Genomic DNA, 57,671 nt, shown 5'->3' with positions numbered 1-57,671 from the left:
GCGAAATCATTCCCTGATTATGTAATTAAAATAGGAAATCATAATCTTGTCGTTGAAATCAAAAGAGACGGTGATGAACAAGATTACGATTCAGTAAAAACCCAAGATATTATCCAATATGGTTTTGAAAAATATGATAATGCTAAACTAAGTAATGATGATGTTAAATTATTAAGCAATACACCACAATACACTTTAATTGTTAATAGAAAAACTATTAGTAATAGTAAAGTAATTAATAGTAAATACGAAGGAATATCATCATATTCACTAATTAATGAAAAATTACAAACAGATCAATATCATAGTTTAGAACACATTGTTCAAGATATCATAAATGAACAAGAACAAGGAAATAAATAATAATGCAATACAGAGACCAAATGGTTTCTGTTTTTATTTTGTATATTAATTCATTTCGCGATATCAAGCTAGGAAAAGCATATAATAATTGCAGTATTAAACGGAGATATTATGAAAAAAGTTAAAACATTATTAATTACTCTTTCACTAGCTAGTGCAACTATGCTACCAGCTATTGCGATATCATGTAAAGATGATAAAAAACCAATAGATAAAGAACCACAACCAGATCCAATCACAAAACCTATTGAAAAGCCAAATCCTGATCCTATTACAAAACCAATTGATGAACCAAAACCTATTAATATAAATAAAGATTTTTTAAATCTAAATAATGATGAATTATTAGCTAAATATGTTTCTAATATTAATCCAACTTTAAAAGATAATATTAGATTAAGAAAAACAGCATTTTTAGCTGATCAAAACGATTTAAAAGATTTAGAGCTTAAACCAAGTGAAACTGAAAATGTTGAAATCATTTCTATTAAACCAATAGCAGAAGAAAACAGAAATGCTCATTGAGACGATTTATTACAATTTGGAAAAATGAAATTTGACTATAAATTCAAAGTATTTTCTAAAGGTGATTCAAGTGTCTTTAAGGAATTTAGTAATTCCTATGTAGTAGATGGATATATTGGAATTAATGAATATCAAGACATTTTAAAATCTAAATTAGATTTAACTAAGGCATCAAATTTTGAAATTGATAAAAGTAAATTATTAATTGATATTGATAAAGAAGCGCGCAAAGGATATAATAACTCATATAAATTCTTTGTAGGAAGTTATTACAATCATTCAGTAGAAAAAGCAATTACTCCTAAAGTTCAAGATGATGTAGTTAAAGTATCATTTGAATATGATAAAAATATTGCTTTACCAGATAAACAAACATTATTTATTGAACCATTTTTATACTTCGATACACCAAGTATGAATTACTTCTTTATATATGGAAGCGGTAAATCACAACCAGATGAAACAAGTACAATAACATTTAACAATTTACCTATTAAAGCACTATCTGCTCGTGCTATAGTAGATAATTATCAAATTGATCGAATGTTTTCTTTTGATAAAAACATTCTTAAAAAAGAATTAGGCAAAAATCTAATTGAAATACCAACAAATGATGTTAATGTCGAAACACTAAATAAAGGATTAAGAATTAATCATAATTTAGTAAATTCTAAAACAAATAAACCAGAAGATAAATTTGATTTAACATCTGATTTTATTAAGAAATCAAATGTAAGAATTTCAAAAATTACACCTAATGAATACGAAGGTGTTATAACTGTTCAATTCACTCTTGATAGCATTCCAGTGCAAAATGAAAATGGAGTTATTTATCTAGGTGATGGTATTAGACAATCACAAAATATAAATAATTTTGCTACAGCAACATTTAATGTAAATATACCAGGGTTTAAGATAACAAAAGAAATTAAAGAATCTGATTATGAAGAAAGAAAAGTTCTTCAACTTTCTACTGCAATGAATTGAGATAAATTCATTATAATGTGAGATTCCAAAGGCGAAGGATTATTTAGAAAACCTGGAGTATTGCAAAAATACACAAAAGCAAAAACACCATTTATTGGAATTTCAGGTGGTGGAGTTGAAGATACTAATTTATTCTTTACACCAATATCACCACTTACTTTAGATTCTATTCTTACTACAACAGATAAAAATGATCAAAAATATCTCAAAGCTACACTGAATAAAGAAACAAAAACATTAATAATTTATTACAAATTAGCTGATCAGGGTGATAAATTATTTAAACAAACTGTTGTATTTGAATAAATATATTTATTCAAGAATTTAATAAAAAGGTTTTATAATTTAGCTATGAATGAAATTAACTTAAAAAGAAAAGAAGCAAGATTATTACAATTAATTGCTGATATAGTTGCAAATGATATAACAAATGTAAATGTAGTTGATCCTACAGTTATGGATGTGATGCTATCAAATGACTTATCACATGTTAAAGTTTATGTGACATTTTTAAGCAATGAACAAAAAGGACTAGAAGCATTAAATAATGCATCAGGTTATGTTAGAAAAATATTATCAAAATCACTTGATTGAAGAAAGGTACCAAATGTTCATTTTTACCTTGATGAAGTTTCAAAAACAGGACAAAAAATCGATGAATTATTAGCTAAGATTAAAAACGAACAATAATTATCAAAATATAGCAACAAAATCGTGCTATATTTTGTTTTTTATATAATTGTGTTTTCTCTTACTATCTCATAGATATCAAAATTCAAGTAGTAAATTAATTTTGAAATAAAACTCTTGTATAATATACAAGAGTATATAGCAATACTCCTTGGCTAATTTAGCCCAGAAATGACCATAAGGAGAAACAATGAACAAATACGAAATTATGACAATCGTAAACCCTAAAGCTGATGTTAAAGTTTTAAACGATCTTTTAACAGAAGTTTTCGGTAAAGGTGTTTCAAAAGTTGAAAAACTTGAAAGAAACGAACTTGCTTACGAAATAAACAAATCAAAACATGCTCAATACGTTTTAGCTTTAGTTGAAGCTGAAGGTAGTGCAATTGCTGAATTTACACGTCGTTCAAATATCGTTAAAGATATCTGAAGAGTACTAGTTATTAACCTTGACACAGAAAAAGGATTTAATAAAAAAGCTGATGATAAAGCAAAATCACGTGGAAGAAAAAGAGTTACAAAAGAAGCTGATGCTAAATTTTCAAAACCACGTCAACCTAGAGTTCGTAAAGAAAACTCAGAAAAATAGTTTTACATTCTAAGGAGTTATATGTATAACAAAATTACACTTGTAGGTCGTATTACAAGTACACCTGAATTATCACGTACTTCAAATAATGTACCTTATGTTAGACTAACAATTGCTGTAAATAGACCAAATTACAGTGGAAATGGTAATGAAATTGCTGATTTTATTCCGCTTGTTGCATGAAGACAATCAGCTGAATTCATTACAAATAATCTTGCTAAAGGTTCTTTAATCCTTGTTGAAGGTTCGTTACATTCATCAACATACAACAGTAATCAAACTAATCAATTAGTTCGTTCACTAGATGTAACAGTTGACCGTGTAGTAGCACTTGAATCTAAAGCTGTTCGTGAAATGCGCACAAATAATGCAAATGCAAATAACAATAGCTTTACACCAAGTTTCAATACACCTGCAAATAATGTAAATCAACAACGTACATATCAAAGAAATGAAAACTTTGATTATTCATACGAAAATACAACTCCAAATGTTGAACAACAAAATACAATAGTCGAAACTCAAACACCAAAAGTAGAACAAGATTTATCTGCAATGTTTGAATTTGGTAGCGACTTAGATGAATAAAGGAGACAAAATGGCTTACATTAACAAACGTAACAAAAAAGGTTTTGGAAGAAGAAAATCATGTGAATTTTGTGATAATCACATGGAATATGTAGATTACAAAAATGTTGAATTATTAAACAAATTTGTAACAGCTACAGGACAAATCAAAGCTAAATCATCAACAGGTACATGTGCTAAACACCAAAGAAAAGTAGCAAATGCAATTAAAAGAGCTAGATTTATTGCTTTAATGCCTTACCACGTAGTTCGTCCTCGTGTATCAAAAAGCAACTAATTAATATATACTTTTAGATAATAAATCACAACTTGACCAGTTGTGATTTTTTCATATCTCCCTAACAATAACTAATAATAAACTTCATTATATTACTAATTAGTTATATAAATATTGACTAATTTAATAAAAAAATATATTTATCCCTATTTTTTAGGGATATTTTTTATTTTTGCAATCTTGTTAAAAAATAATTTGGAGTTAAAATAATAATATAAATCACTATATAGTAATATAAATATTTAGAGGAGTTATTATGAAAGTTATGAGTAATTATGTATCTTTTCTTACGAAGATAATACAAAAGAAAAAATCAACCATTATCATGCCGTTGTTTTGGATAGCTATAGCTATTATTTTATCAATTGTATTTACAACATTTACAATACAACCTAATGTTAATGATTTTATTGTATATGGTGTTGTATTTGTTGAATTAATAATTACTATATTTTATGCAAGTTTAAAAGCTTTACATATTTATAAGGATTTAGAAGAAGAAGGTGTTGAATTATTAATTTATTCAAAGCCAATATCAAGAAGAGATATATTTATCGGTAAATTAATTGTATTTTTACTTATCGGAACATTATGATCACTTATCATAATGTTATGTAACTTAATTATTGGTATGAGCATTCATTTTAATTATTTATTAGCACTTACCTTGCTATCATTTGTGGTATTTATATTTGCTTTTATATTATTCGGAATGTTTGCTTCAATTATTGGATATAAGTTAAATGGAAAAATTGCTTTAGCTACACCGCTTGTAATATTTACTCCTTTAGTTATTGGGGGAACAGTAATTTCATCTCAATCAACCTCAACAAGTGATAATATGGCTTATTATTTAAATGCTAAAAGAGATTTACAACCAGCCGGAAATAAAGCAAATGTTGAGATGTTTTATCTCAATGATAATAAAGATAATTTCTATATTATTCCAAACGGTTATGATGCAAATAAATTTAGTTTAAATCAAATTAATTATATAAATGAAGCATATAAATATTCTTCTTCATCTTCTACTGAATGACAAGCTTATTCATGATTAATAACTCCATATCAAATGGTTGATATATTTAACTTTGATAACAAGAATATATTTAACTCTCTTTCAAATGATACAGCAAGTAATTTAGATAACTATTTATATTACAACCACCTAGATAGTTCTTCATACTCATATAAACTAAAAGATAACAATGTTATGAAGAAATATCAAGTTAATATTGGCAATTTAAAAAATCCACAAGATACTAATGCTTATTTAGTTCCAGGTGCTTTAAAAAATAATGTTAATGCTACTTTAGGCGATCAAATTATTAATACTTCAATTATTTATGTCCGCGAAGGTGCTAATGATTTTAATGTTTCATTCCCAGAAGATTCTTACACTAATACAACTGGGAGTTCTCTTGTAGGTAAATTAAATTGAGAAAATATTAAACAATTATTAAATTCAAAAGTATTTAATGCATATGGTAAAAAATTCATTCAAGACATTATAACATCTGATAAATTTAAACAACCTGACCAAAATGATATGCCTTATTTCAATGATTTAATATTAACTGAAATACAATATGAAATTAGTAATCCTGATTCAATGTTAAATAATTTATTAGATGACAATGTTATAGTGCTTAATGATGAATCAATAAAAAATAAATTAATTAAATCAAAAGAAGAAAAGCAAATTTATCTTCTTACAGCATTAATTTATTACATTTACTTTGCATACAATGGACAATTAATTTCGGATGCTTTATTATATAACCCAACAACTAATGATTACACACCATATTCATACTCATTTAAGATAAATAATTATTCATATAATATAGGTGGATATGCAAGTTACGCCACTAAACAACAAGTTGAAAATAATAAAGTAATTATTAGATACGATTTGAAAAATTCAAATAACTTCTTATTTCAACCAGTTGAACAAATGTACGAACTAGCAAGAAATAATCAGATTATAAATAAATATGGATTTATCGGAATTTGAATTACTTTAGGAATAATTTTAATATTGATTAATAACATCTTATATATTAGAAAGGATTATAGATAATGAATATATTACAAGTAAATAATTTATCAAAGCATTATGTTGATAAAAAAGAAACTCGTGGTATTTTTAACCTTAATTTTGAGGTTAAAAAAGGTTCATTTCATGCTTTTATAGGAGAAAATGGAGCAGGAAAAACCACTACTATTAAATCTATTATAGGTTCATATCATAATTATGATGGCGAAATAGTTATTAATGAAATCAATGCTAAAAATCCTGAATCAAAAGCTAAATTAGGTTATGTACCTGAAAATGCTATTTTTCCTAAAGAACTAACCACTTGAAATTATTTATATTCCTTAGCTTTACTTAGTGGCATCAATAAAAGTCAAGCCAAAGAAAAAATTAATAATTTACTTGATAAATTTGAAATCCAAAACCTTGCTAATTCAAAACCATATACCTTTTCATCAGGTCAAAAGAAAAAAGTGCTTTTGATTCAAGCATTATTAAATAATCCTGATTTAATTATTTTAGATGAGCCTGCAGCTAATTTAGATCCAACTGCTAGATATCAACTATTTACTTTATTAAAAGAATTACATAATGAAGGCAAAAGCATTTTTATCTCTTCGCATGTATTAAGTGAAATTGATAAATATGTAGATTCTTATACTTTAATACATAAAGGTAAAATAGTTGATTCCGGAATTAAAAATAAACCACTTGAAGAAATATTTTATGAAAAAGTGATTAATCAATAAGATATTACTTTTATCAACTATATCTCTTCCAATTCTTGCAGTTAGTTCTTGTTATCAAAAAGCTGACGAAGAAATTAAATTAAAACCTAAAAAACAAGTTACAAATAATGAAATGAAAATTAATCAAATAGCTTCAAAATTAATTACAAATAATCAAGAAAGAGATTTATATATATCTCAACAAAAAAATATACCTGATGATATTATCACTGAGCTTAAAGCTTCAATGATATATGCTAATATATCAAATGTCAAAGTATTAGAAAAATCAAGTAGTGTACTTAATAATCAAGTGAAAAATGCAATTATTGCTATTACAAATACATTAACTAAGGATTGATATTGATACTTAAATAACTTAAATAAAAATAAATATGTACTTAATCCATTTAATGAAAACTATAGTGATATAACAAACTTAGAAGAAACTAAAAATAATCCAAAAAATACTAAATCTATTTTTCAATATGTTTTAAATAAAAATAAAACATATGCAATAGATATGAAAAATGCAAATATACAGGATATTATCTCATATGAGATACCGAATGAAAAATTTGATATTTATCAAAATAAAAAAATAAACTTTATTCTATTCGACAATAATACTTTTATTCTATATTTTACTTATTCAAAAGATAATAAAAATAATATTTTGATTATTCCTGATGTCTTCTTAATTATTAATAATCAAGAAGCTAAAGAAATAACAAGTAAATTTAAAGATAGCTTTATTACAGCTTTAAATCAAAGAATTCAAAATAAAACTAATTATGATATATTAACAGGTTCTAATCAACAAGAAGCTTTGGATAATGCATATAAAGCATTTAGTGATAAAAAACTTTTTACCATGTATGAACCAAATAATTATTCGGGAATATTTTATGATGCTACAATGCTACTAAATAATAATGAAATGCAATTACTAAGATATACATGAGGAGAAATAAATGAAGATTAAAATATTGAAATCCTTAGCTTTGTTTAGCACAATACCACTTGTTGCAAGCGTAATATCTTGTGCTAATTATAAGCAAGAATCTGATTTAAATCAATATATTGATCATAGTAAAGACATTTCATATCAAAGTATTTCATCGGAAGAATTATTACATCAAGATATTATGAATAAATTACTTAATACAATTTATAAAAACACCACAAATGCTCAAAATCAAAAAGAAATTTACTTACATAATCAAAAAGAAAATGAAAAAACAATACTTAAAGAATTTCAAAAAATAACACAAGAATATAACAAGATATATAAAAACATTGATACTACTGAATTAGAAGATCAATTATCTAGATTAAAACAAATACTAGTTTTCTATAGATCGAATAAAGCAAAATATGAAGAAACCTTACTACAAATAGCAAATCTAGAAAAACAGATTCAAGAAGCGAAAAATAGCATTACAGATATGAAAGCAATAACTTATTTAGAAGAATATCAAAATTTCTTATCTAAAAATTGATACTTTGTTTTAAATAATTTAGATAAATTTGATTGAAAATTTGTAGATTGAGTTTTAGATCCATATATCCCAGCTAGAGGTGGACACTTAGTATCACAAGACTATGAAAATAATGTAAATAAAGAGCAAAAATTTGCAATACTTAATTTTAAAAATACCTTTCTTGATGATATTAAATTAGGAGATGAAAGTCCTGAAATTGGAGATAATGAAGCTTATTATATAAAAAAAGACAAGTTGGTTTTTAGAATATTAATCAGAAATATATCTAATGAAATTTCTAATGTTGAATTAAGTTATATGGGAATATATTACGGTAATTCAAAAAATAATAATATTTCATTAAACTTAATTTCGCAAACAATACACAGCGGATTTATACATGGTTATGAATCGGGATTAAAGCAATTTGAAATAGATATGCCAATTAAGCAAAGATATGGTTATCCAGCATTTGTATTTCCGTTTGGAAAGGAAAGTTATGAAGCTTAGCAAAATACTTTCACTTAGCTCACTAATTGCTTTATCTCCATTAATTTCAATTTCATGTGGAACAAATACACATACTGAAATTAAGATGCAAGAAAAAGCAAATAATGTTGATTTGCAGTGAAATAACTTTATTAATCAAAATGCAATTGCTGATTTACTTAGCGAAATATATGGTAATAATATCGAAGCGAAAAATCAATATATTGCTAGTCAAAAAGAACTAGTTGATACTGATTACAATAAACAATTATCAGTTGCTTTAAAGTACGCTAATTTAATAACTCGTCAATCTTCTGCTTATGATGATTTCTCTAATCCATATTCATTTTTTGCTGCAAAATCATATCCTTATCCAGTTAAGGAATCTGATCAAGTAATAAATTCTGCTTTTAAAAATAATTGATTATGAAGTCTATTTAATATCAATAAATTTACTTATATGCAAAATGATACATTTACCCGTGCAAATAATGAATCAGAAGATTCATTTGCTTTACGTGATAATGAAAATAAATTGCTTTATTCAATATTTTCAAATATTAAATCAAATCAATTTATTCAATATGTTAAACAAGTTGAAAATAATTCAAATGACATTAGATTTTATTTATTAAATAAAGATGGTTATATAATACAAATAGATATATATCGTGATATTGATGAAGAAACAAAAGAAGTTAAAGCTAACCAAGTTAATATTTTCCCTTATATTAAAACATTTCCAAGACTACTACAAGCAAGATATAAAAATGAAATGTTTAATTTAAATAAATATGTAAGTTTATTTGCTTCATTTAATATAGATAATTCAAATAAAACTCAGACAGATGAAGTTTTATATAAAGATTTTTACGGAGGAGTTCTACTGCAATATTCACCAGTAGATATTAAATAATATGAAAAAGATTTTTAAATTATTAACCTTATCATCAGCAGTTATAATCCCAACAATTAGTGCTGTATCATGTTATGATACAGGAGATTCGCGATTAAAAGTTACTACACCTTCCTATGTAGAAAAACTAAGAGAAGTTATGTCTAAATATAATTTAAATTTCTCTCAAAAACAAGAAGAAAACCTTAAGAAGTTTGACTACAATTCCTATGCAGTAATGCATAAGAATCTAAAACAAAATACTGATAAGATTATTGGATACAATGCACAAATGAAAGAAGTTGCACAATATTCAGATGAATATTATGCATTAAAAACCAAAAGAGATCAATTACTAACGTTAAATCAAGATATTTTATCTGATAATATTTTAGGATTCTTACAATATATTTACTATTTTGAAGCTAGATTTTATGATTATGGACTTTTAACTTTCAATAGAACAAAAAATGATTTGCCAAAGCATTCGGATAGATACCTTCATTGAGCTGCTAATGTACAAAACGAATATTCTTCAGCAAATGAAGCAATTCACCAGCACTTTAGATACCAACGTAATGATGTGAAAATCTCTTCACTTCTTAAGCCACAAAATATTGAAGCTTCAGAATTAATTTATTCTCCATTAAAACAAGGATATAAAGTTTTATATTTAAGATTTAAAACAATGTTCCTTAAAATATATGTATCAAGTGAAAATGAAATAATTCTATCACCTGAAATTATCTTCTTCTCAGGAGCAAGTTTAAATAATCCACCTTCAGCACAAGAAGTCTTAGAAATGATGGAGAAAAATCCGCTTACATTAACACCTGAAGATATTGCTAAATTTGAAGAAAAATTCGCTTCTTTACCTAATATTAAATATCCCCAATACAATCTTATTTTCTAATTAGATATTTAAAAAATCAGTTATTTTTAGCTAAATATTAGCATTAAAAAATGTACTGATTTTTATTTTACTTTAGTAAAATATAAATCATGAAAAATAAGGCAATGTTAATTCAAATAATAGAGATAAAAAATATCTTTAGTGTTTTTAATGATATTGAATATTCAACTATGCAATATTTAGTTGAAGAGTACTCTGAAAACTTATATGATACTGTCTCCCTGTAATTTAAAAATTTATTTTTATTTTTAAATGAAAGGAGAAATTAAAATGGCAAAGAAAAAAATCAATAAGAATGAACAGCCAGTTATTGAATTAATTGATGTTGTTAAAGAATTCCAAGATAAAACAGTTCTTCACAGCATTAATTTACAAATTAAACGTGGTGAATTTGTTACATTACTTGGACCATCTGGTTCAGGAAAAACTACCATTTTAAGATTACTAGGTGGTTTTGAATGAGCTACACGTGGTGAAATTAAATTCGATGGTTTTGATATTAAAGATCTAGAACCGTACAAAAGAAATGTATCTACAATTTTTCAAGATTACGCATTATTTCCTCATTTAAATGTTGAAGGTAATATTGCTTACGGACTTAAACTAAAACGTGTTCCACGTGAAGTTATTAATGATAAATATAATGCTTTATATCAAAAGAAATTAGCTTTATGAAAAGCTAAAGCATCAGCTAAGATGAAAAAGCTTGATGAAATTCAAGAAAAATATGAAAATGAACTTGAAACTTTAAAACCTGGTACATATCAATATAGAAAGCGTCAAGATTGACTTGATGATTCTGACTTTAAATATTCATATTGAGAAAACTATGTTAACCTAAAATCGGAAACATTTGAAAATCGTTACTTTAAACGTAAAATGACTAAAAAAGAAATGAATGATAAAATAGCAAAAATGATTGATTTAGTTGGACTAACCGGAAATGCTACTAAACCAATTAGTGCTCTTTCAGGTGGGATGAAACAACGTGTTGCACTCGCTAGATCACTTGTTATTGAACCGGAAATTCTTTTATTAGACGAACCACTTTCAGCTCTTGATGCTAAGATTAGACAAAAAATGCAAGTTTTATTAAGAAGTGTGCAGCAAGAATTAGGTCTAACTTTTATCTTTGTTACTCATGACCAAGATGAAGCTTTGGAATTATCAGATCGAATTGCAGTTATGCGTGATGGACGTATTGAACAATATGATACTCCGAAAAATATTTACGATTACCCTGTAAATATTTGAGTTGCTAAATTCATTGGTGATTCTAATATTTTCAATGCTAAGTTTAATCCAAAAACAGGTAAGGTTAAATTACTTGGTAAAGAATTTAAAACTGTGCATGAATTAGATGAATTCGAACCAGGAGAAATGCTAGATGCTTTAATTCGTCCTGAAGATATTGATATCAATGCCAATCCAACAACTAAGAAAGATAAAATTGCTGGAAAAATTGTTGATATTTCATATCGTGGATCATATTACTACTTAAAAGTTGAAATAGAAGAAGATGTTTATATTTATGTAGAAACAGCTAAAAAATTTGATTTGAATGAAAAAGTATATTTAAGTTGAACTAAAGATACAATTCACTTAATGAAAAAAGATCCTAAGTGAGATTACCAAAATAATGATTTCCAAAATTAAAGATAAATTATCTTCAAATAAAAAAATTTATTTAGCTTTACCTTACATAATTGTTGCTATTTTCTTAATTATTCTTCCTTTAATTATGATTATTTATTCAGCATTTAGTGTTGGAGATAATAATTTTAATTCATGAGAATTAGTTAATAGTGCTAACACTTGAAGAATAATGGGGCGTAGCTTATGAATCGGATTAGTATCGGCTTTATTTTGCTTAATAATTGGATTCCCGTATGCATACTTTATTTCAACTGCTAAATCTAAAATATTTAGAATTTATGCTTTAAGTTTAATATTATCTCCAATGGCAATTTTTACAATTGCTAGAGTTTATTCAATCAAAGCTTTATTCCTCGCATTATTTGCATCAGACCCAAAAAGTTTAAATAACGAAATGTTTATTGTTTTTGGTTTAACCTACCTAAACTTACCACTAATGATTATGCCTTTATACACTGTGTTTAAAGATATGCCTAAAAACATAGTGGAAGCAAGTAATGATTTAGGTTACAATAATGTACAAACTATTTTTAAAGTAATTATTCCTTATGGAACTAAAGCAATTTTATCTGGTGTAGCTATGATATTTTTAGCTTCAGCTACAACATTTATTATTTCGTCTAAATTGCTACCTGATGGATCGCAACACCAATTAATCGGGGATATAATTAATTCAAAAATTAACCCCGGAAATAAATTTGATCTATCAGCTGGTTCAGCTTTAGTTATAGTTGTTTCATTATTATTCATATCAGTATATGCATTTGTGCTTATTATTCCAAGAATAATTTTCAAACTTAAAAAAGGAGCCCACTATGAGTAGATTTGGTTCATTTTTAAGACAAAGTTATATTTACATAATTCTATCAATCGTTTATATTCCACTATTTTTTGGAGCAATTTTTACTTTTAACCAAGCAACTCCAAAAGGTTTATTTAATACCACTTGAACTCAAGGTACAGTAGATAACTGATTACATTTATTTGATAACAATAGATTATCTGCATTAGTAAATTCAGTATTGCTAGCTTTAATTGTATCTGTTATAGTGTGTTCATTATCTTTAGTAACTGTATATGCACTTTATAGACAAAAAAGTAAAACAGTTAAAACATTTGTATCTTCTAGTTCAAATATTCCTCTAATAAACCCAGATAACATTACAGCCATTGGATTAGTATTAGTATTCTCGGCTTTTATTGGTGTTATACAAACTGAAAATGAAGGTTTTGGTCGTGTTATAGTAGCTCATAGTATTATGGCTTTACCGTATGGAATTTCTTTAATGCTTCCAAGAAGTGAAAAATTCAATAATAATTTGTTTGAAGCTTCAATGGATTTAGGATATTCAAAAATCCGTTCATGATTCAAAACCTATTTTGTATATATGATTCCTTCAATCATAATGGCTGCAGTTGTTTCATCTGTACTAAGTTTTGATGATTTTATTATTGCTCGTACCGTATCTAATACTCCAACTTTAGGAACCAAATTATATGAAGGTTCATTTGAACCTTGAGGTCTTGTATTAGGAACAATAATTTTATTTATCACAATTGTTTCTAATATTATTTATACACTTGTAAAGAAAAATAAAAAATAATGAAAAAATTACTTCGTAACTTTTTAATAGGTTCTGGAGTAGTAGCAATATGTGGTATTCTCGGTGCTAGCATAGGATATAAGATTGATAAACCGTTTAAGCCTGCTTTTTACAACTTTAAATCATATATGTCCGAAGATAATCAAGACATACTCAGAGAAAAATTTACATATACTCAATTTAGTGAAATTAATGAATTTAATAATGCTTTAATTAATAATAAAGCGGCAGCTGGAGTTGGTACTGATTTCTTAGCTGCACAGCTAGTTAAAAAAGGGTTATTAGCAAAAATTGATTACTCGATTTTATTTGGTGATGAAACATTAAAAGATAATAAAGAAAGAATGAAAAATGCAGTACGTCTTTTCTTAAGAGATGAAATATGAAATCATTTAGCTCAATATGATGATTTCATTAATCAAAATGATTCAAGTAATAATACTAATACCGATAGAAAAGAATTATGAGAATACTTTTTCCCTTATTATTCTCAAGATACAGTAATTGCTTATAATGTTCGTAAAAAACCAATTAAAACTGACGCAAGACAAGATCGAGTCGATGAATTATCAGGCATTTCAACTGAGTGAATGAAAAAGGAATTTTTAACTAGTTCAGAATCTTATAATTCATTTATTAATGTATTAAATTCTGTTAAATATAATAATTATAATGGATGAATAATAACTGATGCCATGAGAGACAATATGCTTTATGGTTCATCATATTGATTGCTACCTAATAACCAAAGAACTTCAGATCATTTTACTGGAGAAGTAGAACAAGATACATATAAAACATTAATCAACTCATTTAAACAATTAATCAAAGATGGAACAGGATATGATGTTAGAGATAATCGTCATATTTCGTTTGAAGGTGATGGACTTGAATTATTAAATCAGTTAGTTAATCCTAAACGGCCTGATATCAATGCAGCTATCATGTATAATGGAGATGCTATTGATGCTTATTATGGTTCAGACAATTATCCGCCAACAGCTCAAGAGGAAAAATTAGGAATTACACATGATGGAGATATAAAAGTCATTAAACCTAAGCAAAATCTTTTATTAGTTGATGGAATTATGTTGTCAAGTAGAAATAATGATGAGGATAATTATAAATATTTAGAAGTTTTAAAAGATAGTGTTTATAATAAATTGTCCGACTATTATAAAGAAACTGTGGGTAATAAAAAGATTTTTCCATTCAAACTTGATGAGCTAGATCCTAATAACCAAAATTTCATAAATGCTAAAACAAAGATAACTGAAAATGCTGTTGCTAAAACTTGAAAACAAATTCAATATGATAATAAAGCATTTAAACAATTATTCGATGAAGAAAATAATGCTGTAGTTAATAATTCTAAAAATAGTGATTTAGAAAATTTAATTACTAGTTGAAGCGATATTATTAATCTAGGATTGGATAATAATATGCAATATCTAGAGCAATATCAAAAAATGCAATTTATTACAGATGATAAAATTGTAAATTATGATGCCAAAATTAATATGGCACCAGAATTATTAAAAAATCATTTCATAGCAAAATATAATTTACTTTTAAATTTAATTATTCAAAATATTAATAATTTAGATAATGTTGAAACGAAAACATATGAAGAAAAAGTAATTGTTTCATTAATTAAATCTAATCTCGAAGAAGTAAATGAATTTTTAAATAACAATGAAAATAACATAGATACTTTAGGATTATATCTTGGAAGAAAAATAGGATTAATTGATATATCAAATGAGCAGAATATTGAAGGTTGAGGTAATTTAACTAACTTTAATTACATCAACTATGTTCCAACACAAGAGATTGATTATCAATTAGTTTTAAGAAATTATTTTGCTGATGTTGCTGACGGGCAAGATAAAAATGTTATTGATATTTATAAAATTGACGATATAACAAATCCTACAATACAACTTAATTATTTCGAAAACGAATTAATCTTTAGAAATGAATTATGAAATGAAAAATTAAATACTTATTCAAGTCTATTAAATAATATTAATGAATCAATTCAATCAAGTAATGCTGAAGTAATAGCTAATTTATGAAAACAAATTGAAGAAAATAAAGATAGTATAATTCAAAATTTATATAACGAAACAATAATTAGTGCAACTAATTCAAATACAACAAATAGATTAATCATTTTTACACAATTATTTGCTAAATTAATTCAAAATAAACAAGGTGATTTAGCATTCTCAGAAAACTATTTACAAACAGTGCAAAATATCATTAAACAAAATAATATCAATGCATCTAAAAAAATTATTAATCAAATATTCCAAAGTACTAATTCGATTATTAAAGAAGCTTGAATTAATAATGGTATTATTGAGCATAAAGAATTAGAACCAGTATCAGAAAAAATATTATCTGAATCATCTCAATATTACTTTATGCAAACTAAGAGTTAATTAATATTCAAAACGGTATAAATCCCTATACACTAGGGTCAAACTTTACAAAAAAAGATAACAGACTAAACATGCATAGTGCAATTAGACTGTTATCATTTTTATTTTTCTTCTTTTTTCGGATATTTAACCATTGCATAAAGTGTTTTAACTTCTTTAATAGTTAAAGGACGATACATTCCAACAGGAATGTTTTTACATGTGATTCCACCATATTCAACTCTTTTAAGGTTAATAACTTCTCTATCAACTGTTTTAAATAATTCTTTAACATGGTGATATGTACCTTGAGTTAACACAACAAAATAACTTTTTACATCAGCTTGAATTACATCTTGTTTTGATCATTTACCATTGATCATAACTGGCTTATTTAATTTTGCTAATTGTTTCTTATCAAGCGGTTCATTTAATCTGGCACGATAAACCCTTACTACTTGATATGAAGGATGAAGTAATTTGCTTGCTAATTCACCATCGTTTGTTAATATTAAAACTCCTGTTGTATCATAATCAAGTCTTCCGACCGGAAAAATACGATAAGGTGTATCAATTAAATCAGTAACTATTGTACGATTGAAATTATCTTTTAATGTACATACTGTTTTAGGCGGTTTATTTAATACAAAGTAAACTTTTTCTTCTCTACCACTTAATGGAACACCATCAACTAATATATCATCTTTAAAGGTTGCTTTTTGTCCTATAACTGCAACTTGACCGTTAACAGTTATTCTTCCCGCCTGAATCATTTCTTCTGCTTCACGACGAGAAGCTACTCCAGATTGTGAAAGTAGTTTTTGTAATCTTTCTGCTTTTTCCATATTATTTATTTCCTCTATATTTATTATATAACTTCTCTTGGTCAGGACTGAATTTAACACCTTTATCAATATTATATTGATAAGTAACTTCTACAACTTGAGCGAAACCTTGTTCAAAGTTTTTAAAGCACAATTCACGCATTTTTTGGATACCTGGAAATCTTCTTCCTTCGCAAATTTTATCTGCAATAAAAAGGATTTTATCTAATCATTGCATATTATCCTTCATTGAAGTATGACAAAGAATAGCATTTAATATTTCTTCATCTTTTAGCTTATAACCATATTTAGCTCATACATAACCAGCCGTTTGATGATATTTATATTTCGGTAAATTCTCTGCTAATTCAGGTTCATATTTATTAATTAAATATAATGTTTGTTCATCATCATATTCTTTGCAAATATCATGCATTAATCCAGCTAAATAAGCTTTCTTAGCATCATATTTATGTGCTTTTGCTAATTCAGCCGCAAAATTTGCAGTTGAAACACAGTGTTTAGCTCTTTTAGCACTTAAATTATTATGTATTAATTGTTCAATGTATAAAGAATGTTCTTGGATATAATTAGCAACTTTTTCATCAACTAATCCAAAATATCCTTTTTTAAAATCAGTTGATGATGCTTCAAAAATAGGATTATCTAACAAAATTCCTTTGTATTTCTTAATATTAATTTTATTTATTTTTCTATCACGACGAACAATAACAATTCTGACTAAGTGTGAAATTAAATCAATATCTTTTCAGCTAGGTAATGAAGATACATGATCGCTTCCAATTATTAGGAATAATTCATCATTTGGATATTTTTGTTTTAGATATTTGACTGTATCAATAGTATATGAAACACCACCACGTCTTAATTCAAAATCGCATAGTTCCATTTTATCTTCTAAAACTAATTGAACCATATTTCTACGGTCTTCATTACTTGCTTTTTTACCTTTTTGTTTAAAAGGCGATGTGGCTGAAGGTACTATTAATAACTTATCTAATCCGAGTTTGTTAATAACATAACGTGCTATTTTTATATGCCCTTTATGAATCGGGTCAAAAGAACCACCGTAAATTCCTATTTTCATTTTTCCTACTTTCTAAATAGCATTTTCTTAAACTTATATTTACCTTGCTGTAATTTTTGTTTTCTATCTGTTGAATCATCCAAAATTTCTAATGTTGGATTAGCAAATAAAGTATTTACTTCAGCAATAATTTCTTTGATTAAATTATCTTGCAAGTTAATTTTATTACTATTTATTAATTCAATTGGTAAATAAATATCACTCAGATTAATCAGATTTGAAACTCTTATTCCAATTCCGATAAAATCACTTTCACCAAAATATTTCGTAAAAATATTAAATGCAATTTTGTATATATCACCTTTTGAATTAATATAATTAGCTATTTTAATTTGTTTATTAATTCATTTTTTACTTTTTTGTCTAATTGTTAAAGTAATTACATTTCCCGCTAAATTTTCTTTAATTAATCTTTCGGAAACTTTTTCACATAAAGCAACTAAATGTTCAATTTTAATTTCATAAGGTAATGAATAATCTTCAAAGGTTATTTCATTTCCAATACCTAGCGCTTGTTCGTCTTTAAATGAAATATGTTCATAAACATAAGGATCTAAATTATGTAATATATCTTGTCCGATACGACCAAAAATTGCACTAATTTCAAGATCACTTACTTTTTTACTAGCTAATTCGCCAATAGTATTAATATTAACTTTTCTTAATTTGTCAGCAGTCTTTTTACCTATACCATGGTATTTTTCAATATCTAAATTGAAAAAATGTTCCGCAAAGTTATTTTCATCAGTAAAACCAATTCCAAAAGGTTTTGAAATATTTGTTGTCATTTTAGCAGCAAATTTATTATGTGAAATACCAATTGTAACTGGTATTCTGAATTTATGCATCAAGTCTCTTTGCAACTTGTGAGCTAATTGTATACAACTTATATTTCGTTGTGTAACTAAATCCGTTACATCAAGAAAACATTCATCAATGGAAGCTATTTGAATATTTCCGGTGTAATATTTAGCAATATATTCAAATATTTCGCTTGATAATCGTTCATATAAATCCATATCACTGGGAACAAATGTTGTTTTAGGTTCAATGGCTTGAATTTCAAAATTCTTCATTCCGGCTTTGACACCTTTATTTTTTAACTCATAAGAAACTGAAACAGCAATTGCATGTGATGAAGAACGAGATATTGCAACAGGTTTATTATTTAATTCTGGCTGAATTGTACGAGCTGCTGAAACAAAATAACAATCAAAATCAATATGAAAAATAATTGGTTTAATCATTTAAAAAATAATTAGGAGTTAATAATGCACAAGCAACTCTATTTAAATGTGTTTTAACATTATAAAAGGCTTTTAAATCACCTAATTGTTCTATTTCGCTATCACTTAATTTTTCTTGATTAACAAATCTAGTAAAAAGTTCAACTAGTGATTTAATTTCACTTTTTGTTTTGCTTTTAATTAAACTTAAGAAAATATCAGTTGAAGCCATAAAAACAGCACATCCATGACCATCAAACTTTGCATCTAGCAATATATCATTATCTCAATTAGTTTGAAGTTGTAGCATATCAGAACAAGTATTACTATAACAAGTAATAAAGTTTTCTTCTAATTTAACTTTATTATCTGGATTCATATAATGATTCATAATGATTTCACGTGATTGATTTTGATTAAAATGCATAGAAATCACCTCCATTTTTTAATTCTTCAACTAATTTATCGATATCTTCTTTATTGTTATAAATACCTAGGGAAATTCTTAAAAAAGAGTAATGCTCTTGAATATTTCTTAAGTATGGTGCACAAAAAATACCAGCTATTGTATAAATATTCTTGGTTCCTAAATAAGTAGCTACATCTTGTGCATTTATTCCTTTTACATTTATTAAAGCAATATAATCACCTGGTTTAGTATAAACATCTACATTTTCAAGTTTACTTAATTGATCATGTAAATATATAGATAAATCTAATAATATCTCTTTACTTTGTTTATATCCAACTTGATTAAAGAAATCAAGTGATTTATCAAACATAAAGAAACCAGCAATATCAGGAGTTCCTGGTTCATAAGCACTGATTGAACATTTCATATCTCATGAAGCATCAATATCAATTGCATTTACTGAGCCACCGCCGAATTTAACTGGTTTTAATTTAGTGAGTAATTCACCTTTTACAGCTAATACACCCATCCCTGTTGGACCATAAAATTTATTTGTTGAAAACGCAACAGCATCAACAATTTCAAGTGAAACTTTTTGATGTGAAATGGATTGTGCAGCATCACTAAAAATGTAAGCATTATTTTCATGAGCTTTTTGAGCTATTTGTTTAATATCAAAATTTTGATTAAAGTTATTTGTCTCATGACTTAGTGATACTATTTTTGTTTTTGAATTTATATCTGCATAAATATTTTGTGATATTTTAATTTTTGCACCAACTTTTTTAGCCATTTCAATTCAAGGAATTAAATTAGAAGAATGGTTATAAGCACTAAGCAATATTTCATCACCCTCATTTAATAACTGAGCAATCATATTTACAAATAAATTAATACTTTCAGTAGTTCCGCTTGTAAATATAATTTCATCTTGATTTGCATCTAATAAATTTGCAACTTTCATTCTTACAGATTGAATAGTATTATTAACTTCATTTCCAAGCGGTGTATCCGCTGTACGTGATGAAATTGATTTATTAACATAGTAATCATAAATTGCATCAGAAGCTTCTTTTGGTTTCAAGACTAAAGCAGCTGAATCAAAATAAGTAATTTTTTCTAAAATCGGAAAATGTTTTCTTATTTCGCTATGATTCATTACAGCACCTTTCTCAATATAGCTCTTAACACCGTATTGTAACCATCTATTTTTTGAAATTCATCTAAGAATAAATAGTAATATTCTCTTTTGATTTTATTTACTATGATTTTAAATTGTTGTTTACGTTTCTTTTTATCGTTATCTAAATGAATACGAGAAAAAGTTTCACCTAAGTAGTTTTTAACTTCTAACTCATCACGGTTATAGTATTTAATAAAAAGATCGTAAAACAAATAGTAATAAAAATTAAATATCATTTGTTTTTGTGCTTCTGTAACATTTGAACAAAATTCAATTTCATCATTAAAGCTTTGGATAAAATCATTTAAGTCTGCACTACGTTTTGCAAACTTATCACTTTCTAATTTTTCAAGCTTTTTAGTTTTGATTAAATTTAATTCGTAGAATTTTTGATAAGTAAAATTTATCTTATTTAATATTTTGCGATATTGTGATTTATAAGCAATTGCTAAAAAGAAATTTGATATTTTTCTTTTATTATTTTGCATATTATTTTTTATCTTCTTTTTCTAGAGCAGCTTCTAGTGTAACTGTTAACTTATAATATGATTCAAGTAATGAGTTAACAAATTTATAAAACTGACCTGTAATAGTTTTTTCTTCATCCTTTTCGTCTTTAGGGAAGTAAAGCTTTGTTATTTCAATAGCTTCATTAATAACTATTTTGGGTTCAATTGAATACATTTCAAAAGCAGCATTTAAAATTATTGCTCTAATTAGTGGAGAAATTCTATCTCATTGCCAGTTCTTGTTAAATAATGATGATAGTGTTTTCTTTAAAAATGAATAATTTTTAGCAATTGCACTAACTTTAGCTAATTCTTCACGATTTAGCTCATATTCTTCAAAAGCTTCTTCGACATTAATTGGTTGTTCTAATAATTCGTATTTATACAGAACATGTACTATTGTTATTCTTGATTGTCTTCTTGTTTTGTGATATTTCATAATAGCTCCTTTAGTTTCTAAATTATATAATAATTTAGAAAATAGCCTTTTGTACTAGTTTGATACTTAAATCTACTTATATATCTATGATATAGTTATAAATATCTAAAAAATATCCCATTGGGATATTTATTTATTTTTGTTCTTTATCTTTCTCATCATTAAGTTCTTTAGTAATTTCGTCTAATTTTACTAGTTCTTCAGTCTCTTGAATTTTGTCTTCATTTGCTAAATTAGACTCATATTTTTCATCTTCTGTTTTATACTCATGCACATCACCAACTAGTTCATCATATTGCTTTGCTAGTTCTTCTGGAACATCATGAGTAAGTTTATATCTTTCTTGTAATCCGAATAATTGAAGTATTAAACTTCTAAATAGATATTTTTGAAATCAAGTTTTGCAATTCTTTTCATAATAAGGTTTAAATTGCGATTTGTCTGAAATAATTTCTTTTTTAAATTTATTCGCTTTTGGCATGTAATAAGCATAGAAATAAATAACACTACCAAAAGGAGAAATTATAAGTAATGCTAGAAGAACATCAATCGCTATTGAATGTTCAGTAGTATCTGTAGTTGATACAAGTATAAGCAAAGGTATTACAAATGATAGTACTAGTGTTGAAAAAATTATAACAACGATTCCTAATTTTTTATAAAAAGGCATAAACTCATTTATTTTTTGTTCGAAAGTTTCTGTTTCATTATGTTCTTGATTTTGCATATTAATTCCTTTAATTTTTATATGGAAATTATATCAAAAAAATGCACCCAGATACACTGATGCATTTAGATAGAATTATTTTGCATTAAATAATGATTTTGAATCATCACCAACATTTGCATTTAATTTCTTCAATTCAGCTAGTATTAATTCTTCAGTTGTTGGTGCAGGAGCTGGTGCTACTGGTTCTTCAACAACAGGGTTTTTAAGAGCTTTACGGTATGCTACATAGTTTTTGAATCAGAAGTAGAAGTATAAGATACCAAATACTACACCTGATACGATTACGAATTGAATAATTGCTGAGATAAATTTACCAATGTAAATTCCACCTACAACTTTACCATTTTCCATAACTGGTGCTAGAACTCAATCGTTTGTTGATGTTCCAAATGCTCTTGTAATAGCAGCCATGATAATATCATTTGCAAATGATGATACCAAAGCTGTAAAAACACCACCAAGTAAGAAACCTATAGCCAACATTAATAAGTTTCCACGTTTAAGTTGTGCTTTTGATTCGCTTCAAGATTTTTTGTGTAAATCTTTACATACGTTTGCTTTTGACTTGTATAAATCTCCTTTTTATTATTTCTAATTTAATTTTATCATTTTCATAATTACTTAAATTAGAAAATTTTCTTGATTATTTTAGCATAAAAAGAACTAAATTAAATACATTTTATTGCAAATTATTTATTAATTTATTGCTACTAAAAATAAAATGTGCATATGAAATGCACAAATTTATTATTGTTTAATAACTTCTACAGATACAATAGAATCACCTTCTTTAAGGTTGATAATTTTAACCCCTTTTGTATTACGTGAAGCTTCAGAAATTTGATCAATTGAAGTTCTAATTGTAACTCCAAGTGAGGTTATAACTAATAATTCATCTTCTAAGTTTACAAAACGAGCAAATACTAGTTTTCCGGCTTTTTCTGCATTTATACCAGTAACCCCTTTAACGCCACGATTTGTTAATCTAAATTGTTCCTTATTAGTTAATTTTCCAAATCCTTTTTCTCCAAGAGTTAATACATAATCACCTTCATTATCAGCTGAGGCTGAAATAACTTCTTGACCTTGTTCAAGTTTAATTCCTTTAACTCCAAGTGATGAACGTCCCAATGGTCTAACATCATCTGATTTGAACATAACTATGTTCTTTACATTATTAGCTATTAATACAGCATCTTGTTCACCAATTATAAATGCTCTAACTAATTGGTCATCTTCACGAAGTTTAAAAGCTATTAAACCATTTCTTCTGATATTGCTAAATAAAGCTAATTCAGATTTTTTGAACATACCTTGCTTTGTTACTGTAACTAAATATTGATTATTATCATATGAATCTATATCAAGAATTGAAACTATTTTTTCACCATTTTCAGTATCTAATCCTTGAATTATATTAATAAATGGTAATCCTTTTGATTGTTTAGATCCTTCTGGAATTTGATGTCCTCTTAAGGTATAAACTTTTCCATAGTTTGAGAATAAAAGTAAATCAGTATGCGTATTAGCGTGAATAATCATTGCTATATCATCATCATCATAAGTTTTCATAGAAATAGATCCCATACCACCACGACGTTGTGTGTTGTATTCATCTAAGTCCATACGTTTTACATATCCATTTGATGACATTGTTATAACAATTTCTCTTTCAGGAATTAAATCTTCATCAGAGATTACTCCTACTGCTGAAGCATCAATAACTGTTCTACGAGGATCATTATATTTATCTTTAACTTCTTGAAGTTCAGTTACAATTTCAGCAATAAGTTTTTCTTCTGAAGATAAAATTTCTTTATAATGAGCTATTTCGTGTTGCAAGTCTAATATTTCGGCATCCATTTTTTCGATACTTAATCCAGTTAATCTGCTTAATCTCATTTCCAAGATTGCTTTTGTTTGTTTTTCGGATAAATTGAATCTTGAGGCAAGTGAAGTTTGAGCATCTGCATCAGTTTTAGATTTTTTAATAATTGCAACAACTTCATCTATATTTGAAACAGCTATTTTTAATCCATCTAAAATGTGAGCTCTTTCTTCAGCTTTATTTAAGTCAAATTTTAATCTTCTTGTAACAACATCTTTTTGATGTTCAATAAATACTTCTAGAGCTTGTTTTAAATTAAGTGTTTTGGGTTCATTATTTACAATTGCAACTAAGTTGAAATTGAATGTTGTTTGTATGTTTGATTTTTGATATAACTTGTTAAGTAAAATGTGCGGATTAACACCTTTTTTAACATCAATAACTAATCTAATTCCTTCTCTGTTAGATTCATCACGTAAATCTACTATTCCTTCGATAACTTTAGTTTTGTGTAATTCGGCTATTTTTTCAATTATTGTTGTTTTTTTAATTGCATAAGGAATTTCTCTAATGATTATTTTGCTTTTTCCGTTGGTTTGTTCAATAACTTCACATTTAGAACGAACCGGTATTGATCCACGGCCTGTTTCATAAGCTTCTAAAATACCTTTAGTACCAAGGATAATAGCTCCTGTTGGGAAATCAGGCCCTTTTATATATTGCATTAATTCTTTAACTGTAATTTCAGGATTTTTAGCTAGTGCAATTGTAGCATCAATAGTTTCTCCTAAATTATGTGGTGGTATTTCCGTTGCCATACCAACTGCAATTCCTGAAGAACCAGAAACAAGCAAGTTAGGGAAACGGCAAGGTAAAACTGTTGGTTCTTGTTCACTTCCGTCATAGTTATCTACGAAATCAACTGTATCTTTTTTGATACCATCAAGCATTTCAACAGCAATTTTAGCCATTCTTGCTTCAGTATAACGCATAGCAGCTGCTGCATCACCATCAATTGAACCAAAGTTACCATGACCGTCAACTAGTGGATAACGCATAGAGAAATCTTGAGCCATACGTACCATTGCTTCGTAAACAGAAGAATCACCATGCGGGTGGTATTTTCCTAGAACATCCCCCACAATACGTGCAGATTTACGGTGTTGTGAACCTGGTGTAATACCCAGTTCTGACATATCGTATAGAATTCTACGGTGTACCGGTTTTAATCCATCACGTGCATCAGGCAAAGCACGAGACACAATAACACTCATAGAATATTCTAGGAATGATTGTTTCATTTCATTATCAATAACAACTGGATGTAAACCGTCAGTAGGTTCGGTAATTATTTGAGATTCCACTGTGTATTCTTCACTTTCTTGTGGAATTTCTTCTTCATCTTCTTCGCTTACAACTTCTTTTTTCTTCTTGAAAATCATAGTGTTGTTTTCTTCGTATTCGAATTCAACATCTTCTTCGATTTTAACTTTTTTCTCTTCATCTTGATCTTTTAAAATAGCTTCTTTTTCGCTCATAAGATACCTCATAATTTAATTAATATATTAATTAAATTATATAGTTTTCTCTATATTTAATGTTTATTCTATGTCTATTTTTATATCTATTACATAGTTGAAAAAAGAAAAATCCAACATATTATTGGATTTAAATTTCTAATTAAATTATTCATTTTCTTCTTTGTAATTAAGATATTCTAAAGCATTTGTTACATTGCTTACTTCTCCAATAATTGTAACAATATCATCTTTTTGAATTATAGTATCACCTGTCGCTCTTTTAAATACATTTCCTGTTTTAATCAAGACTATAGTAATACCCATTTGAGATAGTTGTAAATCTTTTATTCTTTGGTTTTCTAAGTACTTATTATTTACTTTAGTTGAACCAATAACAAAGTTACCACCTATTTCTTGCAAGTTTTGTGAGTATCTAATAAAGTTTTTATTTGTTGCTATTAGTGCGGCTCTAATACCAGATTCATATTCTGGACGAATGATAACATTAACACCAATTTGTTTTAAAACTCTAGCATGACGTTTTGAAATGGCTCTAGCAATAATATTTTTAACTTTAAGTTCGAGTAAAGCGGCCACAATTTCAATATTATCTGATACAGCAACAACTACTGTTTCCGCTTGATCGATTCCTAGTGATTTCAGAGTTCTTGTATCGGCAGCATCTCCAATAACAATACGATCTACTTCATCAGCAAACAATTTTGTTGATTCTGTATCTTTGTCTAGAACAAAGACGCTTTTTTCCATTTTAATAAGTTGCTCAATAACAGCTTGACCAAAACGTCCTGTTCCTATAACAACAATATCGTTTTTATAATTTAATTTCATAAATATCTCCTAACCGATAGCAATATCTGCATCGATGTATTCGTAAGTACGTTTTCCATTCTTCTTACGTGCTCAAACAAGTAATGTTGAAGAAATTCCAAATTGTCCTATGAACATAACAAGAATAAGCATTAATTGTGAAGCATAATTTAATTTAGAAGTAACTCCTGAAGATAATCCGGTAGTTCCGAATGCACTAGCTACCTCAAAGACTATATTTTGTGCACTAAATGTGACATAATTATCCTCATTTGTTGGTAGTGTAGTTATAACTCCGCCACTAACATCGAATGAAGTGAACAATACCAAACTAGCTATTATTATAAGAATTAAAGCAATAGCAAGTATTTGTGAAGACATATTAACAGTATCTTGATTTATAGCACGTTTAAACATTCTTACACGCGGTATTCCAAATATGACTCTTCAAATTCCCATAATTATTAAAGCAAAAGTTGTGGTTCTAATTCCACCACCTGTTGACGCCGGAGCTGAACCTATAATCATCATAAAAATAAAGACAAAAGTAGAGCCTGGTGTAAAGTTCTTAACATCAACAGTAGCAAATCCAGCACTACGAGTTGAAAACGAAGTAAATAAAGTAGCAAAAGTTTTATCGAATCAATTACCATACATTTCATTTCCTTCATAAATATATGGTTTAAGTTCAGTACTTAAATTAGAAAAATCTTTTCCGTTTTTAAATCACTCAATATATTGCTTATTATATTCGTCAGGTACATAAAATCTATTTCAAATTGAGAATGGATCATTATGAGTTGAAGTTTCAAAAGAGATAGCAATAACAAACCCAACTAAAAATACTAAAACATATGTAACTAAAGAAACTTTAGTGAATAAAGAAAAATTATAAGGTTTTTTCTCATTTCTCATTTTATGTTTAAAGTAACACGCAAAATCATAAATGGTTGGATACCCTAATCCACCAATTACAAGTAGAATAATGAAACAAATCTGTAAAAAGTAGTTCTGATAATAAGGCATTAAACTGAATCCTGAAATAATATCAAAACCAGCATTGTTTATAGCTGAAATAGTATGGAAAATACCAAATTTTAATGATAATGAGAAATTATATTGTGGAGATTGGAAATTATTTCCATCATTTGAGTTCTTTAATAACTCATTAATTCCTGTTGTATTCATCGGACTAGCAAAATAAAAATAAATTGTTAAAGCAATGCTGAATACAAAAATACAAATAAATAAGAATTTTACTGATGAAATTATTATTTGTGCAATCTTGTCAGTATCTGTTCCACCACGTTCACCTTGGACTAATTTCATTTCACCTAGTGATGAGGATTTTTTACCAAAAATAAAATTGATAATAAAGAATTTGAGAGCAAATATCCCTATTCCACCAGACAGAATTAAAATAGCAATTATTGCCTGACCAAAATCATTTCACTGTCTAAATGTAGTAGTTACAACTAGTCCAGTATCGCTAAAAGCTGAAGCTGCAGTAAATAATGATCCTATATAACCCAAATGTTCTTCTTTTGGATTTTGTGCTCAAGGCGAAAATAGTAATAAGCTTGAGATTAAAACTACTAATAAATATACAAATAGTAAATATTTAAGTTTTGAAACATTTGATTTTCATCTTCAAAACTTAACAATGCTTCGTATAAATTTAGAGTCAGCTAATTTACTCTTGAAGTTATACTTCAGTCGTTTCATTACACTCCTTAAATTAAATATCTATCATTTCTATAATATGATTATTATATTAAATTTATATTAAATATAAATTAAATATAATAGCTAGTTACACCATAATAAAAAATCATTTCCGAAGAAATGAAATAAATTATTAAAATGAATTATTTATTTTTAACATTTTGCATTGATTTCATAATTTGTCTAATTTGAGCTTCAGATGCAGTTCTTCCCATTTGTTTAAACATAATACGAATCATTTTTTCATTAATAGGTGGATTTTCTTTTAGTTGTTTTTCAAATGTTTTCTTTGTAAGAAAAAATGCTACCAATGCGGCTGCGATACCAACAAAAATAACAACCCCTATTATCATAAATACAAATCCGATTGTCGGCATTGTGACCATAATTTCAACCTCCTATTATTTGTATTTGATTATATCATATTTTTCTTTATCAAATTCGATTATAAAATTGCTTAATAAATCTCCAGCTGAAAGTAAATCAGAAATACTGCATACTCCTATTGGTGAATGAAGATATCTTTGTGGTAGGGAAATTGTTAATGTAGCAGCTCCTCCACGAGCATATTGCAATTCATGAGCATCTGTACCACCACCCATTGAAACAAATTTATATGCTGGTATATTATGTGCTTTAGCTGTTTGTACAATTAAATTAATTAAACCTGTATCCATTAAATTACCACCATCTATTATTCTTAAAGCAGCACCTTTAAATAATGCTGTAGTCCCCGGAATTGTGCCAATGGTATCATGTGATGACGTTGTATCTAGAGCAATAGCTACATCAGGATTAATTATTGAAACAGAAGTTTTAGCACCACGAGTTCCGACTTCTTCTTGAACTGTTCCAACTAAATATAGATCACAATTTAGTTTTTTCTTGCCAATTGCATTAGCAATATATTCTAAAACAGTAACGCCAGCTCTATTATCCATTGATTTTCCACCAATTAAATCTTCATTATCAAATAAAATTGTTTCTCCTGACATTTGAACTCTATTTCCTATTTCAACACCAGCTTCTAGAGCTTCTTGTTCATTTTTAAATCCAAAATCTGCATATAATTCATCATTTGTAATAGCTTTTGAAACTTTATCTCTTTCCATAATATGAATTGATGTATGACCAAAAACTCCTAAATAAGTCTTTTTATCTGTGATTAATTTTGCTTTAGTTCCGATTACTGTATTCGGTCAGATTCCACCAATTGGGCTTAATAATAATTGACCTGTTTTATCAATTCTTCTAACTATATATCCGACTTCATCCATATGAGCTGCTATCATAACTTTTGGTGCATTTGGAGTACTTGATTTCTTGAAAAATATAATAGAACCCATTTTATCTCTTGACACTTCAAAGCTTGAAGGGATATTTTTTCTTAATTCAGAGGCAACTGGTTCTTCATATCTTGACATTGCTTCAATTTCCATATATTTAATTAATCTTTTCTTGAATTTTGTTTTTTTACTATTTAGCATTTCTATCCTTTTTTAACTCAATATAAGCGATATTGTACTTATTTGAGCATTATTAAAATTAATTTATTTACAATAAATTTTCTCAATTTTAATTTGCAAATTATTGAATGATAATTGGTCAAAATAAAACATTTTTTATCAATGTTTTATTTTGTTTTAACATCTATTTATCAAAATAAAGTAAATTGCAAATTAATATTATTTTTTATATGCTTATTATTATACTATTAAGTTTTTTTAGCTCTTAAAAATAGCAAAAATAATTATTTTATTATTTCTAGATACCGTCTTGCGAAGTAATCATTTTAGAATTTTAGTATATATTTTAGTTTTATTATTTATAATAAAACTATGAAAAAAATCTATCTACATACTAACACTGAATATTCATTTCTAAATTCAACTATCAGGGTTTCAGAATTAATTAATTTAGCTGTTGAAAATAAATTAGAATATTTACCCTTAACTGATATTGATAACATGTATGCATTACAATATTATTGAGAAATGCAATCTAAATATAATATCAAGCCTCTTATCGGAGTGCAAACAACACTTCAAGAAGGATTTGATGTTATTTTATTAGCTAAAAATCATGATGGTTTTGTTTTTTTAACTAACTTGATATATGAAAAAGGTAAAGGTATTATTCCATCTTATTATCAATTAGAGAATGATAATGTTTTTATCATCGATCATGAACTAAACGGATTAAAAGCTAAAAATATTACTGTTGAAAAATATTTATCAAATTTTTATCTTAATAGTAGAACTCCGCTTGAACACCAAAGTGTTTTTGCACCAGCTAAAAAAGTCTTATATACAGACCAAAATGAATTATTACCAATAGTTAATAAAATTGGTGGTAATGAAATAGATAATCATTTTTATACAGATTATATAGATGAAGATGAATTTAATGGTTTAGATGAATTGGTATATCAAAATATGCTTTTTATAGCTGATTCATGTAATGTTGAAATGCCATCAAAAGATATTAAGTTAGCTAAATTCCAAGGTGATGCTAAAAAAGAAATTGGCAAATTAATGAATAATGAAAAAGCTAGAGATTTAGTTTACACATTCGGCGAGGATGTTGTAGCTAAAAGAGTTAGATATGAATTTGATGTGATAGCAAAATTAGGTTTTTTAGATTACTTTTTAATCATCCAAGACATTATTAATTATGCTAAAGCAAATGATATAGCAATAGGACCTGGTCGTGGTTCTGCTTCAGGTTCGCTTATTTCTTATTTATTAGGTATTACAGATATAAATCCACTTGAATTTGAATTACTTTTTGAAAGATTCCTAAATGTAGATAGAGTTTCACTTCCTGATATTGATATTGATATTCAAGATAATAAAAGAGATCAATTATTACAATACATTAAAGATAAATATGGAGAAAATAAAGTAGCTTTGATTACTGTTTTCCAAACATTAGCTCTTAAAAACTCACTTAGAGATATTGGAAGATATTTAGAAATTCCTATTCCTGATATTGATAAGGTATGTAATTCATTAACTAATAATGATCAATCATTAGTTGAAGCATATAAGAATAACGAAAGATATAAAATGCTTGTCGACATCCATCCTAAATTACATTTATATGCAAGTCAAATCGAAGGATTACCAAGACAAGTTGGTATTCATGCTGCTGGAGTAATAATTTGTGATCGCGATATAAAAGAAGTTGTTCCAGTTACTTATAATACAAATACCTTACCACAAGTTCAATTTACATTAAATTATTTAGAAAGATTCGGATTAATTAAAATAGATTTTTTAGGATTAAAAAATTTAACTATTTTACAAGAAATTGAAGCTTTAATCCCACAAGATCAACATTTTGATAACATAGTAGGAAGAAGTTATTCTAAGTTTATTGATGTTGATGTTGCAAAATTACTAAATAATTTACTAACTAACGGAATTTTCCAACTAGAATCACCTGGAATGCAAAATGCAATTAAAGAAGTTGGAATCGATTCGTTTGACGATATATATGCCATAATATCATTATTTAGACCTGGGCCAATGCAATATATTCCTACCTATGGAAGAAACAAGCAAAATCCTATTTCAATTGAAAAATTACATCCTGCATATGATGAAATAGTAAAAAATACTTATGGTATTATCTTATATCAAGAGCAAATTATGCAAATAGCTCAAAAAGTAGCAGGAATGAGTTTTGCTCAAGCCGATTTATTAAGAAGAGCAATTTCTAAAAAAGATGAAAGCAAATTGCATAGTTATAAAAGTGATTTCTTTAAGGGCGGGATTGCAAACGGTATATCTGAAGATTTACTAGAAAAAATTTATTCAAATATAGAAAAATTTGCAGCTTATGGATTTAATAAATCGCATGCTGTGGCATATGCTTTAATTGCATATAAATTAGCTTATTACAAAGTGAAATATCCTCTATTTTTCTACAAAGTTTTAATTTCTAATTCCTGTTCAGATCAGCAAAACATTAAAAAATATGTTTCTGATGCTACATCACAAGGTATTAATGTTTATTCACCTGAAATTAATTATTCAACACAACAAGTAGAAATCATTAATAATGAACTTTACTTACCATTTTTAATGATTAAGGGTGTCGGGTCAGTTGCGGCTGATAAAATCGTTTGTGATAGAGAACAAAATGGAACATATAAAAACTTTATTGAAGCTTATTTAAGATTAAAAAATGTTGCTAAAGTTTCAGAAACTGTTATTGAAAATTTAATTAATTCAAATACATTTAGAGAATTTGGCGGAATAAATACTATTCAAAATGCAAAAGAAAAATATGCCGTTTCATTTAATAAACTTTTTGAAGCATCATATAAAAAATTCAATGATAAAGCTTCATATATCAAACCGTTTATTGATGAACAAGGAATTAATGAAATAGTGCCTGAAATAATCCCAACTAATATAGCTGAAGAAATGAAACTAGAAGCTTCACTTCTGGGCGCTGTTTATAATGCTACAAAAGGTTTAAAATCACAAACAGGATTTAAAGAATTACAAGATGTAACTCAAAGTCCAACCTGAGTTAGATGTTTTATGTCCAAAGTACAAAAAGATGCTAAAGGAAGACCGAGAGTTACTTTAATTGATAATAGTAAAACGGTAATTGCTTTTGGATTTTCTGCAAGAGCTAGTGAAATTTTAAATCACTCTCAATTAAGAGAAATTGTTGCACTTATAAAATTATCTAAAGCAAATTACTATACATTTATAGACTGAAAAGAGGTGGATGAAGATGAATAATAAACCGTTACACTTATTAATTGATGGAAACTTTTTAATGTTTCAATCATTTTATGCAACTTATTATGGAAATCCTAATAATATAATGAGAAATTCAAAGGGAGTTCCAACTAATGGAATTAATTTATTTCTCCATCAATTAATTAAATTATTAGAATGATATCATCCAGATTATTTATATATTGCATTTGACTCAAAAGAAAAAAGTTTTAGACACGAACTATATCAAGACTATAAAGCTGGCCGGGCTAAAGCACCAAATGATTTATTTATTCAATTTGATTTAATTAAACAAATATTAAGCAAATTAGGAATTGTACATCAAGAAGTGCCTGGATTTGAAGCAGATGATTTAATTGCTGCATATTGTAAAAATGTTGCACCTAATGAAGAAAAAATCATTTTTTCAAGAGATAAAGATTTACATCAATTAATTAATGAAAATATTTCAATTGTGCAAAAAGATTCTGATGGAGATTATTCATTACTATCTCTTAATAATTACTTTACATACTATGGATTTATGCCTCGTCAAGTAGTGGATTATAAAGCTCTTGCTGGTGATAATAGTGATAATTTACCTGGAGTAAAAGGTATTGGTGATAAAACTGCAATTAAAATACTTTGCAAATATGGTGATGTTAAAAAATTATATGAATGTGAAGAAATGTGAAGCGAGAATTTAAATAAAAGTGTTATTGAAAAATTAAAAGCCGGAAAAAATGAAGCAATGTTTTGTTTGCAAATGGCAAAATTAAATCCTGATGTAATAGATTTTGATTCTGATAAGGAACGTTATGTAATTGCTCTTGATTTAGAAAATTCACTTGATATTTTAGAAGAGCTAGAACTTCGTTCTGTAATAAATAAATTAAAATTAATATGATAGCAATTGTTGGAAAAATAGCTTCAGGTAAAACAACTTTCTTAAATTATTGTAAAAATTTAGGATACAGTACATTAAATTGTGACCATTTTGTTACGGATTTATATAATCATAATGAAGAATTTATTGCAAAAATAAATGAAAAATATGGTGATTTATTAGTAACTAATAATTATGTTGACAAGAAAAAAATTAAGAACTGAATTTTGCAAGATATTTCAAATTTGGAAAAGATTGAAAAAGAGGTAATTTTTTACATAAAAAAGCACTTATTGTCTAATAAATATGACTTTGTTGAAATACCAATTTTATTTTCAAAAAATGTTGACTTTTCAAATTTTTTTGCTTATATTTTTAATATGCAAATTGAGGAAAAAACAAGGCAAATTTTCTTGAAAAATAAAGGTGTGGATAACTTTGTTTTAAATATCTTAGATAACCAAAATAACTATAATTGAGAGTTAGAAAAAACATTTAATGGTGTAGAGATTGTGAATATCTCATTGGATAAACGTAATAATTTAACTAAAATTAAGAAACTACTAGCAGAATATATTTAAGTTATGTAAAATATGATTGATATCAATAATTTGATAACGATTTAAGGAGATAAAAATGGACTTACAATACTCATATTTTGCAATTGAAAAAAATACCGAAATTACTAATGATGACCTAGTAAATTTCAGAGAATTTTATGGTCCATTTTTAGGTGCCCAACCAATTTTTCTATACCAATATTTATTAGATTTTGTCAGAGATACATCATTTAAAAGATTTACTTATGATTATTTTTCATTAACTGTATTTTTAAGTATGGATTTAGAATCTCTTTCTACAGCTAGACGTCAACTAGAAGCTTGTGGTTTAATCAATACATATGCTGATCATAATAAACAAATCATAATTTTTTCATTACAAAAACCACTTAATGCATTCGGTGTTAAAAATAATCAATTAATTACAGATCTATTAAAAAATCGTATTGGTGTAGAAAACTTCAATAATATGATAATTTCAAAAACAAGAACCACAACATATAAAGATAGTTATAATGTTGAAGATGTTTCAGCAGACTTCTTTACTGAATTCGTTGGACAATATTCAATGAATCAAAATGTTAATGCTAATGCATTCATTAATGATGCAATTAGAATGGGAAAAATTAGAAAAAATCAATTATCTTCGCAAAATAAATTTGATGCTTTTTCAGCAACTAAACTTGAAATCGGAAGAATTCAATATTCAAATGAATATGAAGCAATCTTAAAATTAGATTCATTATCATTTGCACAACAACTAATTAATAGTGAACTTGATTCTAATTATGTTGCTACATTACAACAATGACAAGATAAAGTTCAAGATGATAAGATTATTAACTTAATTTTATTCCTATCATTCTATCATTCTTCAAGACAAGAAGGACGCCCGGTTAGAGAATGATTTAAACAAGCTGGAAGTATGATAAATGAAATAATTCAAATGAATTTAAGTGATTTTAATACTGTTGAAAATTATTTTGATGGAAAAATTAAAAACACATATGATTTAAAGGTATTTCAAAAGAAAGAAATTCTCAAATCAATGTTAAAGTAATTTAGAAGGAGTTTAAAATGAGTTCAATGAATAAAATTAATCCTTCATTTAATTTCTTAAAATTAGACTCTATTAATAAAGAAAATTTGATTGAGGAAATCAAAAAAGAACCATTACTAGCTAAATTATTTAAAAAATTAAAAGTCTCAGATTCTGAAATCTGAGATTACTTTAATTATTTTATTGATTTTAAAACACAAGTACAACATCCAAATCAATCACCTTATTTATTAAATTTTAAAAGAGATGATAATGGAAAATTAATTGTAGAAAAACAATTAGCACATAATGAAAAAGCTGATGCGTTTAGAATATTAAATAACTTAATGTTTCAACATATTTCATCACCTTTTTATGATTTAACCTTAAAAAATTTAGAAATTAATGATAATCTGTATTATGATTTAGCTGGTATTAGAGTAGAAATTTTACAATCACTAGATAAAAAGAAAAAAAGCTTAAAACAATTATATGGTGTTTACTTCCATGGAGCCGCTAATAGCTACAGAGTAAAATATTTATCAGCTTTAGCTAATACTTTTGCTTTAAATGATGTACAAGTAGCTTATATTGATATAAACCAATTAGATGAATGAGCTAGACAATTAATTGGAAATCCGCAAGATATTATTTATTTAGTTAATGAATTATCAAAAGTTCCAGTATTAATAATTGATGAAATAGGACTTAAAAACTATACTGAGTGGTTTTTAGAATCAATTTTTGTAAAAGTTCTGCAAAATAGAGCACAGAATAAATTATTAACTTACTTTGGATCATATTTACCTTTAAATAATCTTGCTAAAAAGATATCTACATATAAAAAAGGTAATGTTATTAATACCATTTCAAAACCTTTAATTGATAAATTAATTTATTTAATAATTGAGCTAACCAAAGTAGAAACCTTTATAGGTATATAGGAGTACTATGCAAAAATTAAAAATTATTTTAGCTGGAACACCAAATTTTTCAGTTCCTATTTTTCAACAAGTTATACAAAACTTTGATGTTTTGGCTATTATTTCTCAACCAGATAAACCTGCTAATCGTGGATATAAATTAGAACCCACTCCATCGAAATTGCTAGCTGAAAAATATAACATACCTCTTTTTCAACCAAATAAAATATCAGAAATATATGGCCAATTATCAAAATTAGATTTCGATATATTGCTAACATGTGCTTTTGGGCAAATGATTCCAGAAAAAGTACTAGCATTACCCAAATTAGGAGCATTAAATGTGCATGGAAGTTTACTTCCTAAATATAGAGGAGCAGCCCCTATACAATATTCATTACTAAATGGAGATAGCAAAACTGGTATTACTTTAATGTATATGGTAAAAGCTATGGATGCTGGTGATATGATCACTAAAGTGGAATTAGATATTCAACCTAGTGATACAGCAGATATTTTATTTGAGAAGTTATCACATTTAGCAGCTAATAATATTGTAGCTTGATTAAATAATTTTGCTAATGGTAAATACATTCCGGTTAAACAAGATGATGCACAAGTTACTTTTTCTCCTAAATTAAATAAGGAAGATGCATTATTATCACCTGAATTAGATATTGATACAGCATTTAATAAAATTAGAGCATTTAGTTCTAATCCAGGAGCATACTACATGCTAAATGGTAAAAGGGTAAAAATTTATTATGCCACTAAAGAGAAAAAACCCAATGGAATTAAATTAGATTTTGCAAACGGTTTTTTATGAGCAATTGATTATCAATTCGAAACTAAAAAACGCGTTAAATTAGTTTAAAAATCATTATTTTACGACAGCAAAATAGCTGTCTTTTTTTATGATTTTTCCTAATATATAAGTTAAAAACATTTATAATTGAAAAGTTATTCAGGGGGCTAAAATGGTATATGACAAAATACAAAATATTGCTAAATATATCAAATCAGATCAATTAAATTCTGAATTAAAAAATATACTAAGCAATATTAATGATTTTAATGAAGGAATTACTATAATTAATGAAAACATTAAAGTTGTTAGACGGAATTTTAGCCCTATATATGAGCAAAACTATGGCGAGCTACACGATGAAACAATTGATATTCATCTATATCACATTGATGATGAAATTATTTATTTTGATAGTGAACCAAATTATAATGAAAATGATGTTTTAAGTAGAAATGAACAAAATGATATATTATACATTAAATCACCAGAATATAAAAATTCAGTAACTTTATCTAAAAATACATTTGCATTATTTTATCCAGGTGAATTACACAAGATAACATTTGCAAATGAAAACTTAAGTAGTAAAGAAAAAATAATAATTAAAGTGAAAGATGTATTTAAATAAGGAGGAAAATATGCATTCAATAAAGAAAATGATTCTAAAACCAGGATTTTATGATAACTGAAACGATGTTCAAGTTGAAGGATGAGTTTCAACTAACAGAGGGAATAAAAAAATTCGTTTTATCGAAGTAAACGATGGTTCTACAGTAAAGAACCTACAAGTTGTTTTTAAAGGTGAACAATTTGATTTTGATGTATTAGATACATTAAAACCAGGTTCAGCTATTATTGTAAAAGGTTCACTTCATGCTACACCTAATGCGCCACAACCAATTGAATTAGTAGCAGAAGAATTAGTCGGATACAAAAAAGTTGATGAAGATTATCCAATTCAAAATCAAGAAATTAATTTAGAAACGCTACGTGAAATTCCACACTTAAGACATAGAACAAACTTATTACGAGCAATTATGTTAGTGCGTTCTACATTAGCACAAGAAATTCACAAATTCTTTATTAATAAAGATTTCTATTTAATGGCTAGTCCTATAATTACAAGCAATGATGGTGAAGGAGCTGGCGAAACATTTTTAGTTTCTGATCCACAATCTGATGACCCATTCTTTGGGAAAAATAAAAAAGCAACTCTAGGAGTTACTGGTCAATTACATGGTGAATCATATGCAGTAGGAATGAAAAAAATATATACTTTTGCTCCTACATTTAGAGCAGAAAAATCAAATACAAAAAGACACTTGGCGGAATTCTGAATGATTGAACCAGAAGTTGCTTTTGCTGATTTATATGATGTAATTGCTCTAGCTGACGATATGCTTAAAGTAGTTATTAGAAATACATTAGCTAAAAATCAAATGGAATTACAATATTTAGATACTGTTACAAATAATGGATTATTAGACAGATTAAACCACTTTATTGAAACACCTTTAAAAATAGTTGATTACAAAGAAGCTATTGCAGAATTGCAAAAAGTTAGAGATATTTTTGAAAACAAAGATATTGAATTTGGACTAGATTTAGGATCAGAACACGAAAAATACTTAACTGAAAAAGTATACAATGCTCCAATTGCTGTTATTAACTTCCCTAAAGATTTCAAAGCATTCTATATGAAACAAAATGATGATGGTAGAACAGTGGCTGCTTTCGACTTACTAGTTCCAGGGGTAGGAGAATTAGTAGGTGGTTCACAACGTGAAAGTGATTATGATAAATTATTAACTAGAGTTAGAGAATTAGGAATTGATGACAAAGATTTAGAATGATATCTAAATTTAAGAAGACACGGTCATATGTTAACATCAGGGTTCGGATTAGGATTTGAAAGATTAGTTATGTATGTAACTGGAACCGAAAATATTAGAGAAGCTATTCCATATCCGAGAACAACTGGAAATATCAAAATGTAATATAAAAGCTCACAACATAATAGTTGTGAGTTTTCTTTTAAAATTGGACTAATGATTTAATTATCTTGAATAAATTAATGTATGTAATTTCATTTTTTACTTCTAAAAAATCAACTATATTTGAATTAAATTCAAATGGGTAATCATTTGATTTACAAATTTTAGAATATATAAATATTAATGCAGATAAATTAGTTTTACTATCACCTATATTAAAATAATAACCATAATTTGTAATTGTATTGATATCTATATTATGTTTATCTGCAAATCACTCAAGCATAAAAATGAATTCATTTTTTATTCTATAAATATTTTGTAAGGTATTTAATAATGCACTTGATGATTGATATTTTTTTAAATTTTGCAACAAATATAATGAATTAGGTATTGTATTTTTGTCAATATTTAGCATTTGACATAATTCATCAAATTCTATGTTCTCTAAATAATTATATGGAGATAACCTATATGCTAATAATTCATAATCAATGTTAACAAATATGCATTCTTTTCATATTTGAAATATTTCATCAATAGTTAGCATTGAAATATTGTCTAAAATATAATTCAAATCTAATAAACAATTCCTTAATTTTGAAATTTTGTTTTGCTGTGTATTTTCTTCACTTAAATTACTAAATAATTGACATATCTTGAATCCGATCATATATTTAGCATCAATAACTTTATAATCATTTATCGTCTTTATCATATTATTGGGAATATTTTTAAATAACATACATTCAAATATATATTTATCATCATAACTATTATTTATTAATAAAGAATCAAAAAATTCATTCTTAGTTTCGTGTTTTATAACATCGAACTTGTTTATTAAAGAATTTCATCGTTTATTTTTTTCAAATATATCACTTCCATATGTATCTAATAAAACATCAACATCATTCGGCACTCTATTTAGCATATTTTGAATGTATAATGCTCCACTGCCTTGAATGATAAATAATTTATTTAAATTATTAAATTTGTTCATTATATTTATTTCATTTAATTTCATAGACTGATTATATATTAATCTAAATCTAAAATTAAATAATGATAGAAAATAAATTTCCATATTTTTTTCTTACAAAATAATTTTGGTTAATTTATAAAAATGTATCAATGATAAAAGGACAACAATCAAAAAATATAATTTCTTTAGCGATAATACTTTATTGCTTATTTTTTGTCTTTTTAATTTTTAACCTGAGTTTCCAAGTTGGAAGCTCTTTTTATTTAATTTTCGACGCCTTTTATACATAGTATAAAACAACAAAAAAATTTTTACTTTTTATATATTCATTACATTCATAAAGTGGTATAATAATTATATGGAAAGCAAAGCTAAGTTACATATAATGAAAAGTAAAAACAAAGACAAAATATATTTATCAGTTTGTAAAACTTTAGGTTTTGGAAAAGGATATAAAAGAATTGTTGGTTTAGGATATTTGGAAGAACTTGAGAAATTAAATCCTAATGCATTGGATATATTAAAGCAAAATGCAAAGGTGATTCCGATTGACTCTGAAAAAGAATATGTAAAAGAACAATTAATTAATTCTTTAAATAATGGATATTTTGAAAATAGATTAGTTAACTATGGCATTCAAAACTTATATTCAATTATAAAAGAATTAGAAATATTTAATTCACTACCTAAAACCAAGCATAAACAGCTAGAACAATTATTGGAATATTTTATTTCCTCAAGAATCATACAAGCTGACAGCATTATTCAGACATTCAATAAAAAGATGATTTCATCAGTGAAATCAAGCTTAAAAAAAAGTAGTTTTTATAATGTTTTAGATTTACTCGATGATTATAAAGTCGACATTTTAAAAAGAGTTAACAAAGTTATTTCTGAAAAGACAAAAAGAGAAATTGAATTAGTATTTTATGATTCATCAACTGTATATTTTGAAACTTTCAAAAGAGATGGTTTAAGATTTCCGGGTTATTCTAAAGATGGAAAAAATCAAAGAGGATTAAGTTGTATTAGGTATGGCAACAGATTCAAATGGTATTCCTATACATTTTTGAGCTTTTCAAAGGTAATACAATGGATGCTTCAACTATGATTCCATTTATCATTAAAATGACTCAAACTTATGATGTTAAAAAATATCACCATCATAGCTGATAGAGGTATGTCTTCAAACAGAAACATCAGATTTTTAGAGCAATTAGGAATTGATTTTATAATTTCATATCGTGCAAAAGCTGGCTCAAATCAATTTAAAGAATATATTTTTAATGAAAGTGATTGAATTGAAAATGGTGAATTTAAATATAAAGAACAAGAATATGCGTCAATGTGAAATAAAAAGAGATTAAATGGACATAAAAGAAGAAGAATTGTAACTTTCAGTGAAAAAGAGCTAAAAAAAGATAAAGCTGACAGAGATGTTTTAATTAATAACTTCATTAAAAAACAAAACAAAAATGGTGTTGTTAAAGGTGAAGATTTAATAGGAATTAAAAAATATAAGTTCTTTAAAACAAATGACTCTATAAATTTTGTTCTTAATTATGAAAAGATTGAACAAGATAAGAAATTTGATGGTATTTATGTATATGAAACTTCAAGAATGGACTTATCACCTGAGGAAATAAAAAATATTTATCATAAACAATGACAAATAGAAGAAAACTTCAGAACATTAAAAGCTCACTTGATGTTAGACCAATTTATGTGTGAAACGATAAACATATTCGAGGACACTTTGTATTATGTTTTTTTAGCTCTAGTAGTTTTAAAATACTCTTTATATAAAGTTAATGAATATTTACATAAATATGGAGTAATTGATAAATTTACAAATAATAGATTAATTGAATCAATAAAATCAGCTGTTATGGTTGAAGAATTGGTAAATAATCAAATTGTTAGAAAAACATTTATAAATAAAAGCTCTGATAATAAATCAGATTATGAAATTGTAAACAAAGCATTAAATAATATTTTATGTATGTAATTTTTATGATTAAAAAATCATACAGCTCTATTTTGTAGGATTGTATGATTTTTAATATTATTTAACTTGGAAACTCAGGTTTAGCGATAATACTTTATTGCTTATTTTTTGTCTTTTTAATTTTTAATTGCTTTGCTATTTAGATATTATTTTATGAATTATTTTTTTAATCAGAAAAAAATGCGGAACAAGAAAAAGAGTTTTTATAAGCATATAATACCTATGAATAGCTTAAATAACAAATGGAGGTAAAAATGTTAATTATTCAACCTGCTGATACAAATGTAGAAGCAAAAGCACAACCACGAACTAATGGAAAGGAACAAAAAGTCATAAATAATAAATTATTGATCGAGAATTTATCTAAAAGCATCGATGAAATGACTGTTTGAGACAGAAGTTTATTATTATACTCTTATGATTTAATAGATACATTAAATCATAATCATGCACTGCAAAATTCCGCATTATATAAAACTATTTCTAATTCATTAGGGAATGATAGAATTAATCCTACAACACGATCATTTGGTGAAAAAGAAATGAATCAAATTCAATCAATTGAGACAATAAAAAATATATTAGAAGGCGTACTCGGAAAAGTTGCATCTAAAAATATGCAAGAATCTGAAAGTAATAAAAAGAAAGCACAAGTTGCTCTTAGTGCTGGAACAGCTACAACAGCTACTGTGTCAGCATTCACATGTTGAATTCCTATCGTAAATATAATAGTTCAACTATAGGTGGAACTTCAACTGCTGCAAGCTATAAAATTTTAACTAATAAGCAAAAATATTATGCAAATTTAGCAAAAGAAATTAATACTCATATTTATGATTTAAATGTGTACATAAGTTCGTTATTATCATCATTCAGTAAATATAATTTAGCTGATGATACTTTAAAAGAAAGTAAAGAATCATATTACCGAAAATTCGCCATTTTAGATAATATAGAAACATCAATCAATAAATTAATTTCAGCATTAAAAGAAAATCTTAAATATTTATCAAATAATAAAGATAAAGAATTACATAACCAAATTATTTCTTTATTAGATGAGTTTAAGAAATCAGTAGCAAATGAAAAAGATTATTTAACAAGTAAGCTCAGTAGTTTTATGTCAAGAAATTCATATGCTAGTTATTAGGAGAAATTATGTTAAATTATTCAGCAGACAGTGAAAATAAATCATACTCATATGATGAAGCTTGAAATATATACAATTCAATAATGAATTTACTTGTTAAATTAGATAATAAAGACTTTAACTATTTGTTTGGATCAAAATTCGCATCAAAAAGGGAAATGTTAAAATCTTTACCAGAATTTATAAAAATATCATCAAGAAGCATCTCAAATGATGATAAAGTTAGTTTATCAATTTTTTAAGTGCTCTTGAAAAATCAGTTGAATTATTACATCGAAGATTAGATTCTAGTTTTAGCAAAATAAATAAATTGACTGAAATAAATCACATCGCTAATACAAATGACATTGCTGCTCAAAATATCATTGGCTTTTTAGGTGCAGTAGATGATGTGGCTGGCCAAGCGACTAAATGATTAAATTGATTTTCATTTATCAAAGATTTAGCTTCTACTAAACAATTAAGTGATAGTTACAAGAAAAATGTTGAACTAGTCGGACATAACATAAATATATTAGTAAATAATATATCTAGAATTTCTTTATATTTATCTGATTACATTATTAAAAATAGATTGTATTCAAATAGTAATAACTCATATCAACAAAATAAAATTTTAAATGTTGTTTTCTTGATTATCGATCAATGCAATTTGTTTGAAAAGAATCTTAAGATAATGAATACTAATAATGAATTAAATGAGCAATTTATCGAACCTTTAATTTCTGATGTTGATAAAACAAAGAATATTTTTATTAAAGAAAAGCAACTTCTTGAAAATAAAATATCTAAAATTTCTGAACTAAATTCTAAAATTGTTAACAAATATTCAGGAGGCTATTAATGGAACAATTCAAGAGTACAAAAAAGACTTTTATAATGTCAATAATATATGCTGTGATATCATTTGCTTATCTCATTGGTTTTTGTGGAATATATTGATTTATAAGCGAATTAAGTGAAAAACCAGTACTTGGAAAAGAATATATTATTTCATCATACACATTATTTATAATTTGAACCTTTATTGTAAGCATTGTGTTTGGGTTTGTTCTAATATATGTAACATTTAACTTTTTTATAAGATTAAATAAGAAAACTAAGAATGATATTGAAAATAGATTTCCTTCAAATATGAATAAATATTGACAATTTGTATATAAATACTTCTATTTAAAACCAAATGTTAGTTCTTATTCTTATACAAATAATCATAATAAAAATAAAAGAAAATTAGCAGTAGGGAGCTTGATAACATTATTTACTATTTTTAATGTTTGTTGTTACATAGCAATTCTTGTTCTAAGATTAGTATTGGTACTTAAATACTCTCCAGAGAATGATTATTCAACTTATTCAATATTCTTTATATGATTTGTTCTTGTTGCTATAGCCGCATATATATCAAATAAAGCATTTGTCTATTTCTTATTGAAATGAAATGATTTAACAGTTAATGATTATAAGAATAGTATTGTAAGATTTATTATTTGAATATTTGGATCAACATTCCCATTTTCTATCTTACAATTACAATTGAGATATGCTAAGAGCAAACAACAAATTACAGAAAAATTTGAATATGAATAAAGTAAAACTTAAATAATATAGACATAGCATTCATTGGTATGTTTATTAATTTAATAAGGAATTAACGATGTAACATATGTGAAAGTTTGAGTATGATTATGAACAATATAATTAACATTATCACACCATTTAATGGTGTGTTTTTTGTACAAAAAAAATCAAGGAAACCTTGATCTCATTAAATTAGTTAACTAATGCAATGACTATTTGTTTTTGTTTACAAATTCATCTAGTCTTGAGTGTTTTCTTGCACCTTTGTTTACGTGGAAAACACCTTTTGAAACTGCTTTAGCAATTGTTTTGTGAGCAAATGCTACTAATTCAGCAGCTTTTGGATCCTTAGCTAATACAGCTTCTCTAGCTTTACGTACAGCTGTTTTAACACGTGATTTCATTGCTGAATTCTTTTTACGTGCTTCTTCCATTTTAGCTATACTTTTAATTTTTGACTTAATGTTTGCCATTATGTCCTCCCTTTTTCTAATATTAATTTATTGAAAAATCTTAATAATTATATAAGGATTTTTATAATATCATAATTTTATTTAGTCCTATTTTTAAGGATTTATTTGTTTTTATAATTATTGATTATAAGTAATATAATTAAATTATGAGACAAGGATTAAAAAAATTTAAATCAGAAACTCAAGGTGCTCGAACTAGAGAAGGTGCTTTAATTGGAGAAAATTTTGTTAGAGATATCTTGGAAGCATTTGGTATAGAAGATTTATCTAAAACACAATTTCAAAAACAATTTTATTACGAAACAATCACCATTAGAACATCTCTAAAACCTGATTTCATAATAAATAACTCATCAACAGGGAAAAATATTTATAAAGGAGTTGATTATTTATTTATCGAATCTAAATTTAAACAAATTAGTGGTTCTGATTGAGAAAAATTAGAATCGAACTTTGGATTTCATGATTGATTTTATAATGAATTATGTAATGTAAAATGTAAAACTATAGTTATATTAACTGGATACTGAAGTATTCTTGAAAGAAAATATCCATTATTTATGAATTACTTTAAATTAAAATATGGAAAAGAAACTATATTTGATTTTGCTTCTCAACCCGAGATAAAAAGATTTGCTAGATTTTTAAATGTAGATTGAACTGATGAATTAGATAAAAAGGTATCAGAGATATACAATAAATATCAACAGATAAAATAGATTATTTTTTGTTATGCGATTCAAAAGTATCAAGAATTTCTTTAAAAACTAAGGGAGGAATATGTGATGTTTCATTAGCCTCACCTATTTGTCTTGTATCAAAATCTCCTTTTGTTTTTAAAATATATTTACCACGAATGAGTTTACCTAAAGTCATCGTGGTTTTTTTCAAGGATGAATGACCTTTATCACCTATTTTATAACCTTTATCAACATATCAACGGCGATAATATTTACCGTCAACCATTTTGACATGACGGGTATCCATTGTTCCACCTAATTTGGCTTTTTCTTTAACTTGATTTATTCAATTATCATAATATTCTTTAGTAACTTCTTCTCATTGTGTTTCATACGTTCTTTCTCTTCGCTGTGTTTTTAAATTCATTTTTATATTTGAATAAAAACCACCTGATTTATTTTGAGGAAAATCATAAGAACCATAGCATGCTATATTTAAATAACCTTTAAGTCCTAAATTCACACTTAAGTATTGGAATAACATTGAGCTATCTGGATTTTCTATATATCAATATTTTGGTTTAAAATGATTAATTAATTTTACAGAATTTATCGCACATTTTTCCCCTAATCTTTTAATAAATAATTGCTTATCTGCTTTTAAATTTTTAGTAAAACCTGATTTTAGCATTTCAAATTCTTCAACACTTCTTTCAATTAATGGAGAATTTTTATCACCACGAATTGATTGTTTTCAGAAACATGTACCTCCACCGGTCATAGATAAAACTTTACTGAATGATTGGCATAATGTAGAGCTAGTAATAATATCAGGTTTTTGTATCTCTTTATTTTTAATTAGTTCGTCAAAAATCTTAGTTATGTTATCTTGACTTAAATCAATATTAATATACTTTTGAAAATCAACATTTAATTGCCCTCTGTAACTTTCTTTGTGAGTATCAACAACATCAAATGTATATACAAAATATTTATCATCATAATTATATTTCTGGATAGCTCTTGTTAAAGAATTACATCCGCCACCAAATAAATCTCATATTATAATCTTGCTCATTTATCTCCTTAATTATAAATAAATTATATAGTATTTTATGTTGTGGTCAAGTGCTATATATTAATATTTATAATTCTTTTGCACCTATGATGTAGATATATTTGATTTAAAGTACTATAGAAAATTTAAAGAAAAATACCACATTATTTTGTGGTATTATCTTCGCTACTTTTAGAAGCATTTTGTCATAAACTTCAATACATACCTTGATTTTGTAATAATTGATCGTGTGTTCCCATTTCTTGTATTTCACCTGAATTAAGAACAATAATTTTATCTGCATTTACAATTGTAGAAAGTCTATGTGCTATTATAAATGATGTTCTATTTTGAACTAATTTATCCATAGCTTTTTCAATTATTATTTCAGTATGAGTATCAATATTTGAAGTAGCTTCATCCAGAATTAAAACTGGCGGGTTTTTATAACTTGCTCTAGCGATTGAAACCAATTGTCTTTGTCCTTGAGATAAATTAGAACCAGAATTTACTAAAATGGTTTCATATTTATCGTTTAATTTTTCAATATGACCATTTAAATGTGCTGCTTCAGTTACATCATTCATAACGAATTCATTTATTCCATCAGAACCATAAGCAATATTATTTTTAACGGTATCACTAAATAATACACATTCTTGTAATACATATCCTAATGATTTACGTAAGGAATCTTTTTCTATCTTTTGTATAGGTATTGAGTCATATAAAATTTCACCTTCAGATATTTCATAAAATCTAGCAAGTAAACTAGTAATTGTTGTTTTACCAGCTCCAGTTGCCCCAACTAAAGCAATTTTTTGTCCAGGTAAAGCTTCGAATGAAATATCTTTTAATGTATATTCTTCAGTATCATTGACATATTTAAAATAAACATTTTTAAATTCAATATGTCCTTGAAGAATTTTGTATTCATATGATGAACCAAATGGTATTTTTCAAGCATACATACCATATCCTTCTGCTTGCGGAACTTCTACATATTTATCTTTTACTTGTTCTACTCTAACTAGTGTAATATCACCATCATTTATTTCAGCTTTTTGATCCATAATGTCAAATACTCTATTAGCTCCAGCTAAAGCTAGCACAATTGAGTTAGCATTTTGAGTCATAGTAGATACAGGTCCAGAGAATGATTTAGCAAATTGAGTAAATGCAATAAATGTACCAACTGTTAACCCACTTAAAGTTGCCGCTTGTGCATTTTGCCCATTTGCTAAGGTATTTATAACCATAATACCACCAAAAATACTTACTATAGCATATGCTATATTTCCTAAGTTTTGAGATGTAGGTCAAATAACATTAGCTCAAAATTCAGATTTAAAGGTAAATTTTGATAATGAATTATTAATATTAGCAAATTGTTTGATTGAATTTTGTTCTTGATTAAAAATCTTAACAGTTTTTAATCCACTAATCATTTCTTCAGCGTATCCTGTTAATTCTCCAATTCCTTTTTGTTTTTTAACAAAAGCTCTTGAAGAGAATTTTCCAATAATAAATGATGAGGCAAAAATTAGAATAATAACTCCAATCATTATTAAACTTAATTTTCAATTAAGAATTAGCATTATTACAATAGAAGCAATAAGTATTATCAATGATTGAACAATTGAAGGGAATGTTTTAGATAAAAATTGTCTTAAGGTGTCAATATCAGCTGTTAATCTTGATATTAAATTCCCTTTAGCATTATCATCAAAGAATTTAATTGGTAATGATTGCATATGCTTATACAACTGTACACGCATATTTGTCATAGTTTTATAAGTAATATTAATCATTATTCTAGTTGCAGCAAATCCTGAAAAAATACTTACAAGAAATAAAACTACTGAACCAAATATCATTAAGTAGAATTGATCTCAATTAAATGGTTCGGTTTTGTTTTCTAATGCCGGACCTATAAATAATCCAACAACTATTTTACCTATAAAGACTTGTTGATATAGCATACCTACAGCAGAAAGCAAAATTAGAAAAGCCACAAGTATTAATCATCATTTATTATCTTTTCATAAAATAGCTATTAATCTAGAAAATGTTCTCTTTTTTTGTTGTGAAGTAAGTTTTTGATGATGGAAAGTATTATTGAAGGATTTCATCTATACCTCCTACTACTTGTTGTGCTTGATATAACTCATTATAAAAATCCGATACTTTTAATAATTGTTCATGATTTCCGATGTGTTTTATCATTCCATTTTCAAATACTAAAATACGGTCACAATTTTTAATTGTATTGATTTTTTGAGCAATAATAATTTTGGTGCAATTTTGTATATTTGCAATTGCTTGCTTGATATTTGCTTCAGTTTTAAAATCAACAGCAGAAGTAGCATCATCAAGTATTAAAATTTTAGGTTGTTTAATTAATGCTCTAGCAATACATAAACGTTGTCTTTGACCACCTGAAAAGTTTTGACCTTTTTGAGATACTGGAGAATTTAATCCTTCTTCTAAAGAATAAACATAATTATAGATATTCGCTTGTTTTAAAGCTGTATTTATTTCTTCCTCTGTAGCATCAGGTTTACCTCAAAGTAAGTTATCTTTGATTGTACCTTTAAATAAGATTGATTCTTGGAATACTTGCGATATTTGTGCTTTAGTATTATGTAATTGAAGTTCCTTAATATTAATTCCGTTTAACAATACATTTCCTTCTTGTGGATCATAAAATCTTGCAATTAATGAAGTAAATGTTGTTTTTCCTGAACCGGTTTCTCCTATTATCCCAATTGATTCACCAGGTTTAATTTTAATATTAATATTTTTTAATGTCGGTTCATTATTTCCATGATAAGTGAATGATACATTTTGGAATTCTATTTCTCCATTTAACTCTTTAACTATTGGATTAGCAATATTATTAATGCTTGGTTTATGATAAATAATTTCTTTAATACGTTTTGTGCTTGGAAGAGCCATTAATACCATTCCTAATACATTCATAATACCCATTAAAGAACCAGATATCATTCAGATATAAGAACCAAAAGCAACAATTGTTCCGACTTGAATACTATCATCAAGAACTAATTTTGTTCCAATAGCACCTAATGAAACAACTGACATAAAGATTGCCCCTAGTATAACTGGTGTATTTCATGAAACTATTTTTTCAACCTTAGTATTTGTTTTCTTTAACGCATTTGCTAATGTTTCCACTTTTTCAGCTTCAAGTTTTTCAGTTACATATGATTTAATGGTTCTCATTCCATTTAAATTTTCTTGAATCTTTTGGTTATAAGCATCATATTCTTTATAAAGCAGCTTATATTTAGGATATGATGAATATCATATTGCAATGAATAATAAAATTATTATTGGTAAAGTAACTAAAAAGATAGAAGATAAAAGTAATGATTCGTTAATTGCAAATACAATAGCGGCAATAAACATAAATGGTAACCGAACAAAAGCTCTAATTATCATCATAAAAGCCATCTGTATATTATTTACATCATTATTTAATCTGTTTAATATCACACCATTGCTAAATTTATCAATATCATTAAACGAAAATTCTTGAACTTGATTATATATTGCTTGCCTCATATTTTTTGAGAATATAGAAGCAGCTTTTGCGGATACAAATGAAACTGTAACACCAGAAGCTAAGGCAGCTAAAGCCAACCCAATTAATATTAATCCTTTATTAATAACAACTGATTTATTTTGTGCATAAATACCTTCATCAATTACACTACCTACAATTTTAGGCATGAATACTTGCATTACTACTTCAGCTATAACTAGAATGATACATATGATTGCATAAATACGAGATCCCTTAGTTAAAGAAAATAAAGAAGGCAGATGTTGTTTAGTCTTCTTTATTAATTTGTCTTGCTTACTTTTAGTCATTATTTTAAAACACAGTCATGATTTTCATGATTATGAACTTGTTCATGGCCATCATTAAGGCATTTGCAAGCATATTCTTTATATACATCTTCTTTAACTAAATTCATAATTTCTTCGATTAATACACCATATTTCTTTGCGAAATTTGAATCAAGATAATAATAATTATTTAATCCATCTTTTCTTATTTTTACAATACCAGCTTGTTTTAAATTACCTAAATGTTTCGAAATATTAGGTTGTTTTTCGTTTAACACAGTTTGTAAATCATTCACATCACATTCACGTTCATGACATGTATATAAGTGAATGATTAGCTTTAATTTAACTTCCTTAGATAAGAAGGTTAAAACTTGAGTTGTATTCATAAATCTCCTTATTATTATTCTTCATCTTCTGGTTGTATTATTCATTCAGCAGTTATATCTTGCATACTAGGTTTATCAGTTGTTTTAGTAATTCTTTTATTTACATTATTTTCGACATTTTTTATCTTATCTAAAGTTATTTGCTCGATATTTTCATGCGAAATAACTTGTGTTTTATTTGAATCATCTTCAAAATCATCGAAATTAAAGTTTATAACAAAATCATCATCAGCTTCATCTTCCTCATCGCCAAAATCAATTTCTTCTTTTTCAGTTGATGGTTCACTTGATTTTGCTTCAATATCTAAACCATTTGTCACACTAGGCAATTCTTGTTCAACTTTTTCAGCTTCTTTAATAAATTGTGTGACTTCTCTAGTTAATTGATCGGCATTATTTTCTACAGCAAGTGAAATTTGTCCATCATCTATATCCGAATCACTTACCATTGGTTCATTAGATATTTCGTGATTTGAATACATAGATATTTTTTGCTCTAATTTTGATAAATCAATTCCTAATTCAGAAAAATCAGTTTCAAATTCGTCATTTGTGTCATCTATGAGAATTTCATCCTCATTATTAACTGTTTCATCTAATGAGTCAGCGATTTCCTCAGCATTTTCTTTATCAGCTGAAATATCATATTCAGTACTTGATTGATCAATATCATTTTCATTTACATTGGATACTTGTGAAATTGATTCATCTTCTTGATTATCAAAATAAACATCATTTAGCGAACTTGGATAATCAGATTCATCTAAATCATTATTTTGTAATTCATTGTTATTAGAATCTGATTCTTCCTCTGTTTTAACTTCATAAAAATCAAAATCATTTTGATCATCTGCAGAATATACAGTTTCTTCAGAGTTATTTATTTCAACTTGTTTTGTTTGATTTAATTCAGCTTGAGTTCTTAAATCATTAAGTTCTCGATCATGCTCTAATTGTTCAATTTCTTTATCATATTCATCTAAAACATCATTTTGAATTATTGCATCATCAACTTGATTTAATTTATATGTTGAAGTTGATAATTGTGACTCATCCACATTTAATCCAATAACTGATTCTTTTGTTGAAATATAATCATCATCTTGAATTTTATTAATTGCATATGTATTAGTCTTATTTGAAACTGAAGTTTTTTCAAAGCTATTGATTTCTTTTGTGTCAAATCAACTTGCTACATTATTTTGCTCATAAATTCAAGAAAGCGGATTGATAACAGTTACATCATATTTCTTTGCTCTTAAGAACTTAATAGCATCATATAGTGAAACATACTTCTCAATTGAATTTGAGTAATTAAATGTATCAAAACAAATACATTTAAATGGTATTTTATTGTATGTAACAACAATATCAATATCAATTGAGCCAACTGTGTAATCTTTAAAGATTTCAAATCTTGGATTACCTTCAATACATTTAGCAATTTTTGTAAATACAATATCTTTAAATCATAGATCTTTATTTATAGTATTAGAAATTGATGCATGAATAGAATCAAATGACTTCTTAAGCATTTTTAATCTATCATCTGGTGTTCTTTCAAGGAATTCTAGTCACTTCTTAAATATTTTCATATCATCACTCATTTCGAATTGAGTAACAATATCTTGTGATTTAATTGTCTTAATAACAATCATTTTATCTTTAGCACGAGATATAGCGACATTAAGTGCATTTTTACCACCAGGTCTACATACATAAGTTGAATTTAGCTTAGTATGTTTATCATATGCAACAGTAGCTACTACTAAATCAGCTTCATCCCCTTGAATATTTTCAATATTTCTAATTAACAATCTTTTTTCATAAATTGCTTCTTCTAAATCATGATAATTTTTATAAATTTCATTAGTTAAATAATCACTTTGTTTAGCATTAAATGCAAGAAGTATGATTTTGTTGTATTTATTTAGATTTTCTTGTACTTTTTGAATTGCTAATTTAGCCTCAACTAAATTACGATTATTGTCTCAATCACCTTCAACTTGGTACACTTCGATTGGATCATTATTTCAAACACTAGCAGCATCTAAAACATCTAATTTTCCTTCATAGAAATTACGAGATGAAAATGTCATTAAAGCTGCATGATTTGATCTATAGTTTTTATTTAACATGATAGAATGAACACCAAGTGATAAAGCATAATCAAGTACCGATTCAACTTGGCCAAAAATTGAATCATCAGTGTATCTAACACCAAATCAATTGCTTGGCTTCATTTGTTCGGTATCACCGGCTAGAATATTAACTTTTGCTAAATATAAAATTGGTAAGGCATTTTCGATAAATATCTGGCTTGATTCATCTAATATCGCATAATCAAATTCTTCTTTGCTTCAACCAGATAAATCAGTATTCGGTGTTGCGATAATAATTGGATAAATTTGCTTAATCATATCTGCATATTTTTTAACAAAACGGTATGGTTCTAAATTATTAATCCGAACTGATTGTGCAAATTCACGATATTGTCTTTTTTGTTCCTCGTTAAAATTATTAATTCGATTAAATATTTTTTCAGTAATAATCAGTCTTAAGGCTTCTTCATTTGAAATTAATGGTTTATGTGAAATTTCTGAATTCATTTTAATTAATTCATTCAATTTTCTAAACGGAGAATATTCTGAATCGATATTATTAAATCCAATGCTTGTTATAAATTGCATTAAATCTACCCATGAACCATCAAAATTAGGCATTTTTGCATCTATTTCATTGCCTATTTTTCTAAGTAAGTAGTATTTCTTAACAAATGGGAAAAATGTTAATTTTGAAACTTTAAGTAATTCTTTAGCTGTTTGACAATGTGTTGGTTCTTTTGGATATTTAATATCACGAGGTAATGATAAGATAAATTCCATATCTGAAATAAAATCAAAATTATTTTTATGTTCAGCTATGTAATAATATGCTTTTAAAACATTTTGAGCTAGCGAATCATTTAAATATTCAGATGCCTGGGAGATAAATTCTAATTCTTTGCGGGAAATTGTTCCAATTGATTCAATTCTTCTTGAATCATTGAAGTTTTCTAACATATCAAGATATTCTTTAATTGGCTTATAGAATGATTTTCTATTAGTATCTTTTGTGTTAAGAATAAATAAGCAAAATGGTGCTAATGATTTCATTCTATTTTTAATAACTTCTAGAGCCGCTTTTTTCTGACTAGCTACTATTGCTGTTTTTCCATAAAACAATATATTAGCTAGTAAGTTAACGATAGTTTGAGATTTACCAGTTCCTGGTGGACCTCAAATAACTGTATTTTGGTTTAAAGCTGATACTATAGCTTTATCTTGAGATAAATTAGAGTTTGTAATTCTAAGTAAAGTTAAATTAGGATTGAAAATTAATTTATTAATAACTTCTTTATAAACATTTTTGTTAAATTCAACCTTGATAATATCATCCATTTCATTATTTAAAATGATATCTTTCATTCTATTACGTGAATATCCGCCCCATGGTTGATATATGCCAAGTACAGCTCCAGGATGGAAACGAATATTTTCATTTTGTACATCATCATAAGTTAATTTAGTAAATGGTCGAGTGATACTTTCAGGTAATTGGTATAATCCATCTCAATCTTTTCTTAATTTTTCAATTAATGATGATATTTTATAATCTTTAAAATCAGTATCAATTGTTAAATTAAATTCATTGTTATTTAAGAAGAATAACAATTTCTCATTAACTTTGATATCTCCATCACTTTTAATTATTGGCTTACCATTAACAAATGTTATGTTAGCTTCTTTTAAAAATAAAGGTGCATATATTACTTTATCTTCTCTTTTTAATGATAAGAATAAAAATCCAATATGAAGTGGCCAAATATTGGTTTCATCTAAAATATTAGTTACTTTATCATTAAGTATTTTTCATTTAAGAATTGATTTTTGTACTTTTAGTTCTAATTGATTTAAAATCTTTTCTTTGTTATGTTCATAGTTTTCATAGATATTTTCAGAATTAAATCTAATATTTAATCTATCAAAATCTGTCTGATGTTTTTCCATATAGACTACAAGATTTTCAGAATTAGAAATATTTTGAATTCTTTTAATATGCTCAACTATTGCATCATCAAGAGCTGATACTTCAAAAGTTTCGTTATTGAAAATAGTTTCTATATTTTTACTTCCAACTAATGAATATAAATCCATGTAATATTTTTCATTAATTCTTGTAAAAATAGAAGAATCACTTTGAGTTATATCAAGTAAGTTATCAAGTACGATTTTGTATTTTGATTGTTCTTGCATATTTCACCTCATTATTTAATTAGTTTTTGTAATTCGTTATAAACAACTTTTGTATATTCACCTAATACAACTGAAACAGATGTACTTTTAGCAACTATCCCGCTAATGCCTTTTAATTTTCCTAATTGTTCTAAATTAGCTTTTTTTACATCAGCTAAACTAATATTAATTCGATTTAATCTAGTTTCAACATTCTTTATGTTATTTTCTCCTAGTGCATCTAGAAAATCATTAAGTTTAAATGGTAGTTTATCGTTTTGATATATGATATTTTTTTGTTGATTATTAGCTTGTTTATTTCATTTGATCCAAATTAATCCAAATGTAATTATTGTTAAAAATACTATTAAAAATTTATCTCTTCTCATAGACTTATTATAATATTATTTATAAATATATTTATAAATAATTAGAGATTTTACTACTAAAATAGCATTTCTTTTGTTTCTTAAAATAAGTATTAAAATATCAATTAAGTGAAATTTAATTATGGAGATACATATGCAAAATAACAAATATCAAGATATCATAATTTGCACAACAGATACTGTTTGTGGTATCGGCGGACCAGTTAATAACAATACATTAGAATTGCTTTATGAGTTAAAAAACAGACCTAAAAATAAAAAAATAATGATTCTTGTCGGCTCATTAGAACAAGCAAGGCAATTTAAACAGTGAAATGAGCAAGCGACTAAGTTAGCAGAAGAAAAATGACCTGGTGCAGTAAGTATTATTGTTAATGATCAAGGGTTTAGAATGCCAAATTGTCCAACGTTACAGCAATATTTAATTACAAATGGTCCTATATACATGACTAGCGCTAATTTATCAGGTCAAGAAACTTTATCCATAGATCAAGTTGCAAATGTATTTCCAATGGTTAAAAATATTTTTGCTTTTTGTTCACCATCAGGTAAGCCAAGTGATATATATAATCTAGATACTAACGATGTAATTATTCGAGAGAAATAATTGTTTCATAATACAAAATATTCCCAACATCGATACTGTTGAGAATTTTTTAAAAATTATTTAGTAAATTCAATACTTATTTCAAATGCAGTGTCATCTGCATTTTAACTTGTGAATTTTAGTTTTATATTACCTATAACATAAGATGTTTTATTATTATCATGTTTCTTAGTTTATAATATTTAAAATCATTATTTATTATTTGAATATTACAGCTATTCTTAAATTAATATTTTTACTCAATATTTATTACTAGATAAGTAAAAATCCCTAAATAGGGATTAGTTACTTTCTGTTAATGGAATAGCTTCTTTTAATACACCTTTATTAACAAAAGGTTTTGGATTTTGTCCAAATAAACTATCAGCTAAATCAGGATAATCAATAAATGGATTTCTAGATGATTGGTGTCCAGATTTAATTATCTCATTATTTCTTACAACATCAAATTGTGATACGGCATCATAAGCATTTCATTTTAAGTAAACATTTAAATAATGATTATTCATGTATGGGTAACTTGTTTCGAATACTTGAGAACCATTTTTATTTCTTAAAGCAACTGCTCCATCTTTTTTATCATCTCCACCATATGTTACTAAGAAGTATAAATAAGCTCTTGCAATATCACCTTTGAATTCATCAATTGGTTCAAATGATGTTTTATTC

Annotated in this window: 55 protein-coding genes (2 of these 55 running past the window's edge); 32 read left to right on the top strand and 23 right to left on the bottom strand. The window is 26.3% G+C overall.

The annotated features are described in order from the left end of the window. The 16 genes from SAM46_RS01910 to SAM46_RS01835 form a co-directional block, all read left to right on the top strand. Nucleotides 1-363, top strand: partial view of a DEAD/DEAH box helicase gene (locus SAM46_RS01910; RefSeq protein WP_078746792.1) — the end only. Its footprint begins 2,178 nt before the window's first position; the window shows 363 of its 2,541 coding nt (coding positions 2,179-2,541); its start codon lies beyond the left edge, outside the window; the stop codon is at nucleotides 361-363. 111 nt (nucleotides 364-474) lie between these two features. Continuing rightward, nucleotides 475-2,181 carry a hypothetical protein gene (locus tag SAM46_RS01905; RefSeq protein WP_078746791.1) on the top strand — a complete coding sequence of 569 codons (1,707 nt, stop codon included), beginning with the start codon at nucleotides 475-477 and terminating at the stop codon, nucleotides 2,179-2,181. 45 nt (nucleotides 2,182-2,226) lie between these two features. Next, on the top strand, nucleotides 2,227-2,565 hold the full coding sequence (rbfA, locus tag SAM46_RS01900; protein WP_078746790.1) for a 30S ribosome-binding factor RbfA: 339 nt from the start codon (nucleotides 2,227-2,229) through the stop codon (nucleotides 2,563-2,565). Nucleotides 2,566-2,755: 190 nt separating this feature from the next. After that, on the top strand, nucleotides 2,756-3,154 hold the full coding sequence (rpsF, locus tag SAM46_RS01895; RefSeq protein ID WP_078746789.1) for a 30S ribosomal protein S6: 399 nt from the start codon (nucleotides 2,756-2,758) through the stop codon (nucleotides 3,152-3,154). 21 nt (nucleotides 3,155-3,175) lie between these two features. Continuing rightward, nucleotides 3,176-3,742, top strand: a complete 567-nt coding sequence (locus tag SAM46_RS01890; protein ID WP_078746788.1) for a single-stranded DNA-binding protein — start codon at nucleotides 3,176-3,178, stop codon at nucleotides 3,740-3,742. Between the two features lie 10 nt (nucleotides 3,743-3,752). After that, nucleotides 3,753-4,019 carry a 30S ribosomal protein S18 gene (gene rpsR, locus SAM46_RS01885; RefSeq protein ID WP_078746787.1) on the top strand — a complete coding sequence of 89 codons (267 nt, stop codon included), beginning with the start codon at nucleotides 3,753-3,755 and terminating at the stop codon, nucleotides 4,017-4,019. A gap of 256 nt (nucleotides 4,020-4,275) precedes the next feature. Beyond that, on the top strand, nucleotides 4,276-6,102 hold the full coding sequence (locus SAM46_RS01880; RefSeq protein WP_078746786.1) for an ABC transporter permease: 1,827 nt from the start codon (nucleotides 4,276-4,278) through the stop codon (nucleotides 6,100-6,102). After that, nucleotides 6,102-6,806, top strand: a complete 705-nt coding sequence (locus tag SAM46_RS01875; RefSeq protein ID WP_078746785.1) for an ABC transporter ATP-binding protein — start codon at nucleotides 6,102-6,104, stop codon at nucleotides 6,804-6,806. The genes SAM46_RS01880 and SAM46_RS01875 overlap by 1 nt, the downstream gene beginning before the upstream one ends. After that, entirely contained in the window at nucleotides 6,784-7,770 is a 987-nt protein-coding gene (locus SAM46_RS01870; protein WP_078746784.1) for an aromatic motif membrane protein, read from the top strand. The genes SAM46_RS01875 and SAM46_RS01870 overlap by 23 nt, the downstream gene beginning before the upstream one ends. Further along, nucleotides 7,760-8,779, top strand: coding sequence for an aromatic motif membrane protein (locus tag SAM46_RS01865; RefSeq protein WP_078746783.1), 1,020 nt, complete (start codon nucleotides 7,760-7,762; stop codon nucleotides 8,777-8,779). The genes SAM46_RS01870 and SAM46_RS01865 overlap by 11 nt, the downstream gene beginning before the upstream one ends. Then, nucleotides 8,769-9,674, top strand: a complete 906-nt coding sequence (locus SAM46_RS01860; protein ID WP_159442396.1) for an aromatic motif membrane protein — start codon at nucleotides 8,769-8,771, stop codon at nucleotides 9,672-9,674. Before SAM46_RS01865 ends, SAM46_RS01860 begins: the two co-directional genes overlap by 11 nt. A gap of 1 nt (nucleotide 9,675) precedes the next feature. Further along, entirely contained in the window at nucleotides 9,676-10,566 is an 891-nt protein-coding gene (locus SAM46_RS01855; RefSeq protein WP_078746781.1) for a hypothetical protein, read from the top strand. 270 nt (nucleotides 10,567-10,836) lie between these two features. Further along, nucleotides 10,837-12,222, top strand: a complete 1,386-nt coding sequence (locus tag SAM46_RS01850; protein WP_078746780.1) for an ABC transporter ATP-binding protein — start codon at nucleotides 10,837-10,839, stop codon at nucleotides 12,220-12,222. Next, nucleotides 12,206-13,045 carry an ABC transporter permease gene (locus tag SAM46_RS01845; protein ID WP_078746779.1) on the top strand — a complete coding sequence of 280 codons (840 nt, stop codon included), beginning with the start codon at nucleotides 12,206-12,208 and terminating at the stop codon, nucleotides 13,043-13,045. Before SAM46_RS01850 ends, SAM46_RS01845 begins: the two co-directional genes overlap by 17 nt. Next, on the top strand, nucleotides 13,038-13,826 hold the full coding sequence (locus tag SAM46_RS01840; RefSeq protein ID WP_078746778.1) for an ABC transporter permease: 789 nt from the start codon (nucleotides 13,038-13,040) through the stop codon (nucleotides 13,824-13,826). Before SAM46_RS01845 ends, SAM46_RS01840 begins: the two co-directional genes overlap by 8 nt. Continuing rightward, a complete protein-coding gene (locus tag SAM46_RS01835; RefSeq protein WP_078746777.1) occupies nucleotides 13,826-16,273 on the top strand; it encodes a type 2 periplasmic-binding domain-containing protein in 2,448 nt (815 codons plus the stop codon). The genes SAM46_RS01840 and SAM46_RS01835 overlap by 1 nt, the downstream gene beginning before the upstream one ends. Nucleotides 16,274-16,374: 101 nt before the next feature. On the opposite strand, the gene SAM46_RS01830 is transcribed toward SAM46_RS01835, so the two are convergent. The 14 genes from SAM46_RS01830 to SAM46_RS01765 all read right to left on the bottom strand — a co-directional run bounded on the left by SAM46_RS01830 (nucleotide 16,375) and on the right by SAM46_RS01765 (nucleotide 30,071). After that, the gene (locus tag SAM46_RS01830; protein WP_078746776.1) at nucleotides 16,375-17,097 is read right to left on the bottom strand and encodes a pseudouridine synthase; all 723 of its coding nucleotides are present in this window, start codon (nucleotides 17,095-17,097) and stop codon (nucleotides 16,375-16,377) included. Nucleotide 17,098: 1 nt separating this feature from the next. Beyond that, nucleotides 17,099-18,184: a nicotinate-nucleotide adenylyltransferase gene (locus SAM46_RS01825; RefSeq protein ID WP_078746775.1), complete on the bottom strand. Its 1,086-nt coding sequence runs from the start codon at nucleotides 18,182-18,184 to the stop codon at nucleotides 17,099-17,101. Between the two features lie 5 nt (nucleotides 18,185-18,189). Further along, nucleotides 18,190-19,431: a Y-family DNA polymerase gene (locus SAM46_RS01820; protein WP_078746774.1), complete on the bottom strand. Its 1,242-nt coding sequence runs from the start codon at nucleotides 19,429-19,431 to the stop codon at nucleotides 18,190-18,192. After that, the gene (gene sufU / locus SAM46_RS01815; RefSeq protein ID WP_078746773.1) at nucleotides 19,424-19,837 is read right to left on the bottom strand and encodes a Fe-S cluster assembly sulfur transfer protein SufU; all 414 of its coding nucleotides are present in this window, start codon (nucleotides 19,835-19,837) and stop codon (nucleotides 19,424-19,426) included. The genes SAM46_RS01820 and sufU overlap by 8 nt, the downstream gene beginning before the upstream one ends. Next, entirely contained in the window at nucleotides 19,827-20,981 is a 1,155-nt protein-coding gene (locus SAM46_RS01810) for an aminotransferase class V-fold PLP-dependent enzyme (protein ID WP_078746772.1), read from the bottom strand. Before SAM46_RS01810 ends, sufU begins: the two co-directional genes overlap by 11 nt. After that, on the bottom strand, nucleotides 20,981-21,493 hold the full coding sequence (locus SAM46_RS01805) for a hypothetical protein (RefSeq protein ID WP_078746771.1): 513 nt from the start codon (nucleotides 21,491-21,493) through the stop codon (nucleotides 20,981-20,983). The genes SAM46_RS01810 and SAM46_RS01805 overlap by 1 nt, the downstream gene beginning before the upstream one ends. A 1-nt stretch (nucleotide 21,494) precedes the next feature. Further along, the gene (locus SAM46_RS01800; RefSeq protein WP_078746770.1) at nucleotides 21,495-21,953 is read right to left on the bottom strand and encodes a transcription antitermination factor NusB; all 459 of its coding nucleotides are present in this window, start codon (nucleotides 21,951-21,953) and stop codon (nucleotides 21,495-21,497) included. 133 nt (nucleotides 21,954-22,086) lie between these two features. After that, a complete protein-coding gene (locus tag SAM46_RS01795) occupies nucleotides 22,087-22,680 on the bottom strand; it encodes a hypothetical protein (protein WP_078746769.1) in 594 nt (197 codons plus the stop codon). A gap of 75 nt (nucleotides 22,681-22,755) precedes the next feature. Continuing rightward, nucleotides 22,756-23,223 (bottom strand): large conductance mechanosensitive channel protein MscL, encoded by a 468-nt coding sequence (locus tag SAM46_RS01790; RefSeq protein WP_078746768.1) that lies wholly within the window; start codon nucleotides 23,221-23,223, stop codon nucleotides 22,756-22,758. A gap of 207 nt (nucleotides 23,224-23,430) precedes the next feature. Further along, nucleotides 23,431-26,049, bottom strand: coding sequence for a DNA gyrase subunit A (gene gyrA / locus SAM46_RS01785; protein WP_143826094.1), 2,619 nt, complete (start codon nucleotides 26,047-26,049; stop codon nucleotides 23,431-23,433). A gap of 147 nt (nucleotides 26,050-26,196) precedes the next feature. After that, nucleotides 26,197-26,880 (bottom strand): potassium channel family protein, encoded by a 684-nt coding sequence (locus tag SAM46_RS01780; protein WP_078746766.1) that lies wholly within the window; start codon nucleotides 26,878-26,880, stop codon nucleotides 26,197-26,199. A 9-nt stretch (nucleotides 26,881-26,889) separates the two neighbouring features. After that, the gene (locus tag SAM46_RS01775; RefSeq protein WP_078746765.1) at nucleotides 26,890-28,584 is read right to left on the bottom strand and encodes a TrkH family potassium uptake protein; all 1,695 of its coding nucleotides are present in this window, start codon (nucleotides 28,582-28,584) and stop codon (nucleotides 26,890-26,892) included. A gap of 143 nt (nucleotides 28,585-28,727) precedes the next feature. After that, nucleotides 28,728-28,970: a YneF family protein gene (locus SAM46_RS01770; RefSeq protein WP_078746764.1), complete on the bottom strand. Its 243-nt coding sequence runs from the start codon at nucleotides 28,968-28,970 to the stop codon at nucleotides 28,728-28,730. Nucleotides 28,971-28,985: 15 nt separating this feature from the next. Continuing rightward, nucleotides 28,986-30,071 carry a M42 family metallopeptidase gene (locus tag SAM46_RS01765; RefSeq protein ID WP_078746763.1) on the bottom strand — a complete coding sequence of 362 codons (1,086 nt, stop codon included), beginning with the start codon at nucleotides 30,069-30,071 and terminating at the stop codon, nucleotides 28,986-28,988. A gap of 351 nt (nucleotides 30,072-30,422) precedes the next feature. Here SAM46_RS01765 and dnaE point away from each other — a divergent pair, with 351 nt between their 5' ends. From dnaE to asnS, 8 genes are all read left to right on the top strand, one after another. Beyond that, nucleotides 30,423-33,344 carry a DNA polymerase III subunit alpha gene (dnaE, locus tag SAM46_RS01760; RefSeq protein WP_078746762.1) on the top strand — a complete coding sequence of 974 codons (2,922 nt, stop codon included), beginning with the start codon at nucleotides 30,423-30,425 and terminating at the stop codon, nucleotides 33,342-33,344. Next, entirely contained in the window at nucleotides 33,337-34,233 is an 897-nt protein-coding gene (locus tag SAM46_RS01755) for a 5'-3' exonuclease (RefSeq protein WP_078746761.1), read from the top strand. Before dnaE ends, SAM46_RS01755 begins: the two co-directional genes overlap by 8 nt. Beyond that, nucleotides 34,227-34,790 carry a dephospho-CoA kinase gene (locus tag SAM46_RS01750; protein ID WP_078746760.1) on the top strand — a complete coding sequence of 188 codons (564 nt, stop codon included), beginning with the start codon at nucleotides 34,227-34,229 and terminating at the stop codon, nucleotides 34,788-34,790. The genes SAM46_RS01755 and SAM46_RS01750 overlap by 7 nt, the downstream gene beginning before the upstream one ends. Before the next feature lie 55 nt (nucleotides 34,791-34,845). Beyond that, nucleotides 34,846-35,829, top strand: coding sequence for a replication initiation and membrane attachment family protein (locus SAM46_RS01745; RefSeq protein ID WP_078746759.1), 984 nt, complete (start codon nucleotides 34,846-34,848; stop codon nucleotides 35,827-35,829). Between the two features lie 17 nt (nucleotides 35,830-35,846). Further along, nucleotides 35,847-36,752: a hypothetical protein gene (locus SAM46_RS01740; protein ID WP_078746758.1), complete on the top strand. Its 906-nt coding sequence runs from the start codon at nucleotides 35,847-35,849 to the stop codon at nucleotides 36,750-36,752. A 7-nt stretch (nucleotides 36,753-36,759) separates the two neighbouring features. Next, nucleotides 36,760-37,605 carry a methionyl-tRNA formyltransferase gene (gene fmt, locus SAM46_RS01735; RefSeq protein WP_078746757.1) on the top strand — a complete coding sequence of 282 codons (846 nt, stop codon included), beginning with the start codon at nucleotides 36,760-36,762 and terminating at the stop codon, nucleotides 37,603-37,605. Between the two features lie 103 nt (nucleotides 37,606-37,708). After that, on the top strand, nucleotides 37,709-38,167 hold the full coding sequence (locus tag SAM46_RS01730) for a YhcH/YjgK/YiaL family protein (protein WP_078746756.1): 459 nt from the start codon (nucleotides 37,709-37,711) through the stop codon (nucleotides 38,165-38,167). Between the two features lie 10 nt (nucleotides 38,168-38,177). After that, complete coding sequence (gene asnS, locus SAM46_RS01725; RefSeq protein WP_078746755.1) at nucleotides 38,178-39,536, top strand: asparagine--tRNA ligase; 1,359 nt, start codon at nucleotides 38,178-38,180, stop codon at nucleotides 39,534-39,536. Between the two features lie 37 nt (nucleotides 39,537-39,573). Here the strand turns inward: asnS and SAM46_RS01720 are convergent, their stop codons facing one another. Further along, nucleotides 39,574-40,560 carry a hypothetical protein gene (locus SAM46_RS01720; RefSeq protein WP_143826093.1) on the bottom strand — a complete coding sequence of 329 codons (987 nt, stop codon included), beginning with the start codon at nucleotides 40,558-40,560 and terminating at the stop codon, nucleotides 39,574-39,576. Nucleotides 40,561-40,876: 316 nt separating this feature from the next. On the opposite strand from SAM46_RS01720, the gene SAM46_RS01715 reads away from it, so the two are divergent. The 6 genes from SAM46_RS01715 (at nucleotide 40,877) to SAM46_RS01690 (ending at nucleotide 45,266) form a co-directional block, all read left to right on the top strand. Next, nucleotides 40,877-42,526 (top strand): IS1634 family transposase, encoded by a 1,650-nt coding sequence (locus SAM46_RS01715; protein WP_318635642.1) that lies wholly within the window; start codon nucleotides 40,877-40,879, stop codon nucleotides 42,524-42,526. A gap of 254 nt (nucleotides 42,527-42,780) precedes the next feature. Continuing rightward, complete coding sequence (locus tag SAM46_RS01710) at nucleotides 42,781-43,269, top strand: hypothetical protein (RefSeq protein ID WP_078747169.1); 489 nt, start codon at nucleotides 42,781-42,783, stop codon at nucleotides 43,267-43,269. Beyond that, nucleotides 43,230-43,676, top strand: coding sequence for a hypothetical protein (locus SAM46_RS01705; protein WP_078747168.1), 447 nt, complete (start codon nucleotides 43,230-43,232; stop codon nucleotides 43,674-43,676). Before SAM46_RS01710 ends, SAM46_RS01705 begins: the two co-directional genes overlap by 40 nt. 8 nt (nucleotides 43,677-43,684) lie before the next feature. Then, a complete protein-coding gene (locus SAM46_RS01700) occupies nucleotides 43,685-43,918 on the top strand; it encodes a hypothetical protein (RefSeq protein ID WP_078747167.1) in 234 nt (77 codons plus the stop codon). A gap of 68 nt (nucleotides 43,919-43,986) precedes the next feature. Beyond that, nucleotides 43,987-44,520 (top strand): hypothetical protein, encoded by a 534-nt coding sequence (locus SAM46_RS01695; protein WP_078747165.1) that lies wholly within the window; start codon nucleotides 43,987-43,989, stop codon nucleotides 44,518-44,520. After that, nucleotides 44,520-45,266: a hypothetical protein gene (locus tag SAM46_RS01690; protein WP_078747163.1), complete on the top strand. Its 747-nt coding sequence runs from the start codon at nucleotides 44,520-44,522 to the stop codon at nucleotides 45,264-45,266. The genes SAM46_RS01695 and SAM46_RS01690 overlap by 1 nt, the downstream gene beginning before the upstream one ends. Nucleotides 45,267-45,469: 203 nt before the next feature. On the opposite strand, the gene rpsT is transcribed toward SAM46_RS01690, so the two are convergent. After that, on the bottom strand, nucleotides 45,470-45,730 hold the full coding sequence (rpsT, locus tag SAM46_RS01685) for a 30S ribosomal protein S20 (RefSeq protein ID WP_078747162.1): 261 nt from the start codon (nucleotides 45,728-45,730) through the stop codon (nucleotides 45,470-45,472). Nucleotides 45,731-45,876: 146 nt separating this feature from the next. Here rpsT and SAM46_RS01680 point away from each other — a divergent pair, with 146 nt between their 5' ends. Continuing rightward, nucleotides 45,877-46,449, top strand: a complete 573-nt coding sequence (locus tag SAM46_RS01680; protein WP_078747160.1) for a hypothetical protein — start codon at nucleotides 45,877-45,879, stop codon at nucleotides 46,447-46,449. Nucleotide 46,450: 1 nt separating this feature from the next. On the opposite strand, the gene SAM46_RS01675 is transcribed toward SAM46_RS01680, so the two are convergent. The 6 genes from SAM46_RS01675 to SAM46_RS01650 form a co-directional block, all read right to left on the bottom strand. Continuing rightward, on the bottom strand, nucleotides 46,451-47,488 hold the full coding sequence (locus SAM46_RS01675) for a hypothetical protein (protein ID WP_078747158.1): 1,038 nt from the start codon (nucleotides 47,486-47,488) through the stop codon (nucleotides 46,451-46,453). Between the two features lie 143 nt (nucleotides 47,489-47,631). After that, the gene (locus SAM46_RS01670; RefSeq protein WP_078747157.1) at nucleotides 47,632-49,599 is read right to left on the bottom strand and encodes an ABC transporter ATP-binding protein; all 1,968 of its coding nucleotides are present in this window, start codon (nucleotides 49,597-49,599) and stop codon (nucleotides 47,632-47,634) included. Continuing rightward, nucleotides 49,583-51,364 carry an ABC transporter ATP-binding protein gene (locus tag SAM46_RS01665; protein ID WP_078747155.1) on the bottom strand — a complete coding sequence of 594 codons (1,782 nt, stop codon included), beginning with the start codon at nucleotides 51,362-51,364 and terminating at the stop codon, nucleotides 49,583-49,585. Before SAM46_RS01665 ends, SAM46_RS01670 begins: the two co-directional genes overlap by 17 nt. Next, nucleotides 51,364-51,732, bottom strand: coding sequence for an ArsR/SmtB family transcription factor (locus SAM46_RS01660; RefSeq protein WP_143826127.1), 369 nt, complete (start codon nucleotides 51,730-51,732; stop codon nucleotides 51,364-51,366). The genes SAM46_RS01665 and SAM46_RS01660 overlap by 1 nt, the downstream gene beginning before the upstream one ends. Before the next feature lie 14 nt (nucleotides 51,733-51,746). Further along, nucleotides 51,747-56,027, bottom strand: a complete 4,281-nt coding sequence (locus SAM46_RS01655) for an AAA domain-containing protein (protein ID WP_318635641.1) — start codon at nucleotides 56,025-56,027, stop codon at nucleotides 51,747-51,749. Nucleotides 56,028-56,038: 11 nt separating this feature from the next. Further along, a complete protein-coding gene (locus SAM46_RS01650; RefSeq protein WP_078747152.1) occupies nucleotides 56,039-56,395 on the bottom strand; it encodes a PTS sugar transporter subunit IIB in 357 nt (118 codons plus the stop codon). 133 nt (nucleotides 56,396-56,528) lie between these two features. Between SAM46_RS01650 and SAM46_RS01645 the strand changes: the two genes are divergently transcribed. Continuing rightward, on the top strand, nucleotides 56,529-57,002 hold the full coding sequence (locus SAM46_RS01645; protein WP_078747151.1) for a Sua5/YciO/YrdC/YwlC family protein: 474 nt from the start codon (nucleotides 56,529-56,531) through the stop codon (nucleotides 57,000-57,002). Nucleotides 57,003-57,283: 281 nt separating this feature from the next. On the opposite strand, the gene SAM46_RS01640 is transcribed toward SAM46_RS01645, so the two are convergent. Then, on the bottom strand, nucleotides 57,284-57,671 hold the end of the coding sequence (locus tag SAM46_RS01640) for an endonuclease (RefSeq protein ID WP_078747150.1). It continues 872 nt past the right edge of the window; only the last 388 of its 1,260 coding nucleotides appear in the window; its start codon lies beyond the right edge, outside the window; it ends in the stop codon at nucleotides 57,284-57,286.

The organism is Mycoplasmopsis verecunda (assembly GCF_033546915.1).
GTDB lineage: Bacteria > Bacillota_I > Bacilli_A > Mycoplasmatales > Metamycoplasmataceae > Mycoplasmopsis > Mycoplasmopsis verecunda.
This window is presented reverse-complemented; position numbering and strand designations above follow the sequence as displayed.